Origin of the sequence: Arthrobacter sp. ok909, from assembly GCF_900104405.1 — a bacterium.
Classification (GTDB): domain Bacteria; phylum Actinomycetota; class Actinomycetes; order Actinomycetales; family Micrococcaceae; genus Arthrobacter; species Arthrobacter humicola.
This window is the reverse complement of sequence record NZ_FNJS01000002.1, coordinates 171,063-228,733: the sequence shown is the minus strand read 5'-3', so window position 1 is coordinate 228,733 and position 57,671 is coordinate 171,063. Positions and strand designations below refer to the sequence as shown.

Annotated in this window: 44 protein-coding genes (1 of these 44 only partly in view); 18 read left to right on the top strand and 26 right to left on the bottom strand. The window is 67.3% G+C overall.

Features of this window, described 5'->3' with window-relative positions; genetic code table 11:
* Positions 1-138: 138 nt before the first annotated feature.
* From BLR03_RS03215 to BLR03_RS03205, 3 genes are read right to left on the bottom strand one after another with little or no spacing between them, the layout of a single operon-like run.
* Positions 139-1,080, bottom strand: coding sequence for a type II secretion system F family protein (locus BLR03_RS03215; protein ID WP_091249299.1), 942 nt, complete (start codon positions 1,078-1,080; stop codon positions 139-141).
* The gene (locus BLR03_RS03210; protein ID WP_091249296.1) at positions 1,077-1,931 is read right to left on the bottom strand and encodes a type II secretion system F family protein; all 855 of its coding nucleotides are present in this window, start codon (positions 1,929-1,931) and stop codon (positions 1,077-1,079) included. Before BLR03_RS03210 ends, BLR03_RS03215 begins: the two co-directional genes overlap by 4 nt.
* Positions 1,931-3,154, bottom strand: a complete 1,224-nt coding sequence (locus tag BLR03_RS03205; RefSeq protein WP_091249293.1) for a TadA family conjugal transfer-associated ATPase — start codon at positions 3,152-3,154, stop codon at positions 1,931-1,933. Before BLR03_RS03205 ends, BLR03_RS03210 begins: the two co-directional genes overlap by 1 nt.
* A 366-nt stretch (positions 3,155-3,520) precedes the next feature.
* Here BLR03_RS03205 and BLR03_RS03200 point away from each other — a divergent pair, with 366 nt between their 5' ends.
* Positions 3,521-5,095: a DUF2142 domain-containing protein gene (locus BLR03_RS03200; RefSeq protein WP_091249291.1), complete on the top strand. Its 1,575-nt coding sequence runs from the start codon at positions 3,521-3,523 to the stop codon at positions 5,093-5,095.
* On the opposite strand, the gene BLR03_RS03195 is transcribed toward BLR03_RS03200, so the two are convergent.
* Complete coding sequence (locus tag BLR03_RS03195; protein WP_091249288.1) at positions 5,092-5,550, bottom strand: GtrA family protein; 459 nt, start codon at positions 5,548-5,550, stop codon at positions 5,092-5,094. The genes BLR03_RS03200 and BLR03_RS03195 overlap by 4 nt on opposite strands.
* A 283-nt stretch (positions 5,551-5,833) precedes the next feature.
* Between BLR03_RS03195 and BLR03_RS03190 the strand changes: the two genes are divergently transcribed.
* A complete protein-coding gene (locus BLR03_RS03190) occupies positions 5,834-6,838 on the top strand; it encodes a substrate-binding domain-containing protein (RefSeq protein WP_175460391.1) in 1,005 nt (334 codons plus the stop codon).
* Complete coding sequence (locus BLR03_RS03185) at positions 6,835-8,505, top strand: DUF2142 domain-containing protein (RefSeq protein ID WP_139184460.1); 1,671 nt, start codon at positions 6,835-6,837, stop codon at positions 8,503-8,505. The genes BLR03_RS03190 and BLR03_RS03185 overlap by 4 nt, the downstream gene beginning before the upstream one ends.
* 105 nt (positions 8,506-8,610) lie before the next feature.
* Here the strand turns inward: BLR03_RS03185 and BLR03_RS03180 are convergent, their stop codons facing one another.
* Complete coding sequence (locus BLR03_RS03180) at positions 8,611-10,035, bottom strand: sugar nucleotide-binding protein (RefSeq protein WP_091249282.1); 1,425 nt, start codon at positions 10,033-10,035, stop codon at positions 8,611-8,613.
* Between the two features lie 3 nt (positions 10,036-10,038).
* Complete coding sequence (gene rfbB, locus BLR03_RS03175) at positions 10,039-11,037, bottom strand: dTDP-glucose 4,6-dehydratase (protein WP_091249279.1); 999 nt, start codon at positions 11,035-11,037, stop codon at positions 10,039-10,041.
* A 151-nt stretch (positions 11,038-11,188) separates the two neighbouring features.
* Here rfbB and BLR03_RS03165 point away from each other — a divergent pair, with 151 nt between their 5' ends.
* On the top strand, positions 11,189-12,958 hold the full coding sequence (locus BLR03_RS03165) for a GH25 family lysozyme (RefSeq protein ID WP_175460390.1): 1,770 nt from the start codon (positions 11,189-11,191) through the stop codon (positions 12,956-12,958).
* A 74-nt stretch (positions 12,959-13,032) separates the two neighbouring features.
* Here BLR03_RS03165 and BLR03_RS03160 read toward each other — a convergent pair whose 3' ends face one another.
* Positions 13,033-13,797, bottom strand: coding sequence for a glycosyltransferase (locus BLR03_RS03160; RefSeq protein ID WP_091249273.1), 765 nt, complete (start codon positions 13,795-13,797; stop codon positions 13,033-13,035).
* 87 nt (positions 13,798-13,884) lie between these two features.
* Between BLR03_RS03160 and BLR03_RS03155 the strand changes: the two genes are divergently transcribed.
* The 7 genes from BLR03_RS03155 to BLR03_RS03125 all read left to right on the top strand — a co-directional run bounded on the left by BLR03_RS03155 (position 13,885) and on the right by BLR03_RS03125 (position 20,301).
* Positions 13,885-15,120, top strand: a complete 1,236-nt coding sequence (locus tag BLR03_RS03155; protein WP_091249271.1) for a polysaccharide biosynthesis protein — start codon at positions 13,885-13,887, stop codon at positions 15,118-15,120.
* A 4-nt stretch (positions 15,121-15,124) separates the two neighbouring features.
* Positions 15,125-16,048 (top strand): glycosyltransferase, encoded by a 924-nt coding sequence (locus BLR03_RS03150; protein WP_175460389.1) that lies wholly within the window; start codon positions 15,125-15,127, stop codon positions 16,046-16,048.
* 77 nt (positions 16,049-16,125) lie between these two features.
* The gene (locus tag BLR03_RS03145) at positions 16,126-16,875 is read left to right on the top strand and encodes a glycosyltransferase family 2 protein (protein WP_091249267.1); all 750 of its coding nucleotides are present in this window, start codon (positions 16,126-16,128) and stop codon (positions 16,873-16,875) included.
* 3 nt (positions 16,876-16,878) lie between these two features.
* The gene (locus tag BLR03_RS24840) at positions 16,879-17,382 is read left to right on the top strand and encodes a DUF2304 domain-containing protein (protein ID WP_254788126.1); all 504 of its coding nucleotides are present in this window, start codon (positions 16,879-16,881) and stop codon (positions 17,380-17,382) included.
* A gap of 1 nt (position 17,383) precedes the next feature.
* On the top strand, positions 17,384-18,271 hold the full coding sequence (locus BLR03_RS03135) for a glycosyltransferase family 2 protein (protein WP_091249265.1): 888 nt from the start codon (positions 17,384-17,386) through the stop codon (positions 18,269-18,271).
* 24 nt (positions 18,272-18,295) lie between these two features.
* Entirely contained in the window at positions 18,296-19,390 is a 1,095-nt protein-coding gene (locus tag BLR03_RS03130; protein WP_091249263.1) for an NAD-dependent epimerase/dehydratase family protein, read from the top strand.
* Between the two features lie 17 nt (positions 19,391-19,407).
* Complete coding sequence (locus BLR03_RS03125) at positions 19,408-20,301, top strand: glycosyltransferase (RefSeq protein WP_091249260.1); 894 nt, start codon at positions 19,408-19,410, stop codon at positions 20,299-20,301.
* 48 nt (positions 20,302-20,349) lie between these two features.
* Here BLR03_RS03125 and BLR03_RS03120 read toward each other — a convergent pair whose 3' ends face one another.
* Positions 20,350-21,432 carry an acyltransferase family protein gene (locus tag BLR03_RS03120; protein ID WP_175460388.1) on the bottom strand — a complete coding sequence of 361 codons (1,083 nt, stop codon included), beginning with the start codon at positions 21,430-21,432 and terminating at the stop codon, positions 20,350-20,352.
* 163 nt (positions 21,433-21,595) lie between these two features.
* On the opposite strand from BLR03_RS03120, the gene rfbA reads away from it, so the two are divergent.
* Together rfbA and BLR03_RS03110 are read left to right on the top strand one after the other, a co-directional pair.
* Positions 21,596-22,465 carry a glucose-1-phosphate thymidylyltransferase RfbA gene (gene rfbA / locus BLR03_RS03115; RefSeq protein WP_091249254.1) on the top strand — a complete coding sequence of 290 codons (870 nt, stop codon included), beginning with the start codon at positions 21,596-21,598 and terminating at the stop codon, positions 22,463-22,465.
* A gap of 78 nt (positions 22,466-22,543) precedes the next feature.
* Positions 22,544-24,640 (top strand): DUF6541 family protein, encoded by a 2,097-nt coding sequence (locus tag BLR03_RS03110; protein ID WP_091249251.1) that lies wholly within the window; start codon positions 22,544-22,546, stop codon positions 24,638-24,640.
* 61 nt (positions 24,641-24,701) lie between these two features.
* On the opposite strand, the gene BLR03_RS03105 is transcribed toward BLR03_RS03110, so the two are convergent.
* The 6 genes from BLR03_RS03105 to glf form a co-directional block, all read right to left on the bottom strand.
* Positions 24,702-25,439: a hypothetical protein gene (locus BLR03_RS03105; protein WP_091249249.1), complete on the bottom strand. Its 738-nt coding sequence runs from the start codon at positions 25,437-25,439 to the stop codon at positions 24,702-24,704.
* Positions 25,423-27,216 (bottom strand): L,D-transpeptidase family protein, encoded by a 1,794-nt coding sequence (locus BLR03_RS03100; RefSeq protein ID WP_091249247.1) that lies wholly within the window; start codon positions 27,214-27,216, stop codon positions 25,423-25,425. The genes BLR03_RS03105 and BLR03_RS03100 overlap by 17 nt, the downstream gene beginning before the upstream one ends.
* Positions 27,217-27,397: 181 nt before the next feature.
* Positions 27,398-28,150, bottom strand: a complete 753-nt coding sequence (locus BLR03_RS03095) for an ABC transporter ATP-binding protein (RefSeq protein WP_091249244.1) — start codon at positions 28,148-28,150, stop codon at positions 27,398-27,400.
* 1 nt (position 28,151) lies between these two features.
* The gene (locus BLR03_RS03090; protein WP_091249241.1) at positions 28,152-29,021 is read right to left on the bottom strand and encodes an ABC transporter permease; all 870 of its coding nucleotides are present in this window, start codon (positions 29,019-29,021) and stop codon (positions 28,152-28,154) included.
* Entirely contained in the window at positions 29,022-31,013 is a 1,992-nt protein-coding gene (locus BLR03_RS03085; protein WP_091249238.1) for a glycosyltransferase, read from the bottom strand.
* The gene (gene glf / locus BLR03_RS03080; protein ID WP_091249235.1) at positions 31,010-32,197 is read right to left on the bottom strand and encodes a UDP-galactopyranose mutase; all 1,188 of its coding nucleotides are present in this window, start codon (positions 32,195-32,197) and stop codon (positions 31,010-31,012) included. Before glf ends, BLR03_RS03085 begins: the two co-directional genes overlap by 4 nt.
* Positions 32,198-32,470: 273 nt before the next feature.
* Between glf and BLR03_RS03075 the strand changes: the two genes are divergently transcribed.
* Positions 32,471-36,847, top strand: coding sequence for an FtsK/SpoIIIE domain-containing protein (locus BLR03_RS03075; protein ID WP_175460387.1), 4,377 nt, complete (start codon positions 32,471-32,473; stop codon positions 36,845-36,847).
* Positions 36,848-36,873: 26 nt separating this feature from the next.
* On the opposite strand, the gene BLR03_RS03070 is transcribed toward BLR03_RS03075, so the two are convergent.
* The gene (locus BLR03_RS03070; protein ID WP_091249442.1) at positions 36,874-37,269 is read right to left on the bottom strand and encodes a hypothetical protein; all 396 of its coding nucleotides are present in this window, start codon (positions 37,267-37,269) and stop codon (positions 36,874-36,876) included.
* A gap of 380 nt (positions 37,270-37,649) precedes the next feature.
* Here BLR03_RS03070 and BLR03_RS03065 point away from each other — a divergent pair, with 380 nt between their 5' ends.
* Complete coding sequence (locus tag BLR03_RS03065; protein WP_003804966.1) at positions 37,650-37,898, top strand: WhiB family transcriptional regulator; 249 nt, start codon at positions 37,650-37,652, stop codon at positions 37,896-37,898.
* A gap of 209 nt (positions 37,899-38,107) precedes the next feature.
* Here the strand turns inward: BLR03_RS03065 and BLR03_RS03060 are convergent, their stop codons facing one another.
* From BLR03_RS03060 to BLR03_RS03045, 4 genes are read right to left on the bottom strand one after another with little or no spacing between them, the layout of a single operon-like run.
* Positions 38,108-39,577, bottom strand: coding sequence for a sensor histidine kinase (locus BLR03_RS03060; RefSeq protein WP_091249229.1), 1,470 nt, complete (start codon positions 39,575-39,577; stop codon positions 38,108-38,110).
* 36 nt (positions 39,578-39,613) lie between these two features.
* Positions 39,614-44,488, bottom strand: a complete 4,875-nt coding sequence (locus BLR03_RS03055; protein ID WP_091249226.1) for an NAD-glutamate dehydrogenase — start codon at positions 44,486-44,488, stop codon at positions 39,614-39,616.
* Between the two features lie 57 nt (positions 44,489-44,545).
* Positions 44,546-45,874 carry a CpaE/TadZ family protein gene (locus BLR03_RS03050; protein ID WP_091249223.1) on the bottom strand — a complete coding sequence of 443 codons (1,329 nt, stop codon included), beginning with the start codon at positions 45,872-45,874 and terminating at the stop codon, positions 44,546-44,548.
* Positions 45,871-46,515 carry a CpaB family protein gene (locus BLR03_RS03045; protein WP_091249221.1) on the bottom strand — a complete coding sequence of 215 codons (645 nt, stop codon included), beginning with the start codon at positions 46,513-46,515 and terminating at the stop codon, positions 45,871-45,873. The genes BLR03_RS03050 and BLR03_RS03045 overlap by 4 nt, the downstream gene beginning before the upstream one ends.
* A 156-nt stretch (positions 46,516-46,671) precedes the next feature.
* On the opposite strand from BLR03_RS03045, the gene BLR03_RS03040 reads away from it, so the two are divergent.
* Entirely contained in the window at positions 46,672-46,893 is a 222-nt protein-coding gene (locus BLR03_RS03040) for a helix-turn-helix domain-containing protein (RefSeq protein ID WP_018775212.1), read from the top strand.
* Positions 46,894-46,907: 14 nt separating this feature from the next.
* Here BLR03_RS03040 and BLR03_RS03035 read toward each other — a convergent pair whose 3' ends face one another.
* Complete coding sequence (locus tag BLR03_RS03035; RefSeq protein ID WP_091249218.1) at positions 46,908-47,477, bottom strand: hypothetical protein; 570 nt, start codon at positions 47,475-47,477, stop codon at positions 46,908-46,910.
* Positions 47,478-47,631: 154 nt separating this feature from the next.
* Here BLR03_RS03035 and BLR03_RS03030 point away from each other — a divergent pair, with 154 nt between their 5' ends.
* A complete protein-coding gene (locus tag BLR03_RS03030; protein WP_091249214.1) occupies positions 47,632-48,471 on the top strand; it encodes a LysM peptidoglycan-binding domain-containing protein in 840 nt (279 codons plus the stop codon).
* A 110-nt stretch (positions 48,472-48,581) separates the two neighbouring features.
* Positions 48,582-49,058: an Rv3235 family protein gene (locus BLR03_RS03025; RefSeq protein ID WP_091249211.1), complete on the top strand. Its 477-nt coding sequence runs from the start codon at positions 48,582-48,584 to the stop codon at positions 49,056-49,058.
* Positions 49,059-49,256: 198 nt separating this feature from the next.
* Here the strand turns inward: BLR03_RS03025 and secA are convergent, their stop codons facing one another.
* The 6 genes from secA to mtrB form a co-directional block, all read right to left on the bottom strand.
* On the bottom strand, positions 49,257-51,995 hold the full coding sequence (secA, locus tag BLR03_RS03020; RefSeq protein ID WP_091249208.1) for a preprotein translocase subunit SecA: 2,739 nt from the start codon (positions 51,993-51,995) through the stop codon (positions 49,257-49,259).
* Between the two features lie 86 nt (positions 51,996-52,081).
* Positions 52,082-53,317 (bottom strand): winged helix-turn-helix domain-containing protein, encoded by a 1,236-nt coding sequence (locus tag BLR03_RS03015; RefSeq protein ID WP_091249204.1) that lies wholly within the window; start codon positions 53,315-53,317, stop codon positions 52,082-52,084.
* Positions 53,318-53,349: 32 nt separating this feature from the next.
* Complete coding sequence (gene raiA / locus BLR03_RS03010) at positions 53,350-54,075, bottom strand: ribosome hibernation-promoting factor, HPF/YfiA family (protein ID WP_091249201.1); 726 nt, start codon at positions 54,073-54,075, stop codon at positions 53,350-53,352.
* Positions 54,076-54,246: 171 nt separating this feature from the next.
* Positions 54,247-55,275, bottom strand: a complete 1,029-nt coding sequence (locus BLR03_RS03005; protein WP_091249197.1) for a ComF family protein — start codon at positions 55,273-55,275, stop codon at positions 54,247-54,249.
* 83 nt (positions 55,276-55,358) lie between these two features.
* A complete protein-coding gene (locus tag BLR03_RS03000; RefSeq protein ID WP_091249194.1) occupies positions 55,359-57,083 on the bottom strand; it encodes an LpqB family beta-propeller domain-containing protein in 1,725 nt (574 codons plus the stop codon).
* Positions 57,080-57,671, bottom strand: partial view of an MtrAB system histidine kinase MtrB gene (gene mtrB, locus BLR03_RS02995; protein WP_254788136.1) — the final stretch only. It continues 1,514 nt past the right edge of the window; 592 of the gene's 2,106 nt are visible here — the last part of the coding sequence; its start codon lies off the right edge, out of view — the gene reads right to left on this strand; it ends in the stop codon at positions 57,080-57,082. The genes BLR03_RS03000 and mtrB overlap by 4 nt, the downstream gene beginning before the upstream one ends.

Sequence of the window (57,671 nt, the reverse complement as noted above, 5' to 3'; positions counted from 1 at the left end):
GGGCCGGCAAGTCCCGGACTGCGGGACGTTCTTCCTATCCTCCTTCCGTCGTCGTATGCCTTTTCTTGAATTCCGTCCTTGCGGCTTGCAAAGCCTCGCCGTCTGCGCCGCGTCCAGGGTGGGCTGGGCTGGCGGCTCCTAGAGTCCGAGACTGATGGCGGCCAGGCCGGGGAACACGGCGAAGATGACTGTTAGCGGAAGCACACCGAAGACGAGCGGCACCATCATCCCGATCTCCTTCTTGCCGGCGGACTCCATGAGCTCCCTTTTGGCTGTGTCCCGGACATCCTGTGCCTGCGCGCGTAGGACGTCGGCCAGGGGTGTTCCGCGCTCCACGGCCACGATCATTCCGTCGACGAAACGGAGCAGGGGTCCCTGACCCGTCCTGGCCGAGAACTCCCGCAGGGCCTCCACGAGCGGCTTCCCGGCCCGGGTCTCGGAGAGGACGCGGCTGAATTCGTGCGAGAGCTCGCCCCGGGCGCTCCGGCAGACCCTGTCCAGCGCACCGGTGGCACTTTCCCCGGCACTGACAGCGAGGGCCATGAGTTCGGCGATGCTGGGGAACTCCGCCATCATCAGCGCCTCCCGTTTCTTGATATGCGCTCCCAGCAGGTAGTCCCGGAGCAGGAACCCGCCCACGGCGCTCCCCACGACGGCTACCACCGCGACGAACGGGCTGAAGCGGCCGAGACTGCCGGCGAGCGCCACGACGCCGACGGCGAGGACAAAGCCGCCAGCCGCCCACACGAGCTGTTCGGCCCGGAAGTCCACCGCCGTCTTGGCGCTCCCGGCGCGGGCAAGCCTGCGGTTCAAGGCCGTCGCACCAAGGTTGATTCGGCCTAGTGATCTGACGCCGTCGCGGATCGCCGGGCGGAGAATCCTTTCCAGCGGCCCGAACGGCGTGACATTGCGCGGGGCGGTCCGCAGGAGCCGGGATTCCAGGTTGTGGGTTCTCAATTGCGGACCGATACGTTCGACGAACGTCGTCGGACGCATGAAGGGAAGCCGCACGAGGAACAGCCAGAGTCCGGCCCCGAGGACTGCGCCGCATACCGTGGCACCCGCCATCAGCCCGGTCATCGGAGCACCCGCTGCTCGTCCGGCAGCGCGCCGATCCGCAGCATGATGGCGTAGGAAATCAAAGAGACGGCCAGGCCGCCCAGAAGGACCGCCGCCCCGGCCGCGGTGTTGTAGGCCATCACGGCCTCGGGCCGGCTGGCCAGCAACACCAGCACGATCCAGGGCGCCGCGACGGCCAACCGGGCGGCGTTGACGGTCCAGGACTGTCTGGCCTCCAACTCACTCCGGGTCCGGGCGCTCTCCCGCAAGAACTCGGCGAGCGTGCCGAGGAGTCGCCCGAGATCAGAGCCGCCCACCTCCCGGGTGAGCCGGAGCGCCTCGACAATCCGGTCCGCCACGGGATCGGCCAGGCGTTCTTTGAGCCGGGTGAGCGAGGGATCGAACTGGCCTCCGGAACGGTAGTCGGAGCCGAAGTCCACGAACACGTGGCGAAGCTCCACGGGGCCTTTCTCGCCAAGCTGGATCAGGGCCTCGGGCAGTGACAGGCCGGCCCTGATGGCTGACCGGAGGTGGTCCACGACGTCGGGCCAGAGCTGGCGGAGGACGGCCGTTCGCTTCCGGGCACGCCACCGGACGATCGCCATCGGCAGCCAGGCGCCAAACAGGCCAAAGCATCCCGAGATCGGCCACGACGCTGTCACTGCGAAGAAGGCCAGGGTTGTAAATACGCCGACCCCGACGCACGAGGCGAGCAGGCCCGCCGCGCTGACCTTTTCGATGCCCGCCGTCCGCAGCAGATCCTCAACCCGGCTGGTCCGGGACTTGCGCCGGGAGATACCAGGCTGCTCCCACGCGGACCACCAGATCAACAGAAATCCGGCCCCGCCCAGCATCCCCAGGAGCGGCGCCATTAGCGCGGCTCCAGCAGGGCCGCGACGTCGTAGCCGGAGCGGGCGAACTTTTCCGCGGCGGGCATGGAGTTGGCCTTCGGCAGAAGCTGCCCGTCCGACATCGTGAACACCATGGAGGATTCGATGATTCCGTTTTCCACCCGGCGGCCCAGCGACAGGATCTCAGTGACCTGTCGGCGCCCGTTGGCGTGCCGACTGCAGTGGACCACCAGGTCGATGCAGGACGCCACCGTCGGAACCACGAAGGCACTGGAAATGTTGTCGCCGGCGAGCAACGGCAGCGTGCAGATCTTCGTCACCGCGTCATGCGCGGAGTTTGCATGGACGGTGCACATCCCTGGCAGACCCGAATTCAAGGCTATGAGCATGTCAAGGCTCTCAGCCTCCCTGACCTCCCCCACCACGAGCCGGTCGGGCCGCATGCGCAAGGCCTCCTTGACGAGCCGCCGCAGCGGAATTTCCCCCTGCCCCTCCAGGTTCGGCTGCCGGCACTGCAGCCCCACGACGTCGCGGAGCGGAAACTGCAGTTCGAAGATCTCCTCCACCGTGATGACCCGCTCACGGGTGCCGATGCTCGCCGCGAGGCAGTTCAGCATGGTGGTCTTGCCGGCCTGGGTGGCGCCCGAGACCAGGATGTTGAGGCCGCTGGCGACGGCCGCACCGAGGAACCTGGCCGCCTGCGGGGTCAGCGTTCCCAGCTCCACCAGGTGCTCCAGCCGGCTGGCCTTGACCACGAACTTGCGGATGTTGATGGCCCAGTGCCGCCGGGTGACGTCCGGGATGACCACGTGCAGACGTGAACCGTCAGGGAGCGCCGCATCCACGAACGGGGAGGACATGTCCAGCCGACGGCCGGAGCTCTTCAGCATCCGTTCCACGAGGTCCCGGACCTGCTGGTCCGTCAACGACACAGAAGTCAGCTCCGATTCGCCGTTGCGCGCCACATAGATTTCACTGGGCGCATTGAGCCAAATTTCCTCGATGCCCGGATCGTCCAGGAGGGGCTGCAGCGCGCCGAAGCCGGCGACGGCGTCGTAAACGAATCTCCGCGCCGACTCCAACGGACCCAGCGGCGGCAGCGGCGCCAGCAAGGCCCGCTCGTCGTAGTCGCTGACCGCCGCTTCGACCAGGCGCCGGACCTCCCCGGACTGCCGCAAGGGGTCCAGACCGCGCCGGCGGATCAGCTCGCGGACCTCGTCCTCGACAATGTGCACAGCCTCCATACGGCCCCCAATATGACTGACGCCCCACTGCCGAGGCGATGAAAGTGGCTTAAACCTAGGCGGCACTGCCCGGCCGGACAAGGGGTGCGGCGGCCCTATGTGGATAACCGTCGCCTTGGCGGAATAACACCTTTCTCATCGGTCACAGCAGGCTCATTGGCCTCACGTCTGGACCGAGCCGGAGCGGCCGGTGGGGCGGACAGCGCTTTTGTACCGGGTGCCTGGTAGCCCTACGATCGACGGGGGACAGACGGGCCCCAGCGTCCCGACGCGGTGTTCTGCGCGAATCTTCATGAGCAGCATTCCGGCGGGGCGCTTCAAGAGCGCTGGACGCGTCTCATCACTGTGAAACGGTGCACTGAATCCATGAGTCTTCCCTTGCGCAAAGCGCAGCGGCCCCACCAGGCGAATCCGGCCCAGTCCAAGCCCCCCGCACGGGTCCTGCGCTTCGGCATGATCTTCCTGATCCTGTCGATGTTCAGCACGTTGTGGAGCCTCGCGTCTCCCCTCATGTCGGTCCCCGACGAACCGGCCCACACGATCAAGGCCGCCGCCGTAGCCCGGGGGCAGTTCCTCGGCACGTCGGGCCAGACCCAGGGCGAACAGCTTCGGGTGGTGGTGCCCAAGTACATCGCCGACACCCAGTCCCTAACCTGTTTCGCCTTCAAAGTGGTCGTCACCGCGGACTGCTCCCCCGGACTGAATCCCGCGGACCGGCAGCCGACGACGGCCGGCACGTCCGCCGGCAACTACAACCCCCTGTACTACCTGGTGGTGGGCCTGCCCTCCACGATCCTGAGCGGCGAGCCGGCCATCTACGCCATGCGGATCCTCAGCGGGCTCCTGTGCTCTTTGTTCCTCGCTGCCACGCTCTTCGCCACCACCCAGTTCGCCAACCGGCGCTGGCCCGTCGCGGCCGCGGGGATCGCCGTCACGCCCATGGTTCTCTACCTCTGCGGGTCCATCAACCCGAATGCCTTGGAGATCGTCACCACGTCCGCCGTGTTCGTGAACTTGTGCCTGGTCCTGGAGAATGTGCGGGAGCTGTCCCGGTTCCGGTTCAACATCGTTGTCGTGGGGGTCGCGGCCGCCGTGTTGGCCAACACCCGGGCGTTGTCACTGCTGTGGCTTGCCCTGGCGGTCCTTGGCGCCCTGCTCATGTTCCCGCCGCGGGATCTGCTTCTGTTGGTGAAGAACAAGCTCGTCCTGGCCATGACGGCCCTGATTGCCGTCGCGGCGGCCCTCGGCCTCCTGTGGCTCAAGACGGCCAACACCCTCTCCAGCCTGCTGGGCACTCCCGGTACCGTCACCCCGGAGCAAGCCTTCGGCACCATGGTTGAGCGGACATTCGACATCGCGGCCTCCTATGTGGCCCAGCTCGGCTGGCTGGACACCAACGGTCCCACCGGCGTCTATTTCTGGTGGTCCTGCCTCACCGGGGCACTCATGGTCGCCGCGGTGTCGGTCAGGCCCTGGCGCCCTCGGCTCGGATTCATTGTGCTGTTCGCCGCAGCTGTCGCCATCCCGCCAATCCTTCAGGCCCAGGTGGTCACGGAGCTGGGCTACATCTGGCAAGGCCGCTACCTTCTGCCCGTGATTGTCCCGATGTTGCTGGCCGCGGGACTGGCCATCCGCAACCACCCGATTCCTGACTCGCTCTTCGCGCAGAGAATTGCGATGTGGGCGATCGGGCTGACCGCGGCCGCGCACACCGCGGTGTTCGCCAACGCCCTGCGCAGGTACGGAATCGGAATATCCACCGAAGCCAACTGGGCGGACATGTTCGGGGCAACCAAGTGGGAGCCGCCGCTGGGCTGGCTTCCCCTGGCTCTTGCCTATCTGGCCGTGACAGCCGTGGCGGGAGTCCTGCTGTACCGCCAATTGTCGCCCGGCCAGCCACCGGCCGGGGAGCCCATCAACGACGGAGGCAGCCTCAGCTAGTCCCGATGGTGGGGGCCGCTGGCAGGGGTCGCGGAGGCGTCGAGGTCGACGATGTCGCCGTCATGTTCCGGTGCGGGCTTGAAGATCCAGTGCTTGTAGAGCAGGAAGTTCCAGGCGGTCGTGGCGATGGTCGCGATGACCTTGCCGAGCGCGTAGGACTGGCCGCCCCCTGCGGCGAGATTGACGAGCACGTCCGTTGCCACGACATTGAAGGCCACAAGTACCCCGTACTTGATGAAGCTGACATGGGCCCGGGCGCCGGACTGGAAGGTGAAGTTCTTTTGGACAAAGAAGTTGAAGACCAGGCTGGTGAGGAAGGCGATCGGGGTGGCAATCCACAGATCGACGTTGCCCACCTCATGGAGGAGGGCCAGAAGTCCGAGGTCGATGGCGAAGGAAAGCCCTCCCACCACGAGGAACTTGACCAGGAAGCCGTCGCGCACAATGGTCTTCATTCGGTGAGCAAGGCTCACAATTCAATCCCCATTGTTCGAAGCTACCGCCTGTAATCGTTGATGTGTCCGGGCGCTTTCATCCGCGGGGACATCCGGCAAGTCTAAACCAGCACCGCGTGCGCTGCAGACTGTGGCGACGTGATCCGGCAACCCCTCGACACCGCGGGACCGGCTAGGGTAATAAGGAACGGTTTCGGAGGCATTCCGGAACAGGAAGGGAATTTCTTTGCGCAATCGGTCCACGGGTGGAGTTCTCGCCTGCCTTCTGCTGTTGGGAATCGGAGTGACCGGTTGCTCCGGAGGAGCCCCCGTCAGTGACGTCCGGGGTTCACTCACCGCCATCGGAACGCCCGTACAGAAGGGGCCCATCGAGGCCTGGAGCAACGCCTGGAGCAAGGACCTCACCGCCACGTCGCTCAACTATTCCCCGGACGGATCCGACGTCGGGCTGACGGCACTGGCCACGCGCCAGGCCTACTTCGCCGCGCTGGACGGTCCGCTGACACCGGAGCAGCAGAACCGCACGAAAGACGTGTGCGGGCCGGCGGGGGCTTTCTCCGTTCCTGTTTCCGTGACCTCCATCGGCGTCGCGCTCAACAATCCGAGCCTTCGGAACGTCAAGCTGACCCGCGAAGTCCTGGCCGGGATCTTCTCCGGCTCCATCACCCGCTGGGACGCGCGTGAGATCGCGGACATCAACCCCGACATCACCCTCCCCGCGGACGACATCGCCCCCATCGTGGCCACTGAGCCCAGCGTGGAAACGGAGGCGGCCACAAAGTACCTCAGCGCCGTCCCCGCGTGGACCTCGGGCGTATCCGCCACCTGGCCGAAGACCGGCAACGCTGTCACCGTCAAGAAGCACTCGGACCTTGCCGACAAGGTGGACAAGACCCCCGGCGGCATCGCGTTCATGGACCTCGGATCGATCGGCAGCCGCTTCGAAACCGCCTTGCTCTCCTTCGGCGGAGGGTACGTCCGCATGTCCAAGGACTCCGCCGCGGTGGCCGCCCAGGAAGGCACCACCCGGACGCTGTCCACCGGGGTGGAATTCACCCTGCCCGAGACAAGCAACCAGGGCTACGCCCTCGGCGTCGTCGGCTACCAGGCCTTTTGCGGTCAGTATTCCAACCACCAGCTGAGCACGCTCGTAAAGTCCTGGGGCAACTTTGTCCTCAGTTCTGACGGCCAAGTTTCCTCAACATACTTCGCCAGTGTCGCCTCCCCGAGCGAAGAGGCCATTCGGGAATCCAAAAAGCTGATTGACACGATCGGGGACGCACAGTGATTCACGCAACCGAGGCGGCCCGCACGTCACCAGCAGGCTCCGTGCCCGGCGCCCGGCCCGGGAAGGCTCGGCGGTTCGCGCTAACGGCGACCACCCGCGGCGGCATGGGCTTCTTCCTTCCCGTCTTCGGACTCCTGTCCCTGCTCATCACTCTGTGGATCCTGGCCACCCCCCTCATGGCCTATCCGGACGAACCCTCGCACACCATCAAGGCGGCCGCAGTATCCCGGGGCCAGTTCTTCCCGGGCCCCGGCGAATCGTACGGCCACGGCGTCCATGTGCAGGTTCCGTCCTACATCGCCAACGTACAGGCGCAGATGTGCTTCCCCTTCCAGGTGACAAAGCCGGCAGGCTGCGCCCCGGCGATCCCGCTCGATGACAACGACCTGACCATCGGTGTCACGTCGGCCGGACTGTACAACCCCTTCTACTACTGGCTTGTCGGGCTACCCAGCCTCGTCATGTCCGGTGCTCCGGCGATCTACGCCATGCGCATCGTCAGCGGCCTGCTGTCCGCAGCCTTCTACGCCGCCGGCTTCACGGCCCTGTCCCGCCTGCGCCACCCCAAGTGGCCGCTCGTCGCGGCCGCCATTTCGACGACGCCGATGGTCCTGTTCCTGGGCAGCGGCATCAATCCGAATTCGCTGGAAATCGCGGCCTCCATGGCGGCTTTCTGCGGGCTTGTGTCCGTGCTGGAGAACTCGCGGCACCTGGAGCGCGCCCGCCCGGGCATCCTGACGGTCGGCATCGCGGCCGCGACTCTCGCGAACACCCGCAACATATCCCTGTTGTGGCTGCTGTGCGGCGCGATCGTTGCCTGCCTCTTCTTCCGGCGCGCTGACATCGTCGCCATCTTCAGGAACCGGGTGGTGCTGGTAGTAACCGCACTGGCCACGGTGGGCATCGTCCTGGGCGTGGCGTGGAATTTCCTGATGCTCCGGGCGCCGGCTTCGGCCGGCGAAGCCCCGGCCGGGATCTCCAACGTCGCCGGCGAGGTGCGGCCGTACAACGCGTTCCTGACGATGATGGACAAGTCCTTCGACTTTGTCGGCCAGTACATCGGCGTTGCGGGGTGGCTGGACGCACCGGTTCCGCAGGCCGTCCAGATGTTCTGGAGCATGTTGCTCATCGGGCTCATGCTCACGGTCATGCTGGTCCGGCCTTACCGGCTGCAGGCTGCCTTCTGGGTGGCGGTCGCGTTGCTGGCGGTCGTCCCCGCCGTGGTGCAGGCGGCCCTCATTAACACCACCGGCTTCATCTGGCAGGGCCGGTACAGCCTGCCGCTGTTCACGATCGCGGTCATCTCGGCCGGGCTCGCCATGCGGTTCCGGCCGTTCGGACAGCGGCCGCAGAGCATGACCATCGCCCGGATCTTGCTGGTGGCCGGCTGCGTCGCGCACGCCTATGCCTTTGTGAACGTGCTCCGGCGCTATGTTGTGGGCATCCAGGAAACGGCCAACTGGCAGACTATGTTCACCGTGCCGGGCTGGCAGCCGCCGCTAACCTGGGAGGTCCTCACCCTGGCCTTCACCGCGGCAGTCCTGCTCTGCGCCTCCAAGCTGTTCAGCTACCTTTTCCCGGGCCATACTCTGCTCCCGAAGCGGCCGTGGCCGTCCAGGACCAGGCGCGCCCGCAAGCGTCCGGCTGCCGAGGCCGCGGCCGGCTGAGCCCGCCCGCTCCCGCGGCGCCCGCACCGAAAAGACCCGTCCACGCCATGCGCGTGAACGGGTCTTTTCGCGTGCCGATTCCTAGCTGAACCGCACGGCCAAGCCTCAGTGCTGGGGAACTGTTGCCCCCATGTACGCCCTGAGCCGGTCCGAGGACCGCGGCGGAACGAACCCGGCGGCCTTGATCTTGTCCAGCTCGAGGGCACTGTTCAACGGGCGCGGCGAGACGGCCTTGCCCTTGAAGTACTCCTCCGTGCTGACACCCGTCACGGCCTCCCGCGGCTTGCCGGCGAGTTCGTAGACGTCCGCGGCGATGTCCGCCCAGGACTGCGGCTCGCCGTCGTTGCTGAGGTTGTAGACGCCGTACGCGGCGCCCGACTCCAGCAGGTGCCGGATGCCGGCGGCGATGTCCTCCGTGAAGCTCAGCCGCCCGATCTGGTCGTCCACCACCGACGGCTCAATGCCTCGTTCCGCCAGCGAGGCCATCGTGCGGACGAAGTTGTTGCCTTCGCCGATCACCCAGCTCGTGCGCACGATGTAGTGCCGGGGCACTACGCTGACGACGGCGTCGCCCGCGGCTTTGGTCTGGCCGTAGACGCCCAGCGGGGCCAGAGGCTCCGACTCGTCGTGTGTGGCGCGCGTGCCGTCGAAGACATAGTCCGAGGACACGTGGACCAGTGTGAGGTCGTGTTCGACGGCGGTGCGGGCCAGCCGCGCCACGGCCGTGACATTGACCGCCCAGGCCGCCGCACGGCCTTCGGCCGACTCGGCGGCATCCACCGCCGTGTAGGCCGCGGCGTTGATGATCGCGGAATAGTTCTTCCAATTGCGCCCCGTGAAGGCGTCCTCGCTGCCGAGGTCGAACTCACCGCGGCCGGCGAACTCAACGGACGCGTCGCCGTCGTACTGTTGGCGCAGGGCCTTGCCGAGCTGGCCGTCGGCGCCGACCACGAGGACCTTCTTAGGCGGCATCGGGGTCACGTCCGCCAGGCGCGGGTGCGCCTTGTCCTTGTCCGAGAGCTCGGCCTGCTCCAGCGGCACGGGCCAGCCGATGGCCGCGGTCTCGTCGGCAAGGTTCAGGAAGGTGTACTGGCCCTGGGCGTCGGCGGACCAGTGATCGTTGACGAGGTAGGTGTAGGCGGTGTTGTCCTCCAGCGTCTGAAAGGCGTTCCCCACCCCGCGGGGGATGAAGATGGCCTGGCTGGGATCCATTTCGGCAGTGAACACGGCGCCGAACGTCGGGCCTTCGCGCAGGTCCACCCAGGCGCCGAAAATCCGGCCGGTGGCCACGGAAATGAACTTGTCCCACGGCTCGGCGTGGATGCCGCGGGTGGTGCCCGCCGACTCGTTGAAGGAGATGTTGTTCTGCACCGGGCGGAAGTCCGGCAGGCCGAGCGCCACCATCTTTTCCCGCTGCCAGTTCTCCTTGAACCAGCCCCGGTTGTCGCCGTGGACCGGAAGGTCGTACAGGACGACGCCGGGAATCGGGGTTTCGTGTGCTGTGAGCTTCTTCGAGAACTCGATCGACATGATTTACTGGCCCTGTTCCTTGTACTTGGCTTCGGTCGCGGCCTTCTGCGGACGCCACCAGTCCTCGTTGTTCCGGTACCAGGCGATGGTGTCTTCGATGCCGGCGTCGAAGTTGGAGAACTTCGGCTCCCAGCCCAGTTCGTCGCGCAGCTTGGAGGAGTCGATCGCGTAGCGCATGTCGTGGCCGGGCCGGTCCACGACGTGGTCGTAGGCATCCGGCGCCTGGCCCATGTGCTTGAGGATCAGCTCGACGACGTCCTTGTTGTTCTTCTCGCCGTCAGCGCCGATCAGGTAGGTCTCGCCGATCCGGCCCTTGGCGATGATCGCCAGGACAGCGGACGAGTGGTCATTGGCGTGGATCCAGTCGCGGACGTTCTCGCCCTTGCCGTACAGCTTGGGGCGGATGCCGTCGATCACGTTGGTGATCTGGCGCGGAATGAACTTCTCCACGTGCTGGTACGGGCCGTAGTTGTTCGAGCAGTTGCTGATGGTCGCCTGCAGGCCGAAGGACCGCACCCAGGCCCGGACCAGCAGATCCGAGCCCGCCTTGGTGGAGGAATACGGGCTCGAGGGGTTGTACGGCGTGTTCTCGGTGAACCGCTCCGGATCGTCGAGCTCGAGGTCGCCGTACACCTCGTCCGTGGAGATGTGGTGGAAGCGCTTGTTGTACTTCCGTGCCGCCTCGATCAGGGTGTACGTCCCGATGATGTTCGTGTCCAGGAACGGGCGGGGATCGTGCAGCGAGTTGTCGTTGTGGGATTCCGCCGCGTAGTGAACCACGACATCCGTCCCGGCAACCAGGCCGTCAACCACTGCGGCGTCGCAGATGTCCCCCTGCACCAGCGTGAAGCGGTCTGCCGGAAGGCCCGCCAGCGACTCCACATTGCCCGCGTAGGTGAGCTTGTCGAGGACCGTGACGTGGTGGTCGGTGTTCTCCAGTACGTAGTGGACAAAATTAGAACCGATGAAACCGGCACCGCCGGTGACGAGGAGTTTCTGCATTAGGCCAGCTTACCGGCTGACGAATTTCTCCCGTCCCGACACGGAACACACCAAAAGCAACATTGGCCACAGTGGTAACACTGAGGGCAATTGGTTACTCTTTACCCACATACGGGGGTGATCTTGGCCTCTGTCCAGATCCTCCGGAGTAATGGTGACGACAATCAAAATCCACAAACTACGGACCGCGGCGGCACTCTGCCTTCCCTTCGCGCTGGCGCTGACCTGGGCTAACCCCGCATCTGCGGCACCCGCTCCCAGCCCCTCCCCGACCGCCACCGCCGCTGCGCCCGCGGCCACCGCGACCCCCCAACCGACAGCGACGGCGACAGCCAGCGCGGCTGCCTCCGCGAAGGCGACTGCACCGGCCACCGCGCAGGCCGCGACGGCAGCGGCGCCGCCGTCGTCCGCTCCGGCCACGGCGGAAGCCGCGGCCGCCCCGCAACAGGGGCAGGCGACAATGGGGCGCGCCGGCCTGAATCCGGCGTCGGCCTCGGCGGCGATGGCCAAGACGCAGCAGGTCGCCGTGACCCAGGCGACCGAACCGTGGGTGGCGGAGCAGCCTCTGGACACCCGCGGGCAGCCCCTGGGACTGGATGTGAGTTCGTGGCAGGGCAGCGTCAACTGGTCCTCCGTCCAGGCCAACGGCGCCCGCTTCGCCTACGTCAAGGCCACGGAGGGCACCAGCTACGTGAACAGCCAATTCGGGGCCCAGTACACTGGCGCGAGTTCCGTCGGCCTGCTCCGCGGGGCTTATCACTTCGGCCGGCCGGATGTCTCCGGCGGCGCCGCCCAGGCCCAGTTCTTCGTCAACAACGGCGGCGGCTGGTCAGCCGACGGCATCACGATGCCCCCGGTCCTGGACATCGAGGACAACCCCTACGCCGGCCTCAACCGCTGCTACGGTGCCACGCCGGGGCAGCTGGCCACCTGGGTCCGGGACTTCACCCAGACCGTGTACCGCATGACCAATAAACAGGCCATGATCTACACGAGCTATTACTTCTGGCGCGACTGCCTGGGCAACACCAGCGAATTCAGCCAGACCAACCCGCTGTGGCTGGCCTCCTACTACACCAATGCGCCGGCTGTCCCCGGCGGATGGCCCACTTATACCGTCTGGCAGTATGCCAACGCCTACGCCGACGCTTCCCAGACCGTCAAGGCCACGTTCCCCGGCGACCAGAACGTCTTCAACGGCTCGATGGACCAGCTGCGCAAACTCGCCTCCACCCCTGACACCTACCCGATCGGCCTCATACCCGGCGCCACCCTGCTCAGCGGCAAGTGGGCCGGCGATGGCAAGTCCTACACCGGCTGGTTCAAGGACGGGTTCTGGTGTCTGCAGATGCCCTCCGCCCCGCGGCAATGCTTCAACTACGGCATGCCGGGCGACAAGCCCGTGGTCGGCGACTGGAACGGTGACGGCCGGGCCGGGATCGGTATCTTCCGGAACGGCATGTGGTGGCTCGTCGATGACCTCAACACCATGGCCATTACGAAGGTGGTCGGCTTTGGCGTCGGATCCGACACCCCGATCGTTGGCGACTGGAGCGGCGCCGGCCGCGACGGAATCGGCATCTGGCGCAACTCCAGCTTCCAGGTCAGCTATAACGTCGACAATCCCGTGGTCAATGAGTACACCGGATTCGGGATTCCCTCCGATACGCCAATCGTCGGGGACTGGGACGGCGATGGAAAGACCAGCATCGGGGTGTGGCGCAACGGCGAATGGTGGCTCAGCAACCGGATCAAGTCCCCCGTGGTCTCCAACTTCATCGCCTTCGGAGTCAGCACCGACCGTCCCATCACGGGTGACTGGAACGGTGACAAACTGACCACCGTGGGCATCGTGCGCGGCAACAGCTGGCAGCTGACCAACAGCCTCGCCACGCGGACGGTGGATGTCTCCTACTTCTAGGGACGCCTGACGCACGAGGGCCCGGGACCGCATAGGTCCCGGGCCTTCGTGGTCCACGGCTGGGCTCCTTGGAGCTATGTCCGCGCCGACGCGGCGCGGAGCCTCCGGCGGGCCTCGATCATGAGGCGCAGGAGGACCACCCGTGCGGCCAGGATGACGCTCAGCGAACGCCAGCCGCGCGGGGTGGCATTGCTCTCGTGCAGCCTCCGCAGCAGGGTCGAGGCGTCCAGGTGGCGGATGGAGCCTGCGGTGTTGCCGAGGATTGCGAGCCAGAGGTCGTGGGACTCGTGCAGGTACGCGGGCACCGGGACGAAGCTGGGCAGGACTTCGCGGCGGAAGGCCATCCCGCAGCCGTAGTAGGCACGGTAGCCGACCATGATGCCCCAGAGGTTGGCCCGGTGGCGGCCGCTGTCGGCCGCGCGGAGCCGGGGTATCGGGGGCCGGTCCCCGCCGCCGAGCACATCGAAGTTACTGGCCACGACGGCGTGCGTGGCCAGGGCTTCCAGCATGGCGTCGAGCCGGCCCTCGATCCAGACGTCATCCTGGTCGGCCAGGAAGATCGCTTCGCCGCGGCTGGCCCGCACGGCCTGCTCGAAGGATCGGACGTACCCCTGGTTGGCGGCAGCCTCGATCAGACGGATCCTGGGATCAGCGAGCTGCCGGATCCGCGCCACGGTGTCATCCGTGGACGCGTCGTCCACGATCACGATCTCGTCGTCGGGGCCCAGTTCGGCCAGGATCGAGGCGAGCTGCTCCTCGACGAACTCCGCGCCGTTGTACGTTGCCATGCAGATGCTGGCCCGGAGCGGAACGTCGGGCAACCGGTTCTGATCGTTCATCTGCACCATCCTAGGGGACCGCGGGCAGCGGCCGGGCATCCCGTAGGATCGAGGGACGATGTCTAAGAAACAAGGATTCCGGCTCGAATGAGAACCGTACTGCTACGACTTTCAGGGTTCACCATTCTGCCCCTGCTGTCCTTGATCACCCCGCTCCTGCTGCTCCCGGTCATCTCCGGCTTCGTGGGCGGCGAAGGAATCTCCAGCGTCATCTCGGGGCAGGCAATCGGCACATTCGCCGCCACCATCCTGATGTGGGGCTGGAACGTGGACGGGCCCGTCGCCGTCGCCCGGGCGGCCAGCAGCGCCGACCGGGCCCGGGTCTACCTGCGCAGCATCCGGACCCGGCTGCTGCTGCTCGTCCTCACCTTGCCCGCCGCCGCCGCCGTCGCCGCGCTCGTGGCCGTTCCCGCATTCCGCTGGGAAGCCGTGGCCATGGCGTGGGCGGTCACATTCGCGGGGATGTCGCCGTCGTGGTTCTGCATCGGGCTGGGCCAGCCGCGGCTGCTGGCCGTCTACGACACCGTTCCGCGCTTCATCGCCACCGCCCTGGCCGTCCCCGTGCTGCTGATCAGCCACCAGCTCTGGTACTACACGGCCCTGGTCGCCGCCATGAGCCTGGCCTCCCTCATCGTGTTTCACCGGACCTACTCCCCCGGAGGGAACTGGTGGCCCCGCGATCTCCGCGCCGCCCTCCGCGAACTCGGGGCCCAGGGCCGGACGGCGGGCATCAGCCTCGCCGGCAACGCCTACGCCTCCACGCCCACCCCGATTGCCACCGCCACGACCGCCCCGGCGGCGTCCGGCAGCCTGGCCACGGCCGACACGCTCTACCGCTTCGGCCTGTTCACCGTGGTGGCCCTGGGCAATGCCTTCCAGGGTTGGACCCTGGAACGCGGGGCGTCCGGCCGCAAGCGGCGCCACCTGGCAGCCATCTGGTCCCACATCGGACTCGGCGTGATCGGCGCGGCGGTCCTGACCGTCGCCGGACCGTTTGTCAGCGGCCTCCTTTTCGCCGGACAGGCCCAGGCAACCACCGAATTGTGCTTCTACTACGGGCTCGCCTTCCTCTTCCTCAGCGCCAGCACCCCGTTCATACGGAACCTGCTCATTCCGGCCGGCCAGCAGAGCCTCGTGCTGCGCTGGACGCTGATCTCCGCCGTGTTCGGGGTCGCGGCCATGATCTACGCCGGGGCCATCGGGAACGCCCCCGGCATCGCGCTGGGCATGGCCCTGAGCGAAGCTATCCTGTTCGTGACCCTGCTGATCCCGGGGTCACGACTGCTCGCCAAAGAAAGCATGGAGTCCGTTGTCGCCGAATAGTCCGTTGCCGAATGATCCGTCCCCCAGCGTCGTCGCCGTCGTCGCCGCCTACCGCCCCGATCCGTCCCTGACCGATGCCGTGCAGGCCCTGCAGCAGCAGGTGGCGCACGTCGTCGTCGTGGACGACGGATCGCCTGACGGCTCCGAAGCCGTGCTGGCCGGCCTCGCGGACGCCGGCGCCTTGGTGGTCCGGCAACCGCAAAACTCCGGGATCGCGGCAGCCCTGAACGCCGGCATCGCGGCGGCGCGCACACGCTGGAACCCGGACTTCTTCCTCACGCTGGACCAGGACTCCCGCCCCGTCGGCGAGTACGTCCGGCGGGGCTTGGCAACCTACGCCCGCGCCACCGCCGCCGGGATGGGCGTCGGATTCGTGACGGCTGCCTCCTACAGCGGCCACCCCATCCCCGTACTCCACACCGACGGCCGGTTCGTGCACGCCTTCGATCCGATGCAGTCCGGTTTCCTCATCCCGCGCTCCACCGTGGACCGGCTTGGCCCCTTCGAAGAGGCCCTGTTCATCGACGGCGTCGACTCCGAATTCACTATGCGCACCCGTGCCGCAGGGCTCGGCGTCCTGGTGGGTGAGGGCTGTGACATCGCCCACGACCTCGGACAGCGCGAGCCCGGCCGGCTCTTCGGCCGGCCGGTGCGGGTCCTGGGCCGGGAAATTTCGTATAACTACCACTCGCCCAGCCGGGTCTACTACATCTGCCGGAACGGGACGCTGTTGACCCTGCGGTACGTGCGCAAGTATCCGGGCTGGGTGCTGCGGCGCCTCGTGGAGGAGCTGAAGGCGCATATCCTGCGCTTTACCTTCAGCCCGGGCCGCACCAAGCTCTTGCGCGCCGCCGTCGCAGGGTTCACGGACGCGGTCCGGGGCTCGACGGGGCGGATCCCGGCGGAGTTGGAACGGCGCCTGCGCTGAAGCGAGCGGCGCCCGACGCCGCCCGGGCGGCCGCCGCCAGCGAGGACCCTGCACGCAATTGATATAGTTTGGACGATATGAAAGCCCTACCCTCCCCGCGCGTCTTGGTGATCATGCCTGCCTGGAATGAAGGCGCCGTGGTTGGCAGCACCGTGCGGGAAGTCCTCCGCACGAATGCCCGCTACGACGTGCTCGTCGTCAACGACGGCTCCACGGACTCGACGGCGCAAGAGGCGGCAGCGGCCGGTGCAACCGTCCTGAACCTGCCGTTCAACCTCGGCGTCGGGGGTGCCATGCGGGCCGGCTTCAAGTACGCCCAGCGCCTCGGCTACGTCCAGGTCATCCAGGTCGACTCGGACGGCCAACACGACCCCCGGAACATTGACGAAGTCCTCGCCGGCCTCCAGCACGCGGACATCTCCATCGGCGCCCGCTTCGCCGACCGCGGCGAATACAAGGTCACCGGCCCCCGGAAGTGGGCCATGCAGCTGCTGGCCAAGGTCATTTCCGGCCTCGCCAAGACCCGCCTGACGGACGTCACCAGCGGCTTCCGGGCCGCCAACGAGCGCGCCGTCGCCCAATACCTCGACCACTATCCCGCCGAATACCTGGGCGACACGATCGACTCGCTCGTCGTGGCCATCCGCTCAGGCTGCACGGTCACGCAGGTGCCCGTGGAGATGCGGGCACGCCAGGGCGGCAAGCCAAGCCACAACCCCGTCAAGGCAGCCATTTACCTCGGAAGGTCCGTGTTCGCCCTGCTCTTCGCCCTTACCCGGAAACCCACACGACTGGCCACCCGGGCCGCTGAACCCGCAGGAGCCTAGGACATGGGAAACATTGCAGCCTTCCTGCTGGCGCTTGCCATCGTGGCCCTGGTCATCGAGATGCTTCGGCGCAAAAAACTCCGGGAGAAGTACGCCGTCCTCTGGCTGGTGGTCGGCGTCGCCACTCTGGTCCTGGCCGCCTTCCCCCGGCTGTTGAACATCGTTGCCGAATTCGTCGGCGTCCAGATTCCCTCCAACCTGCTGTTCGCCATGAGCATCCTCATGTTGTTGGGCGTCTGCCTGCACTTGTCTTGGGAGATCTCTGTCGTGGAGGACGAAACCCGGACCCTGGCGGAGGAAGTGGGCATCCTGCGCACCCAGCTCGAGTCCCTGGAGCAGCACCGCCACCTGTCCGCGCCGGATGTCGGCCGCCCGGATCCGGTCCCGAATCCCCTCCCGGATTCCCGCAAGAATCCCCTCGCAAATCCGCTCGCGGGTGAGGCCGCGCCGGCGGCCCAGGCCCGCGCGCACGCCACCGACCGTCCCGCCGAAAGCACGGAATCCTAAGATGCCCCTCGATATTTTCATTCCTTACTGGGGCGACCCCGGCTACATGAAGGAAACCGTCCGCAGCGTCCTGGCCCAGGACAACGGCGACTGGCTCCTGACCGTCGTGGACGATGCCTACCCCGGGACGGACATTGCCGAGTACATGGCCGGGATCCGGGATGAGCGAGTCCGCTACATCCGCAAAGACGTCAATGCCGGCATCACCGAGAACTACCGCACGTGCGTCGGGATGGCCACCCAGGAGGTCATGGTCATCCTGGGCTGCGACGACGTCCTGCTGCCGAACTACGTTGACGTGATCCTGGCCGCCCACCGGCGCTTCCCCGACGCGGCGATCATCCAGCCGGGGGTCCAGGTCATCGATGAACAAAGCCAGGTGGTGGCCACGCTGGCGGACTCCGTGAAGCAGAAGATCGTCCGTCCCCGGGGACAAGGCAAGCAGCTCATCGCCGGCGAGGCCATTGCCAGCAACCTCATGCACGGGGACTGGCTGTACTGGCCCTCCCTCGCGTTCCGGACCGACAAGATACGCGAAGTGGACTTCCGGGACGGGTTCCCGATCATCCAGGACCTCGCCCTCATCATGGACATGATCTACAAGGGCGATCAGCTGCTGATCGAACCCACGGTGTGCTTCCAGTACCGCCGGCATTCCAACAGCGCCTCCTCGACCAAGCTCGTTGACGGTTCACGATTCGCCGGCGAACGCGAATACTTCGCCCTGTCCGCGGAGCAGGCCGACGCTCTCGGCTGGCGCCGGGCCAAGCGCGCCGCCAAGCTCAGGCTCACGTCCCGGGCGCATGCCCTCTCCCTGCTTCCCCAGGCCGTCCTGGACCGCAACTCCACTGCCGTCAGCGCCCTCGTGCGCCACTCCTTCGGCAAGTAAACGCCCCGCAACGAAAGGTCCGCTGTGACTTCTTCCGAAACCTCCGCACGCCCCGGCGGAACCGTCCTTGTCACCGGCGGCGCCGGTTTCATTGGCTGCGCCATTTCCGCATCCCTCGCCGACGCTTTCGACCGGGTAGTCGTGGTGGACAGCCTCCACCCGCAGATCCATGCCACGGGCGAGCGTCCGGCGGAGCTTGACGCGCGGGCGGAACTGATCGTTGCCGACGTCGCCGAGGCCCAGACGTGGGACACGGTCCTGGCTCAGCACTCCCCCGACGTCGTGATCCACCTCGCTGCTGAGACCGGCACGGGCCAGTCGCTCGAAGAGTCCACCCGGCACACGCACGTCAACGTGGTGGGCACGTCGCAGCTGCTGGACGGGCTCAACCGCCACGGCAAGCTTCCGCGCAGGATCGTGCTGTCCTCCAGCCGCGCCGTGTACGGCGAGGGTGCCTGGAGCGACGCCGACGGCAAGGCCTTCTACCCGGGACAGCGCACCAGCGCCACCCTGGACCAGGCCCAGTGGGACTTCCCCGGCGCCACCCCGCTGCCGATGAAGGCCTCCGTGACGTTCCCGGCTCCCGTGAGCGTCTACGGCGCCACGAAACTGGCCCAGGAACATGTCCTGCAGGCCTGGGCCAAGTCCTATGGTGTTGAAACCGTCATCCTGCGACTGCAGAACGTGTACGGTCCCGGCCAGTCCCTGATCAACCCGTACACCGGCATCATGAGCCTGTTCTGCCGCATGGCGATGGGCGGGAAGTCCATTCCGCTGTACGAGGACGGCGAAGTGCGCCGCGACTTCATCCTGATCGACGACGTTGCCTCGGCGATTGTCGCCGGCGCCGTCTCCCCCACGGTCCAGGGCGAGCCCATGGACATCGGATCCGGCGAGTTCCAGACCATCGGCACCGCCGCGAAGCTCATCGCACAGCACTACAACGCGCCTGCGCCGCACGTCACCGGCCAGTACCGGCAGGGCGACGTCCGGCACGCGTGGGCGGACATCACGGCGGCGAAGGACGTGCTCGGGTGGACCCCGCAGTACAACCTCGCCCAGGGCATCGACCGGCTCGCCACCTGGATCGACGCCCAGCCCGACGTCCAGCCCGCCTGACCCGAACGGACGCTCCCGTGCCTCGGACTACCGCCGTCGTTTCCCTGTTCAACCCCGACGACGGCGTGCTGGCGAACGCCGCCGCGCTGCTCGCCCAGGCTGACTCGGTGGTGGTCGTCGACGACGGCAGCCCCCGGGACCCCGCCCGGATCCTGGCCGCGCTGGAAGGCCTGGGCTGCGGTGTGGTGCGGCTCGCCGAGAACTCCGGCATCGCCGCTGCGCTCAACGCGGGAATCACCGCGGCCCTCGCGGCCGCCCCGAAGCCCGAGTACATCCTGACCATGGACCAGGACTCGCTGCTGGACCCCGGCTACATCGACGCGCTTCTCACCGCCGCCGCGGCCGCCGCCGCGGCCGGCGTCCCGGTCGGCATGGTTGCCCCGGCGTCGGTCCGTGGCCTGCCGGTGCGCCGGGGCCCGATCCTGAACGGCATCCAGCTCGGCGGGGAACCCATCCAGTCTGGACTGCTAGTGCCGGTGCCGGTCCTCGAACAGGTGGGCCTCTTCCAGGGCCCGCTGTTCATCGACGGCGTGGACAGCGAGTTCCATCTCCGGTGCGAGGCCGCGGGTCTCCGCACCGTGCTGGCCCCCAACGCCGCGCTCAACCATGCCCTGGGCAGCCCGGCCACGGCCAACGTCTTTGGCCGCGACGTGTCCGTCGCGGGCCGGGCAGTGAAGATCAGGACGGCGGCCGACTGGCGCTACTACTACCTCTTCCGGAACCGGATCCTGCTCGCGCGCCAGTACGGCCGGCGCTTTCCGCTGTGGACGCTCAAGGGCCTGCTGGCCGACTACCGCCACCTGGCGATCGTGACGCTGCTGGCCCCCGGCCGCGGGATCCGTCTGGCCAACGCCTTCCGTGGCATGGCGGACGGCGTGCGCGGAGTCTCCGGACGGCGCGTCCGGCACTAAGGGCCAGGGGTCCGCTCAGGGGATGTGGGCCCGGGAGGTTGCTTCCGGTCAGCCGGCGTTTTTGGCCCGCCGCATCACCGGGCGCTCAACGAAGAACCAGCTGGCCGCGGCGAACGGGATCGTGCACAGCGTGGCCGCCACGGTGAACCACGCGACGCCCCAGTGGTACGCGCCGAACACCGCCAGCAGCTGCTGGACGGGAAACGCGTAGATGTAGGCGCCGTAAGAGATGTCGTGACGGCCCACAATGGCGGGCTGCGGCAGCCACGTGGAAATCCAGAGAAGCCCGTAAGCAATGAAGGGCGCGGCGAGCTGCCCGCCGAAACCGTCGACGAAGAAGATCGACAGGGCAGCCAGCACGATCGAGACCGGGCCGGCCACCTTGTGGATGCCGATCTTGTTGCTGAGCACCTGCACCACGGCGCCGCCGAGGAAGTACGGGATCAGGCGTGCCGCGAGTTCAAAGTCCAGGTTCGACTGCAGGTAGGGCTTGAGGACGCCGACATTGGCCCACAGCGCCACGCTGGCAATGAACGCGGCCACCACCGGCCACGGGGACTTGCGGACCAGGGGGATGAACGCCATCACGGCGACCAACAGGTAGCACATGAACTCGAAGTACAGCGTCCAGAGCGAGCCGTTCCATGCCCCCGGATAAGGCACGCCCGCCGGGGTGCCGGCAATGTCGTAGCTGACAATCCGCAGGGACAGGTTAGCGAAGATGGAATTCAAAGGCGTAGTGGGCGTCTGCATGAAGCCGTGCAGAGAGCCGTGCTGGATCACGTAGGCGATCGGGGCGAACCCGAAGGCCATGACGATCAGGCAGACGATGAACGCCGGGAAGATCCGGGCGACACGGTGCACCAGGTACCGGCCGATCCCACTGCCAAAGCGGCTGGCCGTAATCAGGTAACCGCTGATGCCGAAGAACCCGGCCACGGCCCAGCCGCCAAGGTTTTCGCCGCGGAACCCCCAGCCGTTGCCGGCCCCGACGATGTGCCAGCTATGGGCAAGCAGGACCATGAAGGCGAGAACCAGCCTGATGAGGTTCAAGCTGTTCTTCCGCGGGTCCAGCCGGCTCCCCACTGCCGGGGCCGGCTTTGCCTTGGGTGTCAGTACAGCTGCGCTCAATTCCGGCATCCTTCATCACGTAGTCCAGACCCACAATTCTACCTTGCAGGGCCCCGCCCCCCGGGCGCCGGTTGCCCTGGGCACGCTCTTGAGCACGCCTTGCGCGCGCCGGAACCGGCGCCTGGTTTGCTGTCACAGGCCATGGTACGGAAGGATTGGGTCCATGCGTGGAATAATCCTGGCCGGCGGTACCGGCTCCCGGCTTCACCCCATCACCCTGGGCATCAGCAAGCAGCTCGTCCCCGTCTACGACAAGCCGATGATCTACTACCCCTTGTCCACGCTGATCCTTGCGGGCATCCGGGACATCCTCATTATCACCACGCCCCATGACGCAGAGCAGTTCCAGCGGCTTCTGGGCGACGGTTCCCAGTTCGGCGTCAACCTCACGTACATCCAGCAGCCTTCGCCGGACGGCCTGGCCCAGGCGTTCGTGCTGGGTGCCGAGCACATCGGCAACGAGACCGTGGCGCTGGTCCTCGGTGACAACATCTTCTACGGCCAGGGCATGGGCACGCAGCTGCGCCGGCACGCCGACATCGACGGTGGCGCCGTGTTCGGCTACTGGGTCCGCGATCCCAAGGCCTACGGCGTTGTGGAATTCGACGACGACGGCAAGGCCCTCTCGCTGGAAGAAAAGCCCGAAAAGCCGCGCAGCCACTACGCCGTGCCGGGCCTGTACTTCTACGACAACGACGTCATCGACATCGCCAAGAACCTCAAGCCCTCGGCCCGCGGTGAACTCGAGATCACCGACGTCAACCGGACCTACCTCGAGCGCGGCAAGCTGCACGTGGAGATCCTCCCGCGCGGCACGGCCTGGCTGGACACCGGAACCTTCGATGACCTCAGCGACGCCTCCAACTTCATCCGCACGGTGGAAAACCGCCAGGGACTGAAGATCGGCGCCCCGGAAGAGATCGCCTGGCGGCTGGGCTTCCTGAACGACGACGAACTTCGCCAGCGCGCGGAGCCCCTGGTCAAGAGCGGCTACGGAGCCTATCTGCTGGGACTGCTGGACCAGACCATCTGACGTGCCCGGCTGTCCTGACGCGCCCGCCTGCGGCGGGCCGGTACCTGCCGGTGCCAGCATTACTTCAAAGCTGAAACGTTGACCTGGTTCCAGACGCTGCCGTACCTGCTCGAGGCAGCGCTTTTCCTCTTGCTGCCCGGCGGCCTGGTGACACTGAGCCTGGGCCTGCGGCGGCTGTCCGCGGCCGCCCTGGCAGGACCGGTCACGATTTCAATTGCGGCGGTCCTTGCCGTGGTCCTGCCGTTCGCGCACATCCCGTGGTCGCCCGCTGCCGTGCTGGCCGGGGGCGTCCTGCTCGCCGCCCTGCTCTTCGGGATCCGATTCTTCGCGCTCCGGCGCCTTCACCCGGGCAGCAGCCTGCGGCACACCCTGACCACCGCCTCCCGCGAGGCATTCCCCGCGGGAACTTCCCCCGCCGGCGCGCAGCGCCCGAAGGCACGCCGGCCCCGCAGCGACATCTGGATTGCGGCGGCCTTCGTCGCGGGGGCGGCGCTGATCCTGCTTGAACTCGCGGTCGTTTTCGGCACTCCGGAAAGCTTCTCCCAGACATTCGACAACGTGTTCCACCTCAACGGGGTGCGGTACATTCTCGATACCGGGAACGCGTCCTCGCTGTCGATGTCGAAGATGACCAGCGGCGACGCGGCACCCTACTTCTATCCCGCCGCCTGGCACGGCCTGGCCGCGGCCCTCGTCCAGCTGACAGGCCTGCCGATTACGGCGGCCGTGAACGTGCTGAACATGGCGGTGGCTGCAGTGGTGTGGCCGCTGGGCTGCATGTTGCTGACACGGACGGTGGCGGGCAACCGGCCGGCGGCCGTCGGCGCTGCCGCGATCCTATCCGCACTGTTCGCGCCGTTCCCGCTCCTGCTGCTGGATTTCGGCGTGCTGTACCCGAATTTCCTGGCCATCAGCATGCTCCCGGCCGTCCTGGCCAGCATTGCCCTGCTGTTCCGGGTCGCGCGCGATCTTCAGTGGCCGCCGATGCCGCGGTTCACGCTGCCGCTGCTGATCCTGCCGGGACTTGCCCTGGCCCATCCGAACGGCTTCATGTCGCTCCTGGCGCTCTCGGTTCCGATCGTCCTGCAGGCCTACGCCCGTTTGGCCGCCGACCGCGGCTACCGGGCCCGCCACCGGAACACTTGGCTCCTTGCCAGCCTGGGCCTGGGCGCCGGTGCGGTGGCCCTCTATCTGCTGTGGACCAATATCCGGCCGCCGGAAGATGCCGCATTCTGGGAACCTGTGCAAACGCCCCGGGGTGCCGTGTGGGACGTTGTCGCCAACGCCGCGATCGACCGCCCGGCTGCGATCGGCGTCAGCGTGCTCATGCTGATCGGACTCTACGTGTGCTGGCGGCGCGGCGGCAGGACATGGATGATCGCAGCCTTTGTCATCACCGGCGTGCTGTACGTGGTCGTCTCCGGCACCCTGAAGGGCGATCTGCGCAGCGCCCTGACCGGCGTCTGGTACAACGACAGCAACAGGCTCGCGGCGCTCCTGCCGCTGACGGCCCTGCCGTTTGCCGCCGTCGGCGTCGATTCCTTCGCCGTCTGGCTGCGCCGCCGGATTGACCGGCTGGCAGCGTCGCGCCCGGCGGGGAAGGAAAGTGCGGCTAAGGACAGTGCCGCTATGGAAAGTGCAGGGACCAGCCGCGGCAGCACGATTGCTTTCACCGCCATCTGCGGTGCACTGGCGCTTGCCGTGGTTGCGTCCCAAGTCCCCTCGATGAGGGCCGCCATCGGTTCGGCCCGGATGAACTACCTCGAAACCGACCATTCGCTGCTCATCTCCACGGACGAACAGAAGATCATTGACCGGCTGGACGGGATTGTTCCCGAGGGCGACGCCATCGCCGTGAACCCGTGGACCGGCGGTGCCCTGGCCTATGCCCTGGCCCACCGCGAGACCACCGCCAAACACATTCTGACGGCCAACACGGCCGCCGTCGACACCCTCAACCAGAACCTCCGCAACGCCGACACCAATCCTGACGTGTGCGCCGCGCTAAAAGCGACGGGCGTCCGCTACGTCCTGGACTTTGGCGCCAATGAAGTCCACTTCGGCGATCATCCCTTCCCGGGACTGGAGAACCTCAACAACTCGCTGGCCGTCCGGCTCGTACTCGCAGAAGGCGCCGCACGGCTTTACGAAGTGACAGCCTGCAGGGGCACATGAGTCCTGGGAAAGTGGTTCCGGCCATGAAGCCCTGGGTTGCGGCCCTCGAAATGAGTGCCGTCTAGCTGAGCTTGGCGAGTTCGGCGAGTTCGGCGAGTTCGGCTTTCAGGTTCTCCGGTTCGGCCGCATCGGCCGGGAGGGCAAGGGTCACCCGCACCACGGTCAAACCCTCCGCCGCCTCAAGGACATATTCGGTGGTCCCGCTCAGGCGGTTGACCGAATACCATGCCTTGGCCCCCAGATCCGGGACGGGCTCGGGGGACATCATCAGCCGGGGCAGTCCGAGTCCGTCCAGCGCGGCCTGGTCCGGCGCGGTGGTCCTGGCCACAAGAAGCGCATTCCCCACGTCGGCGGCCTCTCCGGCACCGACGGTGGCCAAGGCGAACGTGCAGACGACGTCGGCCACGCCGTCCTTCGAGGACGCCTGGGCTTCCGCCGGCTGAACGTTGGCGGCCACAGCCCCCAGCACGCGCCGGACATCGGGCAGCGCCGGCTGCGCGCAGCGGTCGCCTGTCGACGGTGCCACCGTGCGGCCGTCGTGCGTCAACGGCTCGTTCCCGGGGGCGACGCCGGAGGTTGCGGTCGGAGTGGGGGCCGACGTCGGGACGGCGGCGGACTGTTCCGGGGCAGGGGCCGGAGCGGCGGTGCAGCCGGCCAGGGCCAGGCTTGCGGCGAGGGCAAGCAGGCCGGGGTAGCGCAGGCCGGAGCGCCGCGCCGGGCACTGGGCCGGGTGACGCCGGCCCGCTGCCTCACCCTGCCGGGGAACGGCCCGGCTGGTTGAGCTAGTTGAAGATGTCATATGCGACCCCCATCACAAACCGGTCTCCCGAATGCGCCGTCCTCAGGTACTGCAGGAGGTCGCCGTCGTTGAGGGAGATGCAACCCCAGGTGGGCAGGTTGTTGCCGTGGAGGAAAATCGCAAATCCCGCATTCATGGTGATGGGCGCATCCGGCGGCCGGTTGTAGTTGATGACGACGCCCTGGCGGTAATCATGGGACGGCCGGGTTGCGAAGTACCACATGTTCTCGTCCGGGAAGACGTCCGAGCTCGACTCGAAATACTTATTGTAGTTCGCGTTGAGCCGGCCGCCCCAGCGCGAATAGGGATTGAGGGTGCGGTACGGCAGGGCCGTCCCGGGGTTGCCCAGGCCGAAGGCCTGGGTGACGGTGAAGGACCCCGTCGGGGAGAACGCCTGCCAGGTGGGTCCGGTCGCGACGCCAGGCGCCGCGAAGCCGGACTCGCCGGCGTGCCCGAGCGCGCCCCATTCTTTGGCGTAGCTTCCGTCCGGCTGGCGGACGCAGGTAATGAAGGTGATGCGGGTGGACCTGTAGTCGTCGGCGATGGCGAAGGACACCCGTGAGGCGCCGCCGGTGCGGTACTTCACGGCTCCGGAGCTGATGGCCGGGCAGTAAGCTGCCGAGGTCAGCCTGTAACGGACGCCGTATCCCGGGATCCACTGGAGGACGCCGTACTGGAAGGACTGGCTGCAGAAACCGCTTCGGTCGCAGGCCTCGGCCGTGACAGGATACCCGAGGGCGCCGTCCTGGGCCTTGCGGGCCGAGTAGAACTGTCCGAGACCGCCCCACACCGCCTGGGTCCCGGCGCCGGCCGCATAGTAGATCCGTCCGCGCTGGAAGCCCTGGGCGCAGCCACCGCCGCGGAGCCCGCAGCTTTCGGCGCCCGTCGGGTAGCCCAGGTAGCCCCGGCTGCCGCCCAGGGCAAGGTAACGGGCGTTGATGGCGCCCCACACCGGGAAGGTCCCGGCACCGGGGGCAAAGTACACGGTGCCGCGCTGGAAGCGCTGCGTGCAGGCCCCGCCGGGCAGGCCGCAGGTCTCGGCATCCAGCGGATAGCCGAGATACCCTTTCAGGCCGCCGAGGGATTCATAGGTGGCATTGATGGCGCCCCAGACTGGAAAGGTCCCCTGCCCGGTCACGTTGTAGAGGCTGCCGCGTTGGAATGCCTGCTGGCACACCCGGGGATCTCCCCCGCAGCCGGCGTCCCCGGTCGGGTAGGCGAGATAGCTTGTGATGCCGCCGCCCTTGAGCCAGGTGTCCTCCAGCGCCCCGGTCAGCAGGTGGGCGCCGGTGGCTTTGCTCCAAGCGATCGTTCCGTGTTGGAAGGTCTGCAGGCAGCCCCCGCCGGCCAGGCCGCATTGCTGCACGGCCGTCGCCGGGCCCACGGCTCCCGTGGCGCCCCCGAGGCGCTCGTATTCGACGCCGATGGCACCGGGGACGCGGATGGCCGCCTCCGCGGCGGCTGCCGTGGGCGCCGCCGTCGCCGCCTTTGCGGCCGGCGTCGGTTTTGGCGTCGCGCGGGACGACGGCGTCGGCGTAGGCGTCGGGCTTAGCGTTGCCGCCGTCGTCGGCGTCGGTTGTGGTGTTGCCGTGGCCGCGCCAGCGGTCGCAGTGGCCGGCGCCGCCGTCGGCGACGCCGTGGGTGAGCTGGCGGTGGCGGCGTTGCCTGCGGTGGCTGGTGCGGGCTGCGGTGGCGGGGAGCTGTCCGCGGAAGCTCCCTGGGCGAGGCTGGCCGCCACAATACCGGTTACGGCCGCGACTGCCACGGCCTTCGTCATGATCCGCAGCCGACCGGGCCACGAAGGCCTCGGTCCCCTGCCGCATCGCTCGCTGGACCCCACAGCTGTCATCGTTGCTCCCGCATCCCCCGGTACGGGGCTGAGCCCCCGTTTCGGGCCTATCCTAACGGACGGCCTGCGGGGGGCCTGCCGGGCACGCCGCTACGCGGCGAGGGACCTGCTACATGGCAAGGGACCTGCGCCGGAGTTCGCCGACGACGTCGTGCACTTCGCCGTCCATGACGATTTCTCCGTGTTCCAGCAGCACACCGCGCTCACACACGGTGGCCACCAGGTCCAGGTCATGGCTCACGACAAACAGGGTCTTCCCCATGTCCGAGAGTTCCTTGATCTTCGCGATGCACTTGCGCTGGAAGGGCTCGTCCCCCACGGCGAGAATCTCGTCGATGAGGAAGACTTCCGGGTCCGTGTGCACCGCGATGCTGAACGCCAGCCGCAGGTACATGCCGGAGGAATAGAACTTCACCTCGGTGTCGATGAACTCGCCGATTTCGGAGAATTCCACGATCGAGTCGAACTTCTCGTCGATCTGTTTTTCCGTCATGCCCAGGATGGCGCCGTTGAGGTAGACGTTGTCCCGTCCGCTGAGGTCGTGGTGGAAGCCTGCGCCGACCTCGATCAGGCCGGCGACGCGGCCGCGCGTGCGCACTGTGCCGCCGTCGGGCTGCAGGACCCCGGAAATGAGCTTCAGGAGCGTTGACTTTCCAGAACCGTTGAGCCCCATGAGCGCGACCGTCTCGCCCTGCTTCACCTCGAGCGAGACGTGATTGAGGGCCAGGAACTTCTTGGACAGGTCACCCTTGCGCCCCCTCACGAGCCAGACGAGGGCTTCCTTCAAGGAACGGGTGTGTCGGAGCACGAACTGTTTCCGGACGTCGGTGCAGATGATGGCCACGTGGCCTTGCGGCGTCATGTCAGAGCTCCTGAGCGAAGTGGACGGCAAGCCGGCGGAACGTCAACTGCCCGACGAACAGCACGACCAGCGTGATCAGCATGGCAACGGGCAGCCACAGCGTCAGCATTCCAGGGGGTGTGGCGTCGTTGACCAGCTGGTCCGCCTTGAGCGTCGGTTCCCAGAAGGCCCAGTGGAAGACCTCGACGGCGACCGTCATCGGGTTCAGCTGGTAGATCCAGAACCAGTCGCCCATCACCTTTGCGACCATCGTCCAGAGGTAGAGGACCGGGGAGGCCCAGGTGACGACCATGACGATCATGTCGACGATGTTTTCCGAGTCCCGGAAATACACGTTCATGGCGCCGAACAGCAGGCCGAGGCCCGTGCCAAGGACGGCGACCATGAAGAAGATCAGGACCACCGCGGCGAGCTGCAGCAGCGTGGGCGCCCACCCGACCACCAGGCAGGCACCGACCAGCACCACCAGTTGAGGCAGGAAGTGCGCTGCAGAGACCCAGACCGTTGCCACCGGGAAGAGTTCCCGGGGCAGGTAGATCTTCCGGATCAGGTCCCGGTTGTCCACGATCGAGCGGGTGGCGTTGGACAGCGATTCCGTGAAGAAGTTCACTAGGACAATGCCGGAGAACAGGTAGATCGCATAGTTCGGCGTTCCCCGCTGAAGGTTCAGGAAGATGCCCAGCGCCACGAAGTAGATCAGGAACTGCACGAGCGGCTTCACGTAGGACCACAGCAGGCCCAGCACGGAGCCGCGGTAGCGCACCTTGATTTCCTTGCGCACCAGCAGCTTCAGGAGGAAGCGGTCGCCGTAGACGTCCAGGAGCCCGTGCCCGGATCCGGGCTTGATCAGTTGGTCGGTTTGACCAGCCATCTACCTGCCGTCCTCGGAATTCGCCTCGAACGTCTTCTTCCACGCATCGATGGAGCTGATCTCGGTGACGGCGCGGCGGTACTGCGCGGCAAGGCTGTCCCATTCCCGGAACAGTTTTGCGTGCAGCATGGTCGCTTCGGTCAGCATCGATTTGAGCTTCTTCGGGTCGCGCTGGTACCACGAGGCGCCCGTGCCCTCCGCGTTGGAGACCACCACACTGTCATAGTGCGCCACCCGATACCACCGGTTGTCGCGGTGGGCCAGGTAGCCCTGGGGCCGTTCGGCGCTTTCCGGTCCCGGCGCCTTGATGAGCTGGCGCGCCACCGTTTTGATGCCCCACGGGATCAGCTGCTTCTTGCTGGGAAGGCCCACGACGGTCCCGCCCATGGGCCCGCGCCCGATCTTGGGCGCCGGGAAGTCATCGACGTCTTCCTTCAGCTGGGCGTCCGGGTACTGCGCCTTCAGCGCGTTGATTTCCGGCAGCTTGGTGCCGAGCACCTTGTGGAGGTCGTCGGGACCGTTCAGGAGGTCCCGCAGCGCGTCGATGCGCCCGTGCTCGGTGAAGTACTGCATGGACACGAGGTGCTTGACGTCGGACTGGAAAGATTCGCGCAGCACCCGGCCGCCCTTCGGGTACGGGCTGTGGATCAGGGTGGTGATCAGCCGGTTCCGAGCGTGGAAGTAGGCCTGCCAGCCGACAAGGTCATCCTTGTCGATCCAGGATACGTGCCAGACGGCAGCACCCGGCATCGACACCGTGGCAAAGCCCGCTTCACGGGCGCGCAACCCGTATTCGGCGTCGTCCCACTTGATGAACAGAGGCAGGGACAGCCCGATTTCCTGGATCACCTTCGTGGGGATCAGGCACATCCACCAGCCGTTGTAGTCCACGTCCACGCGGCGGTGCAGCCACGGGGTCTGACGCAGGTTCGCAACGCTGAAATCGTGCCGCGTCTCCATGTCGGCATGCGGCAGGGCCGGGACGATCCGGTAGGGGTCCACCACCTCGCCGAAGGTGTGCAGGACGCTGCGGTTGTAGAGATCGAACATGTGGCCGCCGACAATCGTCGGCTTGCGGCAGTGGTCGGCGAACGTCAGGAGCCGCACGATGCTCTCGGGTTCGACGACGATGTCGTCGTCGAGCAGCAGGGCGTAGTCGCTGCCGTTTTCGACGGCCTCGAACATGCCCCGCGCGAAGCCGCCGGAGCCGCCGAGGTTGGCCTGGTTGATGACCCGCAGCTTGCCGCCGAGGGCGTCCCGCACAGCGGCGAAGCCCTCCTGGTCCTGGACCTTCTGCGTGCCCTGGTCCACGATCAGGATTTCCTTGACGTTCTCAAGGACCTCCGCGTTCTCCGCCAGGATGCGGGCGTTGTTCAGGCAGAAGTCCGGCTTGTTCATCGTGGTGATTTCCAGGGTCACCTGCCCCTTGGTCGCGGGGCCGCCGGTGGCCTGCCACGCGCCGTTCTTCAGGACGAGGTCGCCGGTGCTGGCGGCCAGGTCGAACCAGTACCAGCCGCCGTCGCCGAAAGGCTTGAGCGAGAGCTCGAACGTGGAGGTGGTGTCGCCGTCGACGTGCTTGCCGTCGACGCGCTGGACTGAGCCGCGGGCGTTCGACTTGTAGACGGTGACCGTTCCCGGGCCGGACGTCTCCACGACCAGGCGGATGTCCCGCACCGAGGTCCAGCGGCGCCAGTAGCTTGCGGGGAAGGCATTGAAGTAGGTGCCGAACGAGATCTGCTCACCGGAGCGCACGCGCATGGAGTGCCGGCCAAGGAGGTCTTCGAAGTGCGCCTCGCGGCTCTCCGAGCTGAACATCTGCAGCTTGTCTTCGAGCAGCTTGGGGGTGCGGGCGAATTCGTCGTTCTCCCGGAGCCGGATGCCGCTGGCGGTGCCGGCGTCAACGTAGAGGGATACGGTGTCAGTCTGGTCCGTCGATGGCAGGATGACCCGCTGAATCGGGTTCCAGCTGGGTGTCGTTTCAGCGGCGCTCATGCGTCCACTCCTCCGCTTTCAATCGTGGCGCCGGCCTCGAAATGCGGCCGGATCTTGTTCTCGAACATGGTCAGGGCAGAGCCGATGGCCATGTGCATGTCCAGGTATTTGTAGGTGCCGAGGCGTCCGCCGAAGAGGACGTCCTTCTCGGCTGCCGCGAGGTCGCGGTACTTGAGCAGGCGCTCCCGGTCGGCGGCAGTGTTGATCGGGTAATAGGGCTCGTCGCCCTTTTCCGCCGCGCGGGAGAATTCGCGCATGATGACGGTCTTCTCCGTCTGGTAGTCGCGTTCCGGGTGGAAGTGGCGCGGCTCGATGATGCGCGTGAACGGCACGTCGTCGTCGTTGTAGTTGACCACGGAAGTCCCCTGGAAATCGCCGACGTCGAGGACTTCTTCCTCGAAGTCGATCGTGCGCCAGGAGAGATCGCCTTCGGCGTAGTCGAAGTAGCGGTCGACGGGACCGGTATAAACAACCGGGATGGTGCCGACCACTTTGTCTTTGCTGTACTCGTGCGACTCGTCGAAGAAGTCCGTGTTGAGGCAGACCTCAATGTTCGGGTGCTCGGCCATCTTCTCGATCCAGGCCGTGTAGCCGTTGGTCGGCAGGCCCTCGTACTTGTCGTTGAAGTAGCGGTTGTCGTAGTTGTACCGGACGGGGAGGCGGGAAATAATGCCCGCGGGCAGGTCCTTGGGATCCGTCTGCCACTGCTTGCCGGTGTAGTGCTTGATGAACGCCTCGTAGAGCGGACGGCCGATGAGCTGGATGCCCTTGTCGTTCAGGTTCTGCGGATCGGTGCCCGCCAGTTCGCCCGCCTGTTCGGTGATCAGTTCCCGCGCCTGGCCCGGGGTGAGGTTGGCCCGGAAGAACTGGTTGATCGTGGCCAGGTTGATGGGCAGGGAGTACACCTCGCCCTTGTGCACGCCATAGACCTTGTGGACGTAGTTCGTGAAGGTGGTGAAGCGGTTCACGTACTCCCACACACGGTCGTTGGACGTGTGGAAGAGGTGGGCACCGTAGCGGTGCACCTCGATGCCGGTCTGTCCTTCCTTTTCGCTGTAGGCATTGCCGCCGATGTGATGGCGGCGGTCGATGACGACTACCTTCAAGCCCAGCTCTGTGGCGGCCTGTTCTGCGATTGTCAGGCCAAAGAAGCCCGACCCTACGATGACGAGGTCAGCGGTCACAAACTCTCCTGATTCGAATGCGGGCAGCCCAATGTTGCGCATTGTCTGCTGCTCTAGCCTACCCGAGGCGCCATTGGAGTCGGCGCCCGGCCCGCGTCGCACGGCGCGCATGCGGCCCGGGTGCGGCGCGGATGCGGGGCGCGTGCGGCCCCGGCGCAGCGCATGCGCTGCGCGCTCCGGGGTTGTCCACATAGCCCAATTTCGCGGCCGCAACCGGGGCGAAGCGTCCCTAACGTGGGAAGCGGGCCGCCACGCGGGAAAGGACGCCCCCTGATGATCTTCCACTGCACCCTCGCGCCGGGCACTTCCCTCCACGGCACTCCCACGCAGGGCACGCTCGGGTCTGGATCGACGCCGGACGGGCAGCTCATCGAGCTCGCCGCCGATATGCCAGCCCCTTGCACCGGCGCAGACCTGGAAGCCGCCATCGCCCGGCGCTACGGGACAGGTGAACTGTTTGTCCGGGGAGCCCCGGTTGCGGCCATGACGGTGGGCGCCGCTCCCCTGGTCCCGGGCGCCGTTCTGATTGACGGCGCCCTGTCCACTAACGGCTCCGGGCTTGCGGGCAGTGGGTTTGCCGGCACCGCGTCTCCTGATGGTTCCGCCGCGCGATCCCGGCCCCGGCCCGGGCACCCGAAACCTGCCATGTTGTTGCTCGCCGTCCACAGCGGTCCAGGCGCGGGCACCGTCGTCGCGCTGCGGCGGGGCCAGTTCCGGATCGGACGCAGCGGGACAGAGATCCAGATCCCTGACGCCGCACTCTCCCGGGAGCACGCACGCCTGGACGTCTCGGACTCGGCCGTCACGATCGCCGACCTCGGGAGCGCGAACGGAACCAGCGTCGACGGCCGCAAAGTGCGGTCGGCGCCGGTGACCACGGCGTCTTCGATCCGTTGCGGCGACTCCACCATGTCGCTCCGGCTGGGGCCGCTGACCGAGCCGAACGCTGCGGCGGGCTCCCTGACGGCGACTGCAGGCGGCAGCGTGGCCGAGCCACTTGTTGTCCGCGGGACCGCTGCCCCAAGCCACCGGGCCGCCGTGGTCCTGGCCGCGGTGCTGCCGCTCCTGACCGGCATCGGCCTGGCGCTGCTCACCGGAATGTGGATGTTCCTGGCCTTTACCGCGGTATCTGCCGTATCCGTCCTCGTCCCGGTCCTGTCCGGCCGGCGCCAGCGCCGCGAACTCGCCGCTGCCATTGCGGCGGCGGTGTTGCAGGACCGGGACCGACGCCGGCAGGCCGCCCCCTCCGCGGCGGACCTTGTTCTTGCTTCTGCAGCCGAGGCCTCCGCACCACACGGTGCATCCCGCGGGGAGCCTCCGGGCATCTGGCTGCGACTCGGCCTTGCGGATCAGCGGGCGAATATCCGGCTGGAACCGCCTGAATCCGGCTTCCGGCCCACGCCCCTAGGCCCGGTGCCCCTGACCTTGGACCCGGCGTCTGCGGTGGTGACTGTCCACGGCCCCGGGTCCGCGGCCGCCGGGCTGCTACGCTCCTTCATCCTGCAACTGGCTGCCTACCCGCAGGCCGGCAGCACCTGTGTGCTCCTGCACGGCGCGGCGGACACGCTGCCGTTGGCGGCGCGCTTCCTGCCCGGCGTCACGTTGTCGGCGACTCACGCTGTCACCGCAGCTCGCTTGGCTGGCGGCCCCGGGGAGGGATACGCCCACGGAGTCCTCATCTTCTGGGACGCTCCCTGGCAGGCCAGGCAGTTCAGTGCCTCGGCCGGTCCGGACGTTGCCGATGAGGACGCGGCCGATCGGGACGCCGCGGGGCGGGCCGCTGTCGGCATGCGGCCCACGTTGCGGCACTTGGCCACGGCACACGGCTGGAGGGTGATTGAGTATCTACCGGAACAAGGCCCCGATCAGCACCCCGGCATCGTCCTCGGCCGGCTCGGCACCCTCATCACGGCAGACGCCCCACCTGTGGAGTTCATCCCTGATCTTGTCCCGCCGGGCGTCTTTGACCGCTTTTGCCGCAGATTCAACGCCGCCGGGCGCACCCCGGCGGCTCTCCCGCCAGCCGTCCCGCACCGCTGTGCACTGGCGGACGTTCTTCCCCTCGCGGCTCCGGATATCTCCCGGCGCTGGGCCCGGACCGGCCCCGCCGCCGGACTGGGGGTTCTTGTCGGTATGGGGAGCGCTGGGGCCATTCGGATCGATGTGAAGGCGGACGGTCCGCACTTCCTGGTCGCAGGGACTACGGGTTCCGGGAAATCGGAGTTTCTGCGGACCTTCGCCGCCGGGCTCGCGGCCAGTCATCCCCCGGACCGGGTCAACCTGCTCTTTATAGATTTCAAGGGCGGCTCGGGCCTGGGCCCGCTGACCGGGCTCCCGCACTGCGTCGGCCTGCTGACGGATCTCGGCGCTCCCGACGTGGAGCGCACGCTCGTCTCATTGCGGGCCGAGGTTCGGCGCAGGGAAGAGCTGCTGGCTCGGGTGAATGCGCCGGATCTTGCGACGTATGAGTCATCACCAGGGGATGGCCCGGCCGTGCCCTATCTGGTCATCGTCGTTGACGAGTTCAGGATCCTGGTGGACGAAGCCCCCGGCGCCCTGTCCGAACTCATGCGGATTGCTGCCATCGGCCGGTCGCTGGGGATCCATCTCATCATGGCCACTCAGCGGCCGCAGGGAGCCCTGAACGCCGACATCAGGGCCAATGTCACCACCTGCATCGCCCTCCGGGTCCAGTCCGGCCTCGAATCGCTCGACGTCATGGGCTCCGGCCTCGCGGCCGCCATCCCCATCGCACGGCCCGGGCGGGCGTTCCTGATACGCGGCACACAAGCCCCAGAGGAGTTCCAGACGGCCACCATGGCGTCCGGGACGGACGCGCCGACAGACGGTACAGTCACGGTGCGCACAGTCACGGAGACTTTGACCCGGCCGCAGACAGTCGGCCTCGCGGCCGACGGCTTCCCCGGCCGGCAGGAAAACTCCGACGGCGCGGCCCGGGCGCCGGCACCGGTGGCCGCGCCGCTCATCGACGTCGTTGCGGGCCTGTGGCAGGAACGCGGCGGCCCGCTGCCACGCCGGCCGGTAGCGGACCCCCTGCCGGAACGATTGCCGTACCCGGGTCCAGGGCATGCCGCCCGGGACCTGATCCGGTTGGGCCGGGTGGACCTGCCGGAACTCCAGTGCGTCACGGAACTGAGCTGGAGCCCTGCCCGGCACGGGCATCTGGGCCTCGTCGGCGCCGGGGCCGGCACCAGCGACGCCGCTCTGGCCCTCGCAGTCGATCAGCTCCTGACCGGCAATCTGGAGTCGCACCTCTACGTCCTCGACGCCACCGGTGCCTTCGGCTCCGTCGCGGCGGCACCCCGATCCGGCGCGGTGGCAGGCCTGCACGAACTCCGCCGGGCCGCCAGGGTGCTGCAGCGGGTCGCGGAAGAAGTCACTATCCGGCTCAGTGTGCCGTCGGCCTCGCCCCGGCCGCTGCTGGTCCTGGTGCTCAACGCCTGGGGTGCCTGGGTGTCGGCCTTCCGTTCCGGGCCGTTGGCGTGGGCCGAAGACCTGGTCCATGACATCGTGCGCGACGGACCCCGTGCCGGGATCACTGTTGTGGTCTCCGGCGAGCGCGAGCTCGTGACGTCGAGGTTTTTCGCCGCATTGCCAAACCGGATCTTCTTTCCTGCGGGGTCCACCGACGAGGGCCGTCTTGCCTGGCCGCGGCTTCCGGCGTTGGAGCCGTTCCCCGGGCGCGTCGCCGTATTCGGTGCGTTCGTCCCGGCTCCCGGGGCAACCGGGCACCCGGCCCAGATGTTCGAGCCGAAGGCAGCGGGCGGGCGGAGCCAGGTTTTCGAAGCCGTCGCGACGAAGCCGTTTCGGGTCGACGCCCTGCCAACACTGGTGACGGTGGGCGAGGTTCTGGCCAGCTGCGGCGCTCCGAGGGGCGGCCATCGGAGTGCGCCGCCTGCGCCGTCCGTGCGACCCGCGTCCACGATCGCTGCCGCGTCTGCTGCCGCCTCTGATGCAGTGGATCGTGCAGTGGACGGTGCAGTGCACGGGACCGCACAGGTCACGGTCCCGGCCACCGAACTGCTCATCGGGGTGGCCGGAGACGAGCTCCGGCCGTGTGGAGTCCGGCTGCCGGCCGGCGGTGTCCTCGCGGTCCTTGGCGGCCCGGCCTCCGGGAGGAGCACGTTGCTGGCCGCGCTCCCGGCGATGAACCCTGCAGGAGCCTGGCTCTCACCGCAGCCGGGGACCGAGCCCGGCCAATACTGGTCCGCAGTCCATGCCTCCGCGCTCGCGGGCACCCTCGACCGGGCCGCGATAGCGCTGGCAGATGACGCTGATCTGCTCCCGCCCGAGGCCAACAGCAACCTGGCGGCCCTGAACAGCCTAGGCTGGCGTGTCGTCCTGACCGCGGGTTTCGGCCCCGGATTCGGGCAACGCGTAACCCTCGCCGGCATGGCGCGCAGCCAGGGACGGGCGGTCCTGATTCGTCCGCGGGGTCTCATCGACGGCGACATGTTCGGCGTCCGGTTCGAACCGGAACAGAATCCTCCGCCAGGACGAGCTGTCGTTATATCCGACGGCCGGGCGACGCCCGTCCAACTGGCTGCGGACCGACCTGCCGGCGGGCCCGTCCGCACATCCCCCGGACAGGGTGCCGCACGTGACGGGCCGCTACAGGACTCGACGTGAGCGGGCGGGAGGTAAGCTGCGGGCCGCTACAGGGCGGGCGGCGCTCCGGCTGCCCGTGAGCCGAAGGCGATGACCCGCTTGTCGAACAGGAGCACAATGGCCGTGACTGCGGGAACCACCATGGCGAGTCCGGCCAGCGGATAGCCGCCGGTCAGGGTCGGGAAGCCGATGGTCAGGACGATGAGCTGGGCTATCAGGGCACCTGCCCGCGGCCAGCGGAACCCCCGCATGAGGAAGCGCGCCACGGCGAAAAGCCAAACGGAGGCCGCCAGAAGGAGGCACAGCGTGAAGACGGCGCCCCAGAAGGAGAGTACCGGCGCCCCGGTCACGAGCTGAGTCCCGTACCAGACACCCGCCAGGAGCAGGGCCGTGGCTTCCAGCGCCACGACGACGGAGATGACGACGACGGCGCGGGGCCGCACGACGGCTGCGGCAGGGTCGCCGGCCTCGCGCCGGACGGGATTTTCGCCGGGAGGCCCCTCGGCATGGTTGCTTGGACCGTCGCCCGCATTGTCGGCGGCATTTTCGCGGGGATCTTCGGGGTTCACGGGGGGCCTTGACACACTGGCACACTACCGGACATAGTCGTCTAGATGTGAGGACGCCGCTACTCAATGTGATGCATCGCTCACGGTCTCGAGGCATTTTGACCTCTATTACCCCTTGTTTACACAGCGTTAACATGACACGCTTAATCCAGATGACCGAGGGGGCCCCAATGGGCCCTTTTCTTATGAAGCCTCTAGTGAATAATTTCACAAAGGCATTTAACGAGTTCCCAGGAATGGAGTGACTGATCAGCATGGATTGGCGTAACCGCGCAGCCTGCCTTGACAAGGACCCGGAGCTGTTCTTCCCCGTTGGAAACACCGGCCCTGCCCTCCTGCAGATTGAGGAAGCGAAGAGCGTTTGCCGGCGCTGCCCCGTTGTGGACACCTGCCTGCAATGGGCGTTGGAGTCCGGCCAGGACGCCGGCGTCTGGGGCGGCATGAGCGAGGACGAGCGCCGCGCCCTGAAGCGCCGCGCCGCACGCGCCCGGCGCGCTTCCTGATCCAGCTGCCGGAGCGCCGGCAGCTGCCGCACGACCCCTGCAACAATGGCCGCGGACCGACAGGTCCGCGGCCATTGTCCGTTTAAGCCGCTCTCCTCTGTCCCGCGGACCCGGGCGGGGCATGGGCCCGTGACGGGCCTCCGGTCAACGTGGCCGGCGCCGCAGGGCAGCGGCGTCCACGAAAATCACCGTCCCTTTGTGTGCCAGGCTCAATGGGTCGTGAGGCTCAGGACGATCTGGACTGCGGTTCCGCCGCCGTCCCTGGCCCGCCAGTGGATCGTGCCGCCCAGTTCGCTCGTGACGAGTGTGCGGACGATCTGCAGGCCCAGGCCCTCGACATACGGCGTGTCCGGCAGCCCGACGCCGTCGTCCTCCACCCGTACGGTGAGAAGCTCGTCCCCCTCTTCGGTTTCCGAGCGGTCGGCGACCAGCCAGACCGTGCCGGTCCGTCCCTCCAGCCCGTGCTCGACGGCGTTCGTGACGAGTTCATTGATCACGAGGGCCAACGGCGTGGCGAAGTCGCTCGGCAAGTCGCCGAAGAGCCCGGAACGCTGCGTCTTGACCTGTTGCGAGGGTGAAGCGACCTCTGCCGAGAGGCGGAACTGGCGGCCGATCAGCTCATCAAAATCGACGCTCTGGGTCAGACCCTGGGACAGCGTCTCGTGCACCAGGGCAATGGTCGCCACCCGCCGCATGGCCTGCTCGAGCCCCTGCTTGGCCTCGTCGCTGACCATGCGCCGCGACTGCATCCGCAAAAGGGCCGCAACGGTTTGCAGGTTGTTCTTCACCCGGTGATGGATCTCGCGGATGGTGGCGTCCTTGGTCACCAGTTCCATCTCCCGGCGGCGCAGCTCCGAGACGTCGCGGCAGAGGACCAGGGCTCCGAACCGTTGCTGTTCGTCGCGCAGCGGGATAGCCCGCAGCGAAAGGCTCACGCCGCGTGACTCGATTTCACTGCGCCACGGCATGCGGCCCGTGACCACGAGCGGCAGTGTTTCATCGACCATGCGCCGGTCCTTCAGGAGCCCGGCTGTCACCTCGGCGAGGGACCGGCCTTCGAGGGACTCGCCGTCCCCGAGCCGGCGGAACGCGGAAACCCCGTTGGGACTGGCGTACTGCACGATCCCCTCGGCGTCGAGCCTGATCAGGCCGTCGCCCACACGCGGGGCACCCCGGCGCGAACCTGTCGGCGAGGCGAAGTCCGGCCACAGGCCCAGGGTGCCCATGCGCAGCAGATCGTAGGCGCACTGCCGGTACGTGAGCTCGAGCCGGGAAGGCATCCGTGAACTGGACAGATCCATATGGGACGTGACGATCGCCAGGGTGCGACCGTTGCGGACCATCGGGACCGCCTCGACCCGGAGCGCCATGTCGCTGCTCCAGTTGGTCTCGTTGGAGCGTTCGATCGCGCGGCTCTCCCACGCCTTGTCGACCAGCGGCTGCAGGTCCGACCTGATCCCCTCCCCCACGAAGTCGGCGTGGAACACCGTGTGCGTGGTGGAGGGGCGGACGTGGGCAAGCGCCACGTAGCCGAGCTCAGGATGCGGGAACCACAGGGCCAGGTCGGCGAACGCGAGGTCGGCGACCATCTGCCAGTCGCCGACCAGGAGGTGCAGCCACTCGGCATCCCCCGGGCCAAAATCAGCATGCTCCCTGATAGGGTCCGTAAAGATTGCCACAGCACCTCCATTTGCGACGCCGGGGACAGCAGCCCCCTAGCGTCGGACGATTGACCTCAAGAGCCTCAATGCTACCGACAGTGAGGCCATGTCATCGGCCTCAAGGGCATTGACCTCGTCGAACATGGACTTCGCCCGGCCCAACTGCTCCACGTTCTGGCCCTCCCAGGCCGCCAACCGTTCCTCGGCCGGAGTACCGGCCGGGGTGCTCTCCAGTACCGCCGTCGTCATGTCCGAGACGGTGGAGTAGAGGTCGTCGCGCAGGGCTGCACGGGCCAGAGCCTGCCAGCGGTCTTCCCTCGGCAGCTTGGTGATGCGCTCGAGGAGGGAATCCGCGTGGAAGCGGTTGAAGACCGTGTAGTACACGTGGGCGATCTCGGCCACTGGCTCCGGGCTGACATGGACGATCTTGGCGATGTCCAGGAGCACGAAGCTTTCGAACAGTTCCGCCCAGCGGTGTGCAAGGTCTTCCGGAAGGTCCCAGCCGCGCGCCTTCTCGAGCCACTCGGCCACGCGGGCCCGGTCGTCGCCCCGGAGGTAGTCCAGCAGGCGGGACCGCATGGGATCCATCAGTGGCTTGAATTCTGCCACGATCTCGGCGATGGGACGGGACGCCGAGCCCTGGCCGAGGAGCCAGCGGACGGCGCGGTCCAGGAGCCGCCGGATGTCCAGGTGGACGGTGCTCCAGTGTTCGGTCGGGAACGACGCCGGCAGTTCGTTGAGCTCCTTCACCATGACGTCCAGCTCGTAGACCTCGCGGAGGGCGACGAATGCCTTGGCAACGGCCGATTCCGTGGCCGACGTTTCCTCAATGGCGCGGAACGCGAACGTGATACCGCCGAGGTTGATCATGTCGTTGGCCACGATGGTCGCGATGATTTCGCGGCGCAGCGGGTGGGTGTCCAGTTCGGCGTCGAACCTCTCCCGCAGCTGCTCCGGGAAGTAGGCCCGCAGCGTCGAGCGGAACCACGGGTCATCGGCGAGGTCGCTGTCGCGCAGTGCGGTAGCCAGTTCGATCTTGGCGTAGGCGGCCAGGACCGAGAGTTCCGGGGAGGTCAGTCCCTGGCCCTGTTCCAGCCGCTCGCGCAGCGTCGCCGTGGTGGGTAGCGCCTCGAGGTCCCGCTTGAGGTCCGCGGACTTTTCCAGCCAGTCCATGAGCCGTTCGTAGCTGGGGCTCCATTCGGAGACCCGCATGCGGTCGTTGAGGAGCAGGATGTTCTGGTCGATGTTGTCCTCGAGCACCAGCCGGCCGACCTCGTCGGTCATCGAGGCCAGGAAGTCGGCACGTTCGGCGCGGTCCAGCTTGCCGGCCGCGACCATCCGGTCCACGAAGATCTTGATGTTGACCTCGTGGTCGGAGCAGTCGACGCCGGCCGAGTTGTCGATCGCGTCGGTGTTCAGGATGACGCCTTGCAGCGCCGCCTCGATGCGTCCGCGCTGGGTCATCCCCAGGTTTCCGCCTTCTCCGACCACCTTGACCCGCAGGTCGCGGCCGTCGACGCGGATGGCGTCGTTGGCCTTGTCGCCGACCTCGGCGTTCGTTTCGGTGCTGGCCTTGACGTAGGTGCCGATGCCGCCGTTGTAGAGCAGGTCGGCCGGGGCCAGGAGGATCGCGCGCAGGAGTTCCGGCGGGCTGAGTTCCGTGGTGCCGTCCGGGAGTCCGAGCGCCGCGCGGATCTGGGCGGACACGGGGATCACCTTGGCCTGCCGGGCAAAGACGCCGCCGCCTTCACTGATGAGCGACTTGTTGTAGTCATCCCACGAGGACCGGGGCAGCTCGAAGAGCCGCTGGCGCTCGGCGTAGGACGTTGCCTCGTCCGGAGTGGGGTCGAGGAAGATGTGCCGGTGGTCGAAGGCGGCCAGCAGGCGGATGTGCTTGGAGAGCAGCATGCCGTTGCCGAACACGTCGCCGGACATGTCGCCGACGCCCACCACGGTGAAGGGTTCCGACTGGGTGTCGAGGTCCAGCTCGCTGAAGTGGCGCTTGACCGATTCCCAGGCGCCGCGGGCGGTGATGCCCATGGCCTTGTGGTCATAACCGACCGAGCCGCCGGAGGCGAAGGCGTCGCCGAGCCAGAAGCCGTACTCGGCGGACAGCCCGTTGGCGATGTCGGAGAACGAAGCGGTGCCCTTGTCGGCCGCGACCACCAAATAGGAGTCGTCGTCGTCGTGGCGGACGACGTCGGCCGGCGGCCTGACCGTTTCGCCCTCGGGCGTGACGATGAGGTTGTCCGTGATGTCCAGGAGGCCACGGATGAACGTCTTGTAGCTCTCGATGCCCTCGGCCATCCAGGCGCTGCGGTCACTCGCCGGGTCCGGGAGCTGCTTGGCGTAGAAGCCGCCCTTGGCGCCCGTGGGGACGATGACGGCGTTCTTGACGGTCTGGGCCTTCACGAGACCCAGAATTTCGGTGCGGAAGTCTTCGCGCCGGTCAGACCAGCGCAGCCCGCCGCGGGCCACCTTGCCGAAGCGCAGGTGGACGCCTTCAACCCGGGGCGAGTAGACCCAGATCTCGTACATCGGCCGCGGGAACGGCAGCCCGTCGATGCGGGACGGATCCAGTTTGAAGCTGAGGTGGGGCTTGTTCTGGTAGTAGTTCGTCCGGAGCGTGGCCTGGACCAGGTTCTTGAACGTACGCAGCACCCGGTCGGCGTCAAGGGTCGCGACCCGCTCGATCGCGGCGTCCAGTCCGGTGAGGACCTCGGCCTCCTTGAGCCGGCGTTCGGCGTCGCTGAGCGCCGGGTCGAAGCGTGCTGCGAACAGGTTGCTGAGGCCCCGCGTGACGTCCGGGTTCGCCAGCAGGGTGTCCGCCAGGAATCCGAAGGAGTTGGTGTTGCCCATCTGCCGCATGTACTTGGCGTAGGCGCGCAGCACAACCACCTGGCGCCAGTGCATCCGTTCGCGCAGCACCAGCCGGTCAAAGCTGTCCGATTCCACGGCACCGGAAACGGCCGCTCCGAAGGAGTCCGCGAGCAGCTGTCCCGTGGTCAAAGGGTCCACTCCGGCCGGGTACTTCAGGCCGAGATCGTAGAGGAAGAAGTCGCGCTGGTCCGCTGTCTCGATCTCAAAGGGGCGCTCGTCCAGCACCTCGAGGCCGAGGTTGTGGAAATACGGCAGGATCTGGCTCAGGCTCTTCGGCTCCAGCATGTAGAGCTTGACCCTGGCGTCTTCCTCCAGCATGGCGCCGGCGCCTTCCGGAAGGTAGACGTGGACGCCGGGCTCTTCCTTGACACCCTCTCCGGCCCGTTCGGTAGCGGCGCCGTACTTCTCGAAGCGGTCGATGTCCTCCAGCGCGTCTTCGATCTCGTAGTCCACCCGGTAGGTGGCGGGGAATGCCTCGGCCCAGACTGCCGCAAGTTCCTTGGCACGGTCCTCCGTGACGCCGGCTCCCCCACCGTCGGCGCGGGCGCGCAGAACTTCGGAAATGCCTTCGCCCCAGGAGCGGGCGGCCCGGACCAGCCGCTTCTCCAGCTCGTCGCTGTTGACGTTGCTGACATCGGCGTCTTTCGGAAGCCGGATCCGGAAGAAGAGGCGGGCCAGAGCCGACTCGGTCATCCGCGCCTCGTAGTCGATGGACACGGCGTTGAAGGTCTCGCGCAGTTCCTGCTCAATGCGCAGGCGGACGTTGGTGGTGTAGCGGTCGCGCGGAAGGTAGACGACGGCGGACATGAACCGGCCGTAGATATCGGGCCGGAGGAAGAGCCGCGTCCGGCGGCGTTCCTGCAGCCGCTGGATGCCGGTGGCGATGGCGGCGAGGTCCGGGATTTCGATCTGGAAGAGCTCGTCCCGGGGGTAGGTTTCGAGGATGCCCAGCAGGTCCTTGCCCGAGTGCGAGTCCGGCGGGAAGCCGGCGTCGTCGAGGACCGCGGCCACCTTTTCCCGGACCACGGGGATGTCCCGGACGGATCCGGCGTAGGCGGTCGTGGCGAAGAGGCCGATGAAGCGGCGTTCGCCGTTGACGTTTCCGGCGGCGTCGAAGCTCTTCACGCCGATGTAGTCCAGGTACGCCGAGCGGTGCACAGTGGAGCGCGAGTTCGCCTTGGTGATCACGAGGGCGCGCTTCTCGCGGGCCTTCTTCCTGCCGGCCTCGGTGAGGTGCTGGACCTGGCGGGCGTCGGCGCCGGCGCGGAGCAGGCCGAGGCCGCTTTCCTCGCGCAGTTCCAGCACATCCTCGCCGGATTCGTTGACGAGGTCGTATTCGCGGTAGCCGAGGAAGGTGAAGTTGCCGTCGTCGAGCCAGCGGAGCAGATCCTGCGCCTGCCGCAGCTCGGCAATCTGGGCCCGATTGGCCACCCGGTCCAAGTCCGCGGAGATCTCCAGGGCTTTCGTGCGCATCTTCGGCCAGTCTTCGACAGCGGCGCGGACGTCGCCAAGCACCCGGGAGATGCCCTTCACGAGCTCCTCGCGCTTCTGTTCGCTGACGAGGTCGATTTCGACGGCGATCCAGGATTCCATGTGCGAGGCGTTGTCGCCCTGGGCGATCAGGTGCGAGATGTTCGGCATGGCCGCCGTGTCCCCGCTGGAGAAGCCCAGGTGGGACGGAACGCGTGCCACCTTGACCAGGTCGCCGGTCTCGCGGTTGCGGGTCACTACGAAGAGCGGGTGCAGGACGAGGTGGATGGGGGCGTTCTGGCGGACCAGTTCGGCGTTGACGGAGTCCACGAGGAAGGGCATGTCATCCGTGACGATGTACAGGACGCTGCAATCGGCCTCGTCCCGGACGGCGATGTTCGCGACGCCCGGCAGCCGCGTCGCCGCGATCTGGCGGTGGGTATCGGCCCTTGCCGTCAGGACTTCTTGGGGATAGGCCCGGAAATCCTCCTCCGCGAGGTGCTCGTAGTAATCCCCGAGGTAGCTTTCGCTACTACCGATCGAAACGGGTTGATCCTCCACGCTGGACCCAGACGACATCGAAACGCCTCCATAAAAGAAGTTCACAGCCGCCTCTTTGCGGCCCTTACGATGACCCTAGCTCTTTGCCCGGCGCTGTGCTGTGGAAGAAAAGCCAAAGGATTTCTTATTTCGCTGGACAGGTGCACAAACCATTTTGGCGATTGCACGCCGGAGCTCAGATTCAGGGGCGGATTCGAGCAGGAGTGTTCCGGACAGCAAGGCGGCGTCGCTCGCTGCAGGGTCTGAGGGCAGGAACGCCGACAACGGCACCGAGGGGCCGTACCGCGCCCATGCTTCCCTGAGCTGGCGTTCCGGCGAACGCCCCACGGCGGCGGCCCTGACTTTATTCATGACAACCTGGGGCGATGCCTGCGGGACGGCCGCCTGGAGCTCGGCCAGGCCGCGGACCAGCCGTGGCACTCCGATGGAGTCGGCGGCCCCGACGGCAAAGACGGTATCGGCCATTTCCAGGCTCCTCAGGGTCGCCGCGTTCCGGCGCGGCGCGCCGGTGTCAAAGCTGAGCTCCTCATCGGCTTCAAGGCAGAAGCCGGTGTCCACCACAGTGACATCCGCGATCTCCCTTGCCCGTTCCAGCACCAGCGTGAGCGCCGCGGCGCGCAATTCCGTCCAACGGTCCGCCCTCGTGATCCCGGTGAGGACCCGAAACGTCCCGGCCTTGCTCGCCACCGTGGTGGCGACCCGGAGCAGGGCATCGGCGTCGAGCAGGCCCTGGTCGGCCAGCCGGCAGGCCTGGGCCAGTCCGGCAGCCTCGTCGAGCAGTCCCAGCAGGGCGGCCACGCTGGCGCCGTAACTGTCGGCGTCGACCAGCAACACGGATTGTCCTTCCGCGGCCAGCTCACCGGCGATGTTGGCAGCCACCAGGGTCCGGCCGGGCGCGCCGCCCGGGCCCCAGACCGCAATGATCCGGCCCGTCCCGGCAGGGCCTCGAGTGCCCGCCGCGCGCTCTCCGGAGGTCCGGGCCGTCTCGTCCGTGCCCGCGGATGTGCCGGAGGAGTCGCCGTCCGGCGCGGCAAGTCCCGGCAGCCCTCCCGTGCGGCTGAGTTGTTCCGCGGCCGCTGCAATCCGTGCCGCAAGGGCCGCGGCATCAACCCCGCGGGCTTCTGCTGCCACGCCGATGGTCCGCAGGCGGGCCGCTTCCCCGGGGCTGTCGGTCAGCGCAATGACCACGACGCCCACGGCGGACAGGCGGTCAACGAGAGAGGCCGTCAGTTCTTCGCTGCCGGTCGCGACGACAGCGGCGCGGGCAAGGCCGCTCTGGCAGGCGGCCAGCAGTTCGGCCAACTCGCTGCACCGCCGCACAACGGACACGGGACCGTGCAGACGTTCCAGGCCTTCCACCAGATCATCGCGTGAGTCCCCGACGGTCACCACGGGTATGCTCATCGCCCGGTACCGCCCGGGTTCCACACCACAGCAATCTTGGCCTTGTTGGCCTGCGCCCCCAGAAGCTTCGGCATCTGGGCGTCCGGGACCAGCACCATGACAACAGTCGAGCGGGAAGACCCGAGGGCTGTACTCCCCTCGGTGATCTGGGAAATTTCGGCGCCGGAGAGGAGCAGGGCAGGTTCGCTGAAGCCGTTCCGGGAATCCGGCAGGGCAACCCACACATCCACCCGGGAGCCCGCCGCGGCTTGAGCGGGAAGGCTTTCTTCCACAGTGACGGCGACGGGTTTGCGGTCCAGCCGGTCGAGCTGCCCGACGCTTTCGCGCGGCAGCAACTGGTCCTTGCCGATTCGTTGCACCGCCACGAGGCCGGTATCCAGACCGGACTCCGGGGTCAGGTAGTGCTGCTCCACCTCGCCGAGCCGCACTTTGACCCGGTGCAGCTTGTCAGGTGTCAGCGTCTCGCCGACGGCGATCGGCTCGCGCGCGGCATAGGCTTCGGTAGTCTGGTCCGCGGCACCGACCAGCGACACTACGCCCACCACGGATGCCAGGACCAGCAGGATGCCGACGAGCAGCCGGGGATCTTTCCAGGACGGCTTCTTCAAACGGGCCCCTTCGGCTGCCGCGCTTCCACTCATGCGTCCCCCTGTCGCCGCCGTCCATTCCCGCAATGCCGGGCACCCCTGGCACCCCTATTGTTACGCCCCGGAGGTCCGGGGGGAAGATGCAGGGACAAACAGGCGCAAACTGTGGATAACGGCACCAATTGACGCCAACGGTGGCAAAATGGACACATGCCCCGATTCCTGACCCTCGCGGACGTTGCCGAGCAGCTCCAGATCAACTCCCCGGCTGCCTACGCACTCGTTCGCAGCGGCGAGCTCAAGGCGATCCAGGTGGGCGGGCGCGGCCAGTGGCGTGTTGAGGAGAAGATGCTGGAGCAGTACATCCAGGAACGCTACGCCGAGGCCAGCCGCATGATCGAAGAGGCCAAAGCGAAGTCCGCCGGGAGCTGACCCCGCAGGGTTGGCTAGTCGCCCGCGGTGCTGACGGACCTGATGCCCGCGAGGGCGCCAAAAGGGATGGTCACCGCCTGCCGGTCGTTCGCCGGACGCCGGCCCTCGCCCTCCCGGGCCACGGCCAGATCCAGGAAATCCCGGCCAACAGTGTCAATGACGCCGTCGAACGCCGCCTCCACCGGCCCGCGCGAGACAAGAATCGTCACGCGCGCCCGGCTCCTGGCGAGGCCCCGGAGGGCGCTGCCCAGACCTAGCCGCTGGCGGACCTTTGACTGTTCGGGCACCGCCAGCCGCGAAAGACCCGCATAGTGCACGGCGGCGGCGTAGGGAACGAGCACCTGGTGGTGGGGCTCATCAAGAACCAGGGCTTCGCTGCCCGCGTGGCTCAGCACCCCCTCGAACGCGGATCCTGACGTCAGGTGAACGCGGATGCCCAGTCCCAGGGAACCGCGCAGCCGGTCGGCGAGCTCCACCCCCGCCGCGTCCACCAGCGCGCGTTCTGCTATTTCTGCCTCAAAATCCAGCCGCTGGCGCGCGGCCAGCTGTGCCTCCATGTCGTCAAACAGGGCGTCCCACCGCATGGCGCCAGCGTAGGCGTGCCTCCCGCACCGGTCAATCCACAGGCTGCGGGCTGCATCTAGACAAACGTGGCCATTGCGGCTCAGACTTCATTTAATAACATCAAACAACATCAAAATGCATCAAATGATGTTGCAGCCGAATGGAGGTTGAGAGATGGACCGGACAACAGGACAGAATCCCCAACCCCGGTCCCGGCAAACGGTCCGGGCCGACGCGGCCATGGCAGCCGTGATCCTGATGCTGGGGGTCTTCCTGGCGGCCACCGGAAGCTTCCTCGTCCAACGCTGGCACTTGGCCTCCGGGCGCCATCAGTCACTGTCCTTCGAGGACCAACTGGGGATCGCGGCGAATACCGCCGGGCTGATCGTCATCACGTGGTGGGTCCTGTCCCTCGCCATCGCCGTCGCCGCGGCCCTGCTCGACCGTCTTGGCAGGACCCGCGCGGCGGCCGCCACGGGCCGCTTCAGCCCGGCCTTCATGCGCCGGCTGGTTCTCGCCGCCGTTGGCCTGCAGCTCATGACCGCTCCGATGGCCAACGCCGCAACCGCGCATGACGTGCCGGATCCCGGCCTACCCGTCCCGGCGGCAGTCTCGGTATCCTGGACGCCCGCCCGCGCCGCGATGCCCGCCGGCGTCCCGGATCGTGCCCCGTCGTCGCCCCCGGCCCCGGCGCCACAGGTGCCGGCCACCGGCTCCGCGGTAAGTTCCGCGGTGGATCCCCGGTGGAAACCCCTCAGCCCGATCGTGGATGCCGGCCCCCTGACGGCACGGCACGTGCGCACCCAGGACACCCCCGGCGCAGCCAGGGAGGTCACCGTCCGGTCCGGTGATTCGCTGTGGAGCATCGCCGCGGCGGCGCTGGGACCGCTCGCGTCCGACGCCGACATCGCCAGAGAGTGGCCACAGCTCTATGCGAACAACCGTGAGGCTATCGGAGCCAACCCCCACTTCCTGCGGCCGGGACAGGTCATTGTCCTCCCGCCGGGAATCTAGGGACCCGCCGCATCACGCGTCACCACAGCAAGTCAGCACAGCACGTCAGCACCGCATGTCAGCACCAGCCGAAAGATCACCCCGCATCAGCCCCCAGCAAAGGAACCGTCATGAATCCAGTCACCGGGATCCGCGCCGCCGCGGCGACCACGCCCGCCTCCGCCCTCCGGGTTGTATCCGGCACGGCAACACCAGCCACCCGCCTGGCCGCGGTCCCCCCGCCCCTTCGCGTGGTCGACGAAACCCATGAGATTTGTGCGATCTCCCGCAGCACAGTGCAGGCGGCCATCGAAGTCCTGGCCGGCACGCGGCCCGCGCAGCAGCTCTCCCGCCGGCTGGACCCCCGGTGTCTGGCGGCCCTGCAACACCGGGCCGCACTGACCCGTCGGGTCGCCTCCGGCAGCTCGCCAACGGCGGGCCGCCTGCACCGCAACCCGTCGGTCCGGTCCGTCCGGGCCTGCAGGGTGTCGGATGACGTCTATGAGGCCAGCGCGGTGGTGGTCGAGGAATCGCGGGTCCGCGCGGTCGCGTTGAGGCTCGAGCGCGGCACCGTGGCCTGGCGCGTCACAGTCCTGGAGATCGGCTGAGCGGCCCGGCTGGGGACCGGAAACAGGAAACCCGCCGATTGGGGGCGGGAACGATACGCAGGCCCGGTTCGAAGCGGAAACCCGGCTTGCAAGGAAAGGAGGCACAACGGCAGGAGGACCGGAACAATCGTTCCGGTCCTCCTGCGTTTGCCTCTGCGCCTGGCGACCGCGCTTGGCGCCCGCCCCTGGTGCCGCCTGTTAGCGCCGTTTCTTCTTCGCGGTGCGGCGGCCGATGTCCTGCGCCGCAGCCTTGGCGGGGTTTCCTGAACGTCCGGAAGCCTTCGCCTCGATCCGGGTCTGGGCGGCGCCGTCTTCACCCGGGGCGGTGTACTGCAGCTGCGCCGGCTTCTCCGGAGCCTCGAGTCCCGCGGCGTGGATCTGCGGCTCGTGGTGTTCGGTGTGCTGGCCGGCGGCGTCCGCCACCACAACGTCCTCGGCCGGAGTCACTTCGACCTCGAGGTTGAACAGGAATCCGACGCTCTCCTCGCGGATGGCCTCCATCATGGCCTGGAACATGATGAAGCCCTCGCGCTGGTACTCCACCAGCGGGTCGCGCTGCGCCATGGCGCGCAGCCCGATTCCCTCCTTGAGGTAGTCCATCTCGTAGAGGTGTTCCTGCCACTTCCGACCGATCACGGACAGGACCACGCGGCGCTCGAGCTCGCGCATGCTTTCGGAGCCGATTGACTGCTCCCGTGCCTGGTAGACCAGCCGGGCGTCAGAGAGGATCTCTTCCCGCAGGAAGTCAACCGTGATGCGGGACTTGCCGCCGGCCTCGTCGATAACGTCGCGCGGCGTAAAGCTCACCGGGTACAGGGTCTTGAGGTTCGACCACAGGAGGTTGAAGTCCCAGTCGTCGCCGGTGCCTTCGGCCGTGGCCGCGTCGATGAACGCATTGATGGTGTCTTCCAGGAAGTACTGGACCTTCTCGTGGAGGTCATCGCCCTCGAGGATGCGGCGCCGGTCACCGTAGATGGCCTCGCGCTGGCGGTTCAGGACGTCGTCGTACTTCAGCACGTTCTTGCGCTGCTCGGCGTTGCGGCCTTCCACCTGGCCCTGGGCCGAGGCGATGGCGCGGGAGACGAGCTTGGATTCGAGTGCGACGTCGTCCGGCACCGAACTGTTCATAAGGCGTTCGGCCGCACCGGAGTTGAACAGGCGCATCAGGTCATCGGTCAGCGAGAGGTAGAAGCGGGACTCGCCGGGGTCGCCCTGGCGTCCGGAACGGCCGCGGAGCTGGTTGTCGATGCGGCGGGACTCGTGCCGCTCGGTGCCGAGCACGTAAAGTCCGCCCAGGTTGAGGACTTCCTCGTGCTCGTCCTTGACGGCCTGTTTGGCGGACTCGAAAGCCTCGGGCCAGGCGGCCTCGTATTCCTCGGAGTTTTCCTCGGGGTCCAGACCCCGCTTGGCCAGTTCGGCGACGGCGGTGAACTCGGCGTTGCCGCCGAGCATGATGTCGGTACCGCGGCCGGCCATGTTGGTTGCCACGGTGACGGCGCCCTTGCGGCCTGCCTGGGCCACGATCGAGGCTTCCCGGGCATGGTTCTTGGCGTTGAGGACCTCGTGCCGGACGCCTTCCTTGGCCAGCAGACGGGAGAGGTATTCGCTCTTCTCGACGCTGGTGGTACCGACCAGGACCGGCTGGCCCTTTTCGTGGCGTTCGGCGATGTCCTTGACCACGGCGTCGAACTTGACGGTCTCGTTCTTGTAGACGAGGTCGGCCTGGTCGATCCGCTGCATGTCGCGGTTGGTCGGGATCGCCACGACGCCGAGCTTGTAGGTGCTCATGAACTCCGCGGCCTCGGTCTCGGCCGTGCCGGTCATGCCGGCGAGCTTGTCGTACATGCGGAAATAGTTCTGCAGCGTGACCGTGGCAAGCGTCTGGTTCTCGGCCTTGATCTCGACGCCTTCCTTGGCTTCGATGGCCTGGTGCATGCCCTCGTTGTAGCGACGGCCGGCGAGGATGCGGCCGGTGTGCTCATCGACGATCAGCACCTCGCCGTCGAGGATGACGTAGTCCTTGTCCCGCTTGAACAGTTCCTTGGCCTTGATGGCGTTGTTCAGGAAACCGATCAGCGGGGTGTTGGCGGACTCGTAGAGGTTGTGAATGCCGAGGTAGTCCTCGACCTTCTCAATGCCGGCCTCGAGGACGCCCACCGTGCGCTTCTTCTCGTCGACCTCGTAGTCAGTCTCGGGCTGCAGGCGCGTGACGACCTTGGCGAATTCGCTGTACCAGCGGTTCGTGTCACCCTGCGCCGGCCCGGAGATGATGAGCGGGGTGCGGGCCTCGTCGATCAGGATCGAGTCCACTTCATCGACGACGGCGAAGTGGTGGCCGCGCTGGACGAGTTCGGAGCTGTCCCACGCCATGTTGTCGCGCAGGTAGTCGAAGCCGAATTCGTTGTTGGTGCCGTAGGTGATGTCCGCGGCATACTGTTCGCGGCGCAGTGCCGGGTCCTGGTTGGACAGGATGCAGCCGCTGGTCAGGCCGAGAAAGCGGTAGACGCGGCCCATGAGGTCAGACTGGTATTCGGCGAGGTAGTCGTTCACGGTGACCACATGGACGCCCTTGCCGGTGAGAGCATTGAGGTAGGCCGGAGCAGTGGCCACCAGGGTCTTGCCTTCACCGGTCTTCATTTCGGCGATGTTGCCCAGGTGCAGGGCTGCACCGCCCATGAGCTGGACGTCGAAGTGGCGCATGCCGAGGGTACGGGAGGAAGCTTCGCGGACGGCCGCGAAGGCCTCCGGCAACAGATCGTCCAGCTTCTCGCCGTCCTGGTGGCGTTCGCGCAGACGGTCAGTTTCCTCACGGAGCTCAGCGTCCGTGAAGGTTTGGAAGGAGCTCTCCAGGGCATTAATGGAATCGGCATAGTTCCGCAGTTGCCGCAGGGTTTTTTTGTCCCCCGTGCGGAGAAGTTTTTCGATAAGTGATGCCACGTGAAGTTGCTCCCAGTCTCAAGCTGCCGAATTCTGGCGTGTTTAGTCTACGGGAGAGACGCAGGGCCGGTGGCGCCTGTTCCCTCTCAGCGGATACTGCTGTTTACCGGTGCAGCCACGGCTTCGGCGAGCGCCGGCGCAAGGTCCCCGGTTGGCGAGACAACCACCCCGCCCAGTCCCAGCCACTCTGCCATGAGCTTCAGTTCCGCGGCGAGTTCGACGGCGGTGTCCTCCGGCGCGCCTGGTTCGGCGTGCGCGGTCCGCACCAGAAGCAGGCTCCCGGCCCGGTCGGCCTTCAGGTCCACCCGCGCGACGATCGCGTCGCGCAGCAGGAAGGGCAGGACGTAGTAGCCGTACCGCCGCTTCGGTTCAGGCGTGTAGATCTCGATCCTGTAGTGGAAGCCGAAGAGCTCCTGAAGCCGCCGGCGTTCGAAGACGAGGGAGTCGAACGGGCTCAGCAGCGCGCGGCCCGTGGCTGACCGCGGCAGTTTCGCCTCCACATGGCGGTATAAGGGTCGGTCCCAGCCGGCCACGGTGACCGGCTGCAGCCGGCCCGTGTCCACGAGGTTCCGGACGGCCACGGCGGCGGCTTTCTGCGGCGTCCGGAAATAGTCCGCGAAGCACCGCACGGTCCCGATGCCGTGGGCCCGGGCCGCTGCATCGATCAGCCGGTCCATCGCGGCGGCAGCATCCGGTGCTTGGGCCGCGTCCTCACCACCCGGTCCGGGCAGCACCCTGGCGGTGAGGGTGTAGCGCCGTTCGAACGATTCGGTCCGCGAGGCCGCGGAGACCAGGCCTTCTTCAAACAGGTGCTCCAGAACCCTTTTGACGGCATTCCAGTTCCAGCCCCATTGGTCCCGCTGCCGGTCCTCCACGTGGCCCAGCCGGGTGGTCAGTTCGGCGGCGGTCAGGGGTCGCCCGACCGCCAGGGTTTCCAGCACCCGAGCCGCCACGCCGTTGCGCAGTTCGGGGTCCATGGCGTGGGCGCCCACCCATGTGCGGTTCTGCCACTGCACGAGATCGTGGAAGTGGTCCGGCCGGATGAAGCAGGCTTCATGCGCCCAGTACTCCATCATCCGGCGCGGGTGGGTCCCCGCCATGTGCTGCAGGATGGCACGGTCGTAGTTGCCCAGCCGGGAGAAAAACGGCAGGAAGTGGCTGCGGGACACCACGTTGACGGAATCGATCTGGACCAGGTGCAGCCGGGCAAAGGTACGGCCCACCGCCCGTGCTGTCACGGGTCCGGCGGGCCGTTCCTTGTCCAATCCCTGGGCTGCCAATGCGATCCGCCGTGCCTGTGCCAGGCTCAGCGATGCTTGCACGTCAGTCCCTTCGTCGGATGGTCTGCACCAGCTTATGCGGTGGCGGGCTCATCCTCTGAACGGTAGGCGAGGATCTTTTCTTCCAGACTTGAGTGTCCGGGCTCGCAGGTCTGGTCCAGGGAGATGACCCCGTAGGTCCAGCCGTCACGCCGGTATACGACCGACGGCGCCTTGGTCTCCTTGTCCACGAAAAGGTAGAAGTCGTGCCCCACAAGTTCCATATTGTCCACGGCGTCATCGAGCGTGAGCTGGGCTGCGGGGAACACCTTCCGGCGGATCAGGACGGGCGAATCGCCGGCCGGAATGTCGTTCTCGACCTCATAGGGCGACTTCTCTGCAGCCGGGACAGGGGCCTCCTGCTGATTTGCCGCCTCAACGTACAGGGGTTCGTTGGGGCTTGCGGGCTCCAGCGTTGCCGTCGCCTCAGTAACGGACTTCGGGGTGTGCCGGCCGTGATGGACCTTTCTACGGTCCCTGGCCCTGCGCAGGCGTTCAAGAAGCTTGTTGTAAGCGAGATCGAAGGCAGCGAACTTGTCGGCGGCACTCGCTTCAGCGCGGATTACGGGGCCGCGTCCCAAGACTGTCAACTCAACCGTGAGCGATTCTGCGGTCTGGCGGGCCTTGGTCTCCTTGGTGACCTTCGCGTCTACCCTCTGGACCTTGTCTCCCAACGAGGCGATCTTTGAGATCTTCTCGTCGGCATATTCGCGGAACCGGTCCGAGACCGTCAAGTTGCGTCCGCTGATCATGAACTCCATGGTGCCCTCCAAATGACTTCGGTGACACGACGGCGGTACTTCCCGGGGGCCGATCTGACTGACAGTCGAGCCCCTTTCCGAGCCGCTATCGACAGGTACATCTGTTCTTGGTACCCATCTTCGACGTTAGTTCATAGCAACCTGTTATTCATCCTTTTCCGGTTTATTTTTTTACTTCACGCCGGTCGAGCCCGCCACGGCGGGGCCGGAGGCATCACCGTCGGCGGCGGCCGGCGGGCGTGTCGCGGCCAGCACAACGGCACCGCCTACAAGGGCCCCTGCTGCCCGCAGCGCACGGGCTGCCTCGGCCACAGTGGCGCCGGTGGTCAGCACGTCATCAACGACGATGCACGTCCGTCCCACGACTACCGGAGACCACGGCCCTGCCCTGGCCCGCATGGTTCCCCGCACCCGCCGGGAGCGGGCACCCCGGCCCAGTCCCTTCTGTCCGCCGGCCCGCCCCAACCCGTTCATTACGGTCCGAAGTGAAAGCTCCGGGGTTCCCGGGCCCGACGCGGGCCGCGCGGTTTTCCGCAGTACGTCCGCGACGGTGAACCCGGGGATTTCATCGCCGCGAACGAGCCGGCGGAGCAGGAGGTGAACGGGACTGAACCCCCTCCTGCGGAAGGCGGCACCGCTGGTCGGCACGGGGACCAGGACGAGGCCCTCCACCGGCCCTGCAGCGGCCTGCAGGGCCCGGGCCAGGCCCCGCGCCAGCTCGCCTGCCAGCCGCGCCTGGCCGTGGCTCTTGAAGGACAGGAGGCATTGCGCGAGCTCCGCCCGGTACGCCCCGGCCGCCACCACGGGCAGCAGCACGGAGCCGTCCGTGTCCATCAGGGCCGGCGCCTGGGCCTCGGCCCGGAACGGCCTGAGCGTCAGCAGGCGCAACTGCCGGGCGCAGCCGCCGCAAAGTGCAGAGTCTTCCGCACCGCAGCAGACGCACTCCACCGGGATGGCGAGGGCGAGCACCTCTGCCGCAGCCGAGGCGGTCCGGTCGGACAGCCGCGCCAGCGGCCGCGCGTACACGCCGCGGTGCCTTGCCGGTGTCGGTGCAGCCGGGGCCAGGTCCGGATCCGCGACCGGTCGCCGGCCGGGATTGTGCCCCGCGCGTGGGGGTCTGCCGCGGGCCGGCACCTCATCGCGTTCCCCGGCATTTCCGCCCTCGACATTTCCGCCACCATGGGGCGTGTGAGTGCTCATCTTCCGATCCTGGACCATGGACGCCAGCGCCGGAAGCACCGCGGGAGGCTATGTGGACAACCCCGGCGCTCTCACACCCGTGGTCAGCCCGGGAAAGACGGGTCGATGGGGCCCTTGAGCTGCGGCGACCAGCCGTTGCCGAGCCGCTGGAAGATCCCTTCCGCGGACTGGCCGTAGATCTCCGATGTCCCGTTTCCTGCGCTGAGGGCAGTCAGCCCGGGCCACGGCGCCAGCTGCTGCGGCTGGGTGGAGGTCAGGGACAACAACTCGGGAGTGACGGCGTCGCTGGCGGAGGCCTTCATGACCGCGACCGTGGTGTCATCCACCCACACGCCCTGGTCCGGATCCCGGGGCGTCAGAAGCGTCAGGGGTACGGTCAGATCCCTTGGGGTGCCGTCCGTGTTCCGGATGATCCCGGTGATCTGGACCAGGCTCTTGCCGTTCTGCTGGGAAATGACCAATGCACGCGTGCCGTCCCGGGACATCCGGAACTCCTTGACGGTCCGGCCGGCAAGCCATCCCGGGGTCAGGGTCACGGTGGGTACGCTGCCGCTCTCCGCCACACCGACCGGCCGGAAGGCAACCACTTCGGTGGCGCCGGCAGCGCCCGGCCCGGCGGTCCAGACCCAGTCGTACCGGCCGAACGAGGGCCTGGAGAGCGTGGCCCGCGTGGTCAGGGCCCTGGCCGGCTGGCCCGGAACGATCGAGTACAGCGTGGTGCGGTCGGCGTTGAGGAACGCAGCGGCCTGTGACTCGGCGGATTCCGCCGGCGCCCGCGGCGATAGAGCCGCGACGGACCGGATATCCGGGAGGGGTGAAAGCCGGTTGTTCTCGTACCGGACCAGGTCGTTGTTGCTGACGGCGATCTGATAGCCGGGAACGCTTTCGTCGCGGACCGGAGGCAGGACCGTTCCGTTGTCTTCGACGCGCACCAGATCCTGGTTGGCCCGGAGCTCGACGTTGATGACATCCGGCTGGCTGCGGAACGTCAGGGCCAGCTGGGTTTGCATCCGCAGCCGGTCCTCGTTGGAGGCGTCGACGAGGTCCTTGGCCGTGAGATCCACCTGGGCGGCGCCGGAGACCACGGGCACGGACTCGCGCGCCAGCTTGATGCCCGACGGGAATGCGCTGACGACGGCGCCCTTGAGGTAGGGGGCCGGGCCGCCGAGCAGTGCGCTCGTCATGGCCTTGACGGTTTTCTTGCGGATGAACCACCGGACATCGGGCACGGCGTAGGTGAAGGTGGGGTCGTAGAAGTAGATCGGGTAGGCGCCGTAGATGACTTTGAAGGTCTCTTCCGGAATCGCCGTGCCGTCCGGGAGATCCGAGATCCGCCACTCGCCGTCCACCTGGGTCAGCGTGACGGGTATGTTCTCGGTGGTGCCCTCGGGAAGTTGCGTCGCCACGCCGTCGGCGTCCACCGAATAGGCGAGGTCGAGCTGGTAATTGAAGACGTTTTCGACGCCGGTGGCCACCACCGAGGCCTTCCGGAAAACAAGCGCCCGCTGGTCCGGCTTCCATGTCACCGATGACGCCTGGGTGAGGTACTGCCGGGCGACGGCGTAATCGTCTTCATAGCCGCTTCCGGCCAGGTAGAAATCCTCAATGACCGCCTCGGGCCCTGCGCCCGGACGCGGCGCTGCCGGGAAGAACACGGGGGCATTGGGGTTTCCGGCGCTCTCATCCTTGCTCTTGCCCACCGGGCCGGAGCGCGGAATCTGGGCGCACGAGGTCAACAGCAGCAGGACGACGGCCAGCAGCGCCGCCCCTACCCTGGTGAATTTGCCGGAAATGGAAACACTGTTCATGCCCTGCCTTCCGTTCCACGGCTCCGGAAACCGGCCGCACCGCCGCCCGGGCTCGCCCCGCCGACGCCGGCAGAGCCGTCGCCAGCCAGACCGTCCGCCGTGAAGTCGTCGGCGCCGGTTCCGCCGTCAGGTTTGCCCTGTGTTCCTGCCGGTGTATCTGCAGCCGGCACCGCGGCGGCCTGCGGCCGGTCCAGGAGCAGCACTGTCCGCTGGCTGCCAGGCCCCGGGAGCCCGACGTTGACCGGTTCAAGCTGGAGCGGAGACCGGGTGATCGGCTCGTCGCGGCGCAGGGGAAGGGTCAGCCGGAAGTTTGACCCGTTGCCCTTGCTCCCCCACGCCTGCAGCCAGCCGTCGTGGAGCTTGGTGTCTTCGGCGGCGATCGACAGTCCCAGCCCGCTGCCGCCCGTAGTGCGGGCGCGGGCAGGGTCGGCACGCCAGAAGCGGTCGAAGACGCGGGCGGCCTCGGCCGGCGTCATGCCGATTCCATGGTCCCGCACGGCCACGGCCACCGCGGTGTCGTTGGCGGCCACGGAGATGTTCACCGGGCGGCCCTCGCCGTGTTCAAGGGCGTTCAGGACCAGGTTGCGC

Coding starts and splice junctions, on each gene's coding strand:
- BLR03_RS03165 (WP_175460390.1), top strand. CDS start 11,189: ATGGTGACGACAATCAAAATCCACAAACTACGGACCGCGGCGGCACTC.
- rfbB (WP_091249279.1), bottom strand. CDS start 11,037: ATGCAGAAACTCCTCGTCACCGGCGGTGCCGGTTTCATCGGTTCTAAT.
- BLR03_RS24840 (WP_254788126.1), top strand. CDS start 16,879: ATGGGAAACATTGCAGCCTTCCTGCTGGCGCTTGCCATCGTGGCCCTG.
- BLR03_RS03135 (WP_091249265.1), top strand. CDS start 17,384: ATGCCCCTCGATATTTTCATTCCTTACTGGGGCGACCCCGGCTACATG.
- BLR03_RS03100 (WP_091249247.1), bottom strand. CDS start 27,216: ATGACGAAGGCCGTGGCAGTCGCGGCCGTAACCGGTATTGTGGCGGCC.
- BLR03_RS03105 (WP_091249249.1), bottom strand. CDS start 25,439: ATGACATCTTCAACTAGCTCAACCAGCCGGGCCGTTCCCCGGCAGGGT.
- BLR03_RS03075 (WP_175460387.1), top strand. CDS start 32,471: ATGATCTTCCACTGCACCCTCGCGCCGGGCACTTCCCTCCACGGCACT.
- BLR03_RS03040 (WP_018775212.1), top strand. CDS start 46,672: ATGCCCCGATTCCTGACCCTCGCGGACGTTGCCGAGCAGCTCCAGATC.
- BLR03_RS03035 (WP_091249218.1), bottom strand. CDS start 47,477: ATGCGGTGGGACGCCCTGTTTGACGACATGGAGGCACAGCTGGCCGCG.
- BLR03_RS03145 (WP_091249267.1), top strand. CDS start 16,126: ATGAAAGCCCTACCCTCCCCGCGCGTCTTGGTGATCATGCCTGCCTGG.
- BLR03_RS03215 (WP_091249299.1), bottom strand. CDS start 1,080: ATGACCGGGCTGATGGCGGGTGCCACGGTATGCGGCGCAGTCCTCGGG.
- BLR03_RS03085 (WP_091249238.1), bottom strand. CDS start 31,013: ATGAGCGCCGCTGAAACGACACCCAGCTGGAACCCGATTCAGCGGGTC.
- BLR03_RS03055 (WP_091249226.1), bottom strand. CDS start 44,488: ATGTCGTCTGGGTCCAGCGTGGAGGATCAACCCGTTTCGATCGGTAGT.
- BLR03_RS03095 (WP_091249244.1), bottom strand. CDS start 28,150: ATGACGCCGCAAGGCCACGTGGCCATCATCTGCACCGACGTCCGGAAA.
- BLR03_RS03000 (WP_091249194.1), bottom strand. CDS start 57,083: ATGAACAGTGTTTCCATTTCCGGCAAATTCACCAGGGTAGGGGCGGCG.
- BLR03_RS03200 (WP_091249291.1), top strand. CDS start 3,521: ATGAGTCTTCCCTTGCGCAAAGCGCAGCGGCCCCACCAGGCGAATCCG.
- BLR03_RS03210 (WP_091249296.1), bottom strand. CDS start 1,931: ATGGCGCCGCTCCTGGGGATGCTGGGCGGGGCCGGATTTCTGTTGATC.
- BLR03_RS03065 (WP_003804966.1), top strand. CDS start 37,650: ATGGATTGGCGTAACCGCGCAGCCTGCCTTGACAAGGACCCGGAGCTG.
- BLR03_RS03005 (WP_091249197.1), bottom strand. CDS start 55,275: ATGAGCACTCACACGCCCCATGGTGGCGGAAATGTCGAGGGCGGAAAT.
- BLR03_RS03195 (WP_091249288.1), bottom strand. CDS start 5,550: ATGAAGACCATTGTGCGCGACGGCTTCCTGGTCAAGTTCCTCGTGGTG.
- BLR03_RS03030 (WP_091249214.1), top strand. CDS start 47,632: ATGGACCGGACAACAGGACAGAATCCCCAACCCCGGTCCCGGCAAACG.
- BLR03_RS03025 (WP_091249211.1), top strand. CDS start 48,582: ATGAATCCAGTCACCGGGATCCGCGCCGCCGCGGCGACCACGCCCGCC.
- BLR03_RS03045 (WP_091249221.1), bottom strand. CDS start 46,515: ATGAGTGGAAGCGCGGCAGCCGAAGGGGCCCGTTTGAAGAAGCCGTCC.
- rfbA (WP_091249254.1), top strand. CDS start 21,596: ATGCGTGGAATAATCCTGGCCGGCGGTACCGGCTCCCGGCTTCACCCC.
- BLR03_RS03050 (WP_091249223.1), bottom strand. CDS start 45,874: ATGAGCATACCCGTGGTGACCGTCGGGGACTCACGCGATGATCTGGTG.
- BLR03_RS03155 (WP_091249271.1), top strand. CDS start 13,885: ATGAGAACCGTACTGCTACGACTTTCAGGGTTCACCATTCTGCCCCTG.
- raiA (WP_091249201.1), bottom strand. CDS start 54,075: ATGGAGTTCATGATCAGCGGACGCAACTTGACGGTCTCGGACCGGTTC.
- BLR03_RS03205 (WP_091249293.1), bottom strand. CDS start 3,154: ATGGAGGCTGTGCACATTGTCGAGGACGAGGTCCGCGAGCTGATCCGC.
- BLR03_RS03160 (WP_091249273.1), bottom strand. CDS start 13,797: ATGAACGATCAGAACCGGTTGCCCGACGTTCCGCTCCGGGCCAGCATC.
- BLR03_RS03090 (WP_091249241.1), bottom strand. CDS start 29,021: ATGGCTGGTCAAACCGACCAACTGATCAAGCCCGGATCCGGGCACGGG.
- BLR03_RS03180 (WP_091249282.1), bottom strand. CDS start 10,035: ATGTCGATCGAGTTCTCGAAGAAGCTCACAGCACACGAAACCCCGATT.